Raw genomic sequence first — 57,671 nt, forward strand, 5'->3', positions numbered from 1 at the left:
GATTGAAAAAATAGTTCGCGGGAAGGAACTTGATTTAGTTGTGGCAAAACATCCATTTTATGACCGTGATTCACTTGTGATTAACGGTGACCATGCGACAGCAGATGCCGGAACAGGGGCAGTTCATACCGCACCTGGACACGGGGAAGATGATTTTATTGTAGCTCAAAAATATGAGCTTGAAGTACTAGCTCCACTTGATTCTCGAGGGGTATTTACAGATGAGGCACCCGGATTTGAAGGGCTGTTTTATGATGATGCGAACAAATTGGTAACGGAAAAATTAAAAGAAGTGGGCGCGCTTCTTAAAATGGAATTCATTACGCATAGCTATCCTCATGATTGGCGTACGAAAAAGCCTGTTATTTTCCGTGCAACACCGCAATGGTTTGCTTCGATTAATAAATTCCGCGATGAGCTTTTAGATGCCGTTCAAGACGTAACTTGGACACCTGCTTGGGGTGAAACACGTCTTTATAATATGGTTCGTGACCGCGGGGATTGGGTTATTTCGCGCCAACGTGCATGGGGTGTTCCGCTACCCATTTTTTATGGTGAAGACGGGGAACCTATTATCACAGATGAAACGATTAATCACGTCTCCGATTTATTCCGAGAGTATGGTTCGAATGTTTGGTTTGAACGTGAAGCGAAAGAATTACTTCCAGAAGGCTTTACGCATCCATCAAGTCCAAATGGTGAATTTACGAAGGAAACGGATATTATGGATGTTTGGTTTGATTCTGGTTCTAGTCATCAAGCTGTTTTAGCGAGTCGTCCTGAATTATCGCGCCCAGCTGATCTCTATATGGAAGGTTCTGACCAGTATCGCGGTTGGTTTAATTCTTCTTTAACGACAGCAGTTGCGATGACGGGAGCTGCTCCTTACCGTAACGTGCTTAGCCATGGTTTTGCACTTGATGGGGAAGGTAGAAAAATGAGTAAATCACTTGGGAATACAATTTTACCAGGTAAGGTAATTAATCAACTTGGAGCTGATATTGTGCGCCTTTGGGTGGCATCTGTTGATTATCAAGCAGATGTGCGGATTAGTGATGACATTTTGAAACAAGTGTCTGAAGTTTACCGTAAAATCCGTAATACGATGCGTTTCTTGCTTGGAAACGTAAGTGACTTTAATCCAGAGACGAATAAAGTGGCATTTGAAAACCTGCGAGAGGTGGATCAGTTTATTCTTGTAAAACTGAATGAACTTACCCAAAATGTGCGAAACGCCTATGAAAAATTTGAATTCTCGACGATTTATCATCAAATCAACAACTTCTGTACGGTGATGCTAAGCCAATTTTATATGGATTTTGCAAAAGATGTCGTTTATATTGAAGCTAAAAATAGTGCTGATCGCCGTGCAATGCAAACTGTTTTTTACGAAGCAGCTTCTTCTCTAGCTAAACTATTGGCGCCGATTCTACCACATACTGCTGATGAAGTGTGGTTCCATTTAAACGGCGAACAATCGTCTAGCATCCACTTAGAAGATCTTCCAGAGGTTCTAGACTATGCAGATACTGCTGATTTAGTAACAAAATGGGATGCTTTCCTACGTGTGCGTGATGACGTCCAAAAAGCACTAGAAGAAGCACGTAATGAGAAATTAATTGGGAAGTCCATGTTAGCGAAAGTAACGCTTTACGTTGATGCAGAAGGTGAAAAATTATTTAACTCATTACAAGGGGACTTTGCACAACTCTTTATCGTATCAGATTTTGAGCTTGTTGTTGGGCTAGAAAAAGCGAATGAACAAGCTGTTAAAGGAGAACATGTTGCTGTAGAAATTACGGTAGCGGAAGGTGAAACGTGCGAACGTTGCCGCGTTGTGAAAAAAGATGTTGGAGTGGATGTTAACCATCCAACGCTGTGCGAGCGCTGTGCGACCATTGTAACGGAAAATTATTAATGACGGGAGAAAGGGCGATCGCTTCGACCGCCCTTTTCCTAATAAAAATGTGAGAGGGGTTTTGACATAGTGAAAATTGATTTTATTAAAGTTCATGGCTCGCAAAATGATTTTTTTATTATCGATGAACGTTTAAATCACATCGAAAATTGGTCTGATGAGAGACGATCTCAAGTAGCACGTTTAATTTGCACGCGAGAAAATGCCCTTTTCGGCGCTGATGGAATTTTATTTGTTAGCACTGGACGGGCGGGAACAATTGGAAAAATGCGTGTTTTTAATGCGGACGGGTCAGAAGCTTCAATGTGTGGGAACGGTCTTCGGACGGTCGCACGTTATTTGCTCGAGAAGGAAAAGTTAAATGAGGCAAAAGTTGAAACGATGAAAGCGGACCTTGTAGTTCAGAAAAATGAGTCGCTCGGCTATGATATTCCAACCTATCAAGTCGAAATTTCGCCCGTTTTATTTGAGCTCGAAAACCTCCCATTTTATTACAAAAAGAAAGAGCTTTTGGCTGAAAAAATCCCTGAATTTGATGATGAACTAACTTTTTCAGCGGTAGCGGTGCCGAATCCGCACTTGATTACATTTACTAGTCAAGCCGTTTTGGATTCAGGTAAGCAGGAGGAGCTTTCGCATTATTTAAATGGGAAAAATCCATATTTTCCAGATGGCGTGAATGTTAGTTTTGTCCGTAAGCTTTCGCCAACACAAATTTTTGTGCGCACATATGAGCGTGGTGTAGGCTTCACGAATGCCTGTGGAACAGCAATGTCGGCCTCTAGTCTGATAAAAAAATTGATTGACCATGATAAACTGGATGAAGTGCTTGACGTTTATAATGATGGTGGACGTGTTCGTGTGAAAGCGGATGAAAAATCTATTCAACTTATTGGAAATGCAACATTCACTGCTTTTGGAACACTTGAGTTAGGTGATGATAGTTTTGAAGTGATGGCTTTTTCTGAGACAGACGAGCAGGAAAATTATCTAAAAATGGTTCGTGAAGTTGAACAATTTTTAAATGATACAAAATAAGGAGAGAATTTATGAATACAAATCGAAAGAAAGCTTTGCCACTTCTTGCAGTAGGAGGATTTGCTCTTTTAATATTCTTAATTGAACTTATAAGTGTGGCATCCGAACAAAGATGGGTTGTAAAGTTTGATTTAATGTGGATTGAACGTATTAGAGATGGTAATATTAAGCCAAGTACAACAAATATGGTTGAATTTTTAACACATTTTGGTTCTGCTGAATATATCATAGTGATGACGATTATCGTCGTAATAGTCCTATTTATATTGAGGAAATTTGTAGTTGGGCTATGGTTTGGTGGGACAGTTTTACTTTGCGGAGTTATTTTAAATTTACTTTTCAAAAACCTCGTCGAACGCACTCGCCCGGATTCTGTAAACTGGCTGATTTCTGAAACAGGTTATAGTTATCCGAGCGGGCATGCAACAGCGACAAGTGTATTTTATGGTTTAGCAGCATTATTTTTGATTTTTACAGTACGTCAAATTTGGCTTAAAATTGTTGTTGGAGCAGTGGGGCTATTCATCATTTTTTATGTGATGTATTCTCGGGTATACCTAGGGGTTCATTTCCCAACCGATGTATTTGGCGGTTTCTTATTCGGAGTAGCATCGATTTTTCTTTCAACAGGTGTGTATTTCTTAGTTCGAAAACCACTGCATGAATTGCTTAAAAAATGGCGTTTAAATGATAAAAGTATCGTAGAATAATAAAATAAATAAAAAAGTGAAGTTTTTCAGAAAAAATAATGCTGAAATCTTCGCTTTTTTATTTAAAATTTATAAAAGGATTGGAATTTTCAATCATGTAAACGCCTTACTTTTTACTTGCATTTTAGAGTGGAACGATGTAATATGAATATATTGATAAAAAAATAAGTAAGTTGTTTCATGAAGTAATGATAAGAACTATTCACATGTTATAAAGGGTATTCACCTTGTCATTTGAATACTTTTTATAATATGTGAATTTTTTTTAAAAAAGCACTCGGTTGTTTGTTGTTTAGCTCGAACCAGTTTGTTTTTTTTGAGAAAGGCCATATTAGTAAATTTTTGGAGGTTTGTGAAATATGCAAACAGGTAAAGTAAAATGGTTCAACAGTGAAAAAGGTTTTGGATTTATCGAAGTTGAAGGCGGAGACGACGTATTCGTACACTTCAGCGCTATCCAAGGCGACGGATTCAAAACTTTAGACGAAGGTCAAGAAGTTGAATTTGAAGTTGTTGAAGGCCAACGTGGCCCACAAGCTGAAAACGTAACTAAATTATAATTTCAGTTTGGCTAAGTCAAAAATCTAGCAAATATTTTTATTTGCTAGATTTTTTTAATTCCGTTGAATTTCAGAGAAAACTAGGTTAAGATACAGGTATCATGTATCGAAGGAGTTTTGAAAAATGGATATTGCGAAGATGATTGATCACACGGCCTTAAAACCTGAAACAACAAAGGAAGCAATTTTAAAGCTTACGAGTGAGGCAAAAGAATATCAATTTGCTTCAGTTTGTGTTAATCCAACTTGGGTAAAATTAGCAAGCGAGGCACTTCTAGGAACGGGCGTAGATGTTTGTACTGTGATAGGTTTTCCGCTAGGGGCAAACACTAAAGAAGTAAAAGCTTTTGAAACGAAAGATGCGATTCAAAACGGGGCGACAGAAGTCGATATGGTTATAAATATTGGTGAGCTAAAAGATGGCAATGATGCTGCTGTTTTAGCTGATATAAAAGCAGTTGTAGATGCAGCGGATGGAACGCTTGTTAAAGTGATTATCGAAACATGTTTACTAGCGGATGACGAAAAAGTTCGTGCCTGTGAGTTAGCGGTAGAAGCCGGTGCTGATTTTGTAAAAACGTCAACTGGGTTTTCAACAGGTGGGGCTACTGCGGATGACATCGCTTTAATGCGGAAAACAGTCGGGCCAAATATTGGGGTGAAAGCTTCAGGCGGAATACGAACAAAAGAAGACGTCCTTGCGATGATTGAAGCGGGTGCGACTCGAATTGGTGCAAGTGCAGGTGTTCAAATTGTTTCTGGTGGCACAAGTACATCAGATTATTAGGTAAACGAAAGAAGCATGCTCGCATGTTTCTTTTTTTTGATAAACCGTATGCGTTTACATTATTGACGTTGCAACGATTATGGCTTTAGTGTATGATGAAGAAGAGCGTTGAAAGAAGCGAGGGGACGGCATGAGTGTGACAATTAGGGAGATTGCGGAAAAAACGGGTGTTTCAATTACGGCGATTTCGCAAATTTTAAATGGAAAAGGGGACAGGTTTAGTGAGGCAACTAAAAATCGTGTTCTAAAAACAGCCAAAGATATGGCCTATAAACCGAACTTTTTTGCTAAAAATATGGTTACAAACCATACGAATACAATTGGTATGGTTGTTCCAGAAGTAACAGACGCTTTTTTTTCGCAAATGGTAAAAGGGGCAGAGGATTATTTAAATCAGCATGATTATATGATTATGCTTTGTAATTCTTCTAATGATAAAGAACGTGAAGACAGGTATGTGGAGGAACTCCTGCACAGAGCTGTGGACGGACTTATCATTGCAAGTCCGAATATTTTAGCCTCTGAAGTTTTTGAGCGCATGCGTGAAAAAAAGAAACCCTATATTTTACTTGATCGGCAACGAAACGAACAAAAAGAAGGAAGAATTGCTGTTGACGACTATGAGGGTGGTTATAAGGCGACTAAACACTTACTTGAACTCGGTCATAGAAAAATTGGAATCATTATTTCGGATAACTCATTTTATAATGTATTTGAACGTTATGAAGGCTATTTAGCATGTATGGAAGAGGCAGGGATAACCGTACAGGAGGACTGGATTGCAACAGGGGACCAAACCATGCGAGGCGGATTTTTTGCGGGTGATAAGTTGCTTAAAAGCGGTGTAACGGGCGTATTTGCGACCAATGATTTAATGGCTGTTGGACTTTATCGCTTTCTTTTTGATAAGGGGATTAAAATTCCAGATGATTTGTCAGTCATTGGCTTTGATGATATCGAGCTTTCGGAATTTATGTCGCCGCCACTTACAACCATTCGTCAGCCCATCTACGAGATTGGCGCAATTGCAGCCGAATTCCTCTTAAGAAAAATTGCTTACCCAGAAGAAAAAATGAAAAATCGCTTATTAGATTTAACGCTAGTAAAGCGGGGGAGTACAAAAAAGATTTGACAGAACTCGGTAGCCTCAAGTATAGTGAAAATATCTGATAGTTTTAGTCAAAAGTAAAACGGTTTACTAAAAATGTAACCGATACCAAATAAGGAGTGGTTAGCGTGAGAATGGTGGATATTATTTCCAAGAAAAGGGACGGGCATGAGCTTACGACGGCTGAAATTTATTTTTTCATTGAGGAATATACAGCGGGAAATATTCCCGATTATCAAGTGAGTGCCTTACTCATGGCAATTTATTTTGAAGATATGACTGATAATGAATGTGCGGATATGACAATGGCGATGGTGAAATCTGGTGAAACGATTGATTTATCAGCTATTCATGGCATAAAAGTGGATAAACATTCTACAGGCGGTGTAGGTGATACAACAACACTCGTCTTAGCTCCACTTGTTGCGGCACTTGGCGTCCCAGTTGCAAAGATGTCTGGTCGTGGTTTAGGGCATACTGGCGGTACGATTGATAAATTAGAAGCAGTGGATGGTTTTCATGTTGAAATAACAAAAGATGCCTTTACTCGGCTTGTAAATCGCGATAAAGTGGCTGTCATTGGGCAGTCTGGCAATTTAACACCTGCCGATAAAAAGTTATATGCGCTTCGAGATGTGACGGGGACGGTAGATTCGATTCCACTTATTGCAAGTTCGATTATGAGTAAAAAAATTGCTGCGGGTGCGGATGCAATTTGTTTGGATGTGAAAACTGGCGCGGGTGCCTTTATGAAAACAGATGAAGATGCCGAAAACTTAGCGCGGGCGATGGTCCGCATTGGAAATAATGTTGGGCGAAATACGATGGCTGTCATTTCTGATATGTCACAACCGCTTGGCTATGCAATTGGGAATGCGCTTGAAGTGAAAGAAGCGATTGACACTTTAAAAGGGGAGGGGCCAAAAGATCTAACTGAGCTTGTTTTAGTACTAGGAAGTCAAATGGTCGTTTTAGCCAACCAGGCGGAAAGTTTAGAAGAGGCCCGTCAAAAATTGCTTGCTGTCATGGAAAATGGACAGGCGCTGCAGAAATTTAAACAGTTTTTAAAAAATCAAGGTGGCGATGCAAGTGTTGTGGACTCGCCCGAAAAATTGCCGCAAGCAAGATATAAAATCGAAGTGTCTGCTAAAACAAGTGGTTTTGTGAGCGAAATTGTCGCAGACGAAATTGGTATAGCCGCAATGATCTTAGGTGCTGGGCGCGCGACGAAAGAAGATGAAATTGATTTAGCTGCTGGACTTATGTTGCGAAAAAAAGTTGGCGATGCTGTCCAGGCTGGGGAATCACTCGTGACCATTTTTAGTAACAAGGAAAATGTGACAGATGTTATAGAGAAAATTTATGCGAACATCCACATTTCTGAAAAGGCGGAAGCGCCGAAATTGGTGCATAAAATTATCACGGAATAATGAAAAGCGTTTGGGGCAAAATCTAATTTTGCCCCAAACGCTTTTTTTAAACCAAAAGAGTATATAAAGTTTGGTTATCGTTAATGGGAATGAAACTTGGGTCAAAAATGCCCATCCGTTCAAGCAGCGCAGGGTAGTCTTCTTTATGACTTAGCAGAACACCGATGATGACAGGACCATTACCACGATTTACTTTTTTCGTGTATTCAAATTTCGTAATATCATCATGCGGTCCAAGCACCTCGCCAACAAATTCCTTCAGTGCACCAGGGCGTTGCGGGAAATTTACAATGAAATAATGCTTTAAACCTTGGAAGAGAAGTGAACGCTCCTCAATTTCTTGCATGCGATTAATATCGTTGTTACCGCCGCTCACCACACAGACAACCGTCTTTCCTTCAATCTCAGCTTTATAATGTTCAAGCGCCGCAACAGATAAGGCACCCGCCGGTTCTGCCACAATCGCTTGCTTAGTGTACATCTCAAGAATCGTCTGGCAAACTTCGCCCTCAGGAACCGAAAGGCAACCATCAATAAACTTCTCAGCATGTTTAAAGGTGAGTTCGCCGACTTGCTTTACAGCCGCCCCGTCTACAAACTTGTCGATTTTAGGGAGGCTTACTGCTTTACCGGCTTCAAGTGCAGCAGTCATTGCAGGTGCACCGCTTGGCTCAACGCCAATTATTTTCGTATTAGGACTAACTGCTTTGAAAAAACTTGAAATCCCACTAATTAGGCCACCACCGCCGATAGCTGCGAAAACGTAATCGGCTTTTAAATCAGCCGCTTCGAGGTCTTCGAAGGCTTCAACAGCAAGCGTACCTTGACCTGCAATAATGTCAAGGTCATCAAACGGTGCAATGAAAGTTGTTCCATTTTCTTTGGAATATGCTTTGGCTGATTCTGCAGATGCATCGAATGTATCGCCAGTTAAAATGACATCGACAAATTCACCACCGAAAAATTTTACTTGCGAAACCTTCTGATTTGGCGTAGTTGTGGGCATGAAAATGGCTGCTTTTACCCCCAATTTTTGACATGTATAAGCGACGCCTTGTGCATGATTGCCAGCGCTTGCGCATGTGACGCCTTTTGTACGCTCATCCTCCTTTAGGCAATGAATGGCGTAGTAGGCGCCGCGAAGCTTAAAGGAGCGAACCCACTGCAAATCTTCGCGTTTTAAGAAAACTTGGCAATTATATTTGTGCGAGAGGTACGGATCTAGTTCGAGCGGTGTCCGTTTTACAATGTGCTTTAACACCTCATGTGCTTTTAAAACATCGGATTTTGATACGAGTACATCAGCCAGTTCCATTTTTTCACAACCTTTCTATTTGGTTTCCATTTTTTCTTCATATGCTAAAATAGCATCTAAATGTTCAAGTGTAATAGCAATATCATCAAGTCCGTTCAAAAATTTCTCTTTCCAAGTGAGGTCGATTGCAAATGAGAATTGACCGACAGAGCTTCTCACCTCTTGGTTTGGCAAGTCAATGATAATTTCTTCTTCGGAGGAAATTTTGGCCAGTTTCGCGCGTGCTACAGCAGGTAAAACAATAGGAAGTACACCATTTTTAGTGCAATTCATATAAAAAATGTCGCTGTAGCCACCGGCAATGATAACCCGAAAGCCGTAATCAAGTAGTGCCCAAGCGGCATGTTCACGAGATGAGCCGCAGCCAAAATTATCACCAGTCACTAAAATTGTCGCATGTTGTCTATCAGGCGCATTTAACGGGAATTCAGGATTTAGTTTGCGATTTGGCAAGTAACGCCACTCGTCAAATAAAAATTCACCAAACCCAGTTTTTTCAATCCGCTTTAAAAAGGTTTTTGGAATAATTTGGTCAGTGTCAATGTTATCATTCATGAGAGCAACGGTTTGCCCTTTATGAATTTGAATGGCTTCCACTAGTGACCGCCTCCTTTCTAACATCAATAAATTTGCCGTGAATAGCCGCAGCAGCGGCCATAGCAGGGGAGACGAGATGCGTTCTAGCACCTTTTCCTTGACGCCCCTCAAAATTACGGTTAGAAGTTGAAGCGCAGTGCACACCTTCTGGAACTTGGTCGGGATTCATTCCAAGACACATCGAGCAACCAGGCTCGCGCCACTCAAACCCGGCAGCCTTAAACACCTTATCTAAACCACGCTTTTCTGCTTCAAAACGGACTTTGCGCGAACCCGGGACGACAAGTGCACGAATTCCCGGCTTAACTTTTTGTCCCGCAATGATTTTAGCCGCTTCTTCAAGGTCAGATATCCGTGCGTTCGTGCACGAACCAATAAAGACGTATCCAAGCTCAATATCTTCAGCGCGAGCGCCTGGGACTAGCCCCATATAGGAATAAGCGCGTTCATCATTACTATTTTGAATCGCTGGAAAAGGTTGCGAAATGGGAACAGCCATTTCAGGATTGGTTCCCCATGTGACGTATGGCTCTAGTTTAGAAACATCAACTTGGATGTGCAAATCATAGGTTGCATCATCATCTGTTTTTAGCGTTTGCCAATCATGAATAGCTGCCTCCATATCTTGCGGCGCATATTCACGCCCGTAAACATAATCAAAGGTCGTTTGATCGGGTGCCATCATGCCCATTTTTGCCCCACCTTCAATGGCCATATTACAAATAGTCATGCGTTCTTCCATCGAGAGCTTAGAAATGGTTTCACCAAAATATTCAATCGCATAGCCAGTTCCAAAAGCAACACCGTAAGTAGCAATTAAATGCAAAATAATATCTTTCGCATAAACGCCAGGTTGAAGTTCCCCAGTAATTTCAATGCCCATTGATTTAGGTTTTTGCTGCCAAATAGTTTGAGTTGCAAAGACATGTTCCACTTCACTTGAACCAATTCCAAAGCCGATGGCACCAAAAGCCCCGTGCGTCGCTGTATGTGAATCACCGCAAACAATTAGTTTTCCAGGCTGCGTGAGTCCTGTTTCAGGGCCTACCATGTGCACAATTCCTTGTCGCTCGGACCCTACATCGGCAAGAGTTATACCAAAGTCGCGACAGTTTTTTTGCAAAGCTTCAATTTGCTTTTTTGAGACTAAGTCTTGAATGTTAAAAATATCTTCTGTTGGAACATTGTGATCCATTGTTGCAAACGTCTTATCAGGACGTCTTACTTGACGAGAAGACATGCGAAGTCCTTCAAACGCTTGGGGAGAAGTCACTTCATGAATAAGATGTAAGTCCACATATAATAACTGAACTTCACCAACTTCGCCGTAAATTACATGCCGATCCCACAACTTGTCAAATAACGTCTTTCCCATGTGTAACGCCTCCTTTAATTCGTTTTAGCACTTCTTTCGTAAAGATAGTCGTACTCGTTTCACCCTTTAAATCTTTTGTATAAAACCCGGCAAGTAGTGTTTCACTTACAGCGGTTTCAAGTGCGCGCGCCTCAGCTTCCAAGTAGAAAGATTCCCGCAGCATCATCGCAACTGATAAAATCATTGAAATCGGATTTGCCACATTTTGACCAGCAATATCAGGAGCTGAACCATGAATGGGCTCATAAAGAGAAGGTCCATTTTCAGCAAAGCTTGCAGATGGGAGCATCCCTAGTGAACCAGACAAAACGGAAGCCTCATCACTTAATATATCGCCAAACATGTTTTCCGTTACAAGAACATCATATTGCTTCGGATTTTGAATTAAATGCATCGCACAAGCATCCACATATTGGTGCTCGAGCATAACATCTGGATAGCTCACCGCAACCTCATCAGCAATTTGACGCCACAATTTACTCGAGGCAAGTACATTTGCTTTATCAACAGAAGTCACTTTTTTCTTACGTTTCTGAGCAATCTCAAATGCCTGAACGATAATTCGCCGAACTTCATCAGCAGAATAAAGTAGCGTATCAACTGCACTGTTAGCATCAAACCGTTTTGGTTCTCCAAAATAGAGTCCACCAGTTAATTCCCGAACAATCACAAGATCAGTATTTTGAACAATCTCTTGTTTTAAAGGGGAGAGGTGACTAATACTTTCAGACACCTGTACTGGACGAATATTTGCAAACAAACCGAGTGATTTCCGTAACGCAAGTAAACCTTCCTCGGGGCGATTAGTTGCATCATCCCACTTTGGGCCACCAATAGCTGCAAGCAAAATGGCATCAGCATTTAAACAGGCAGTCAAGGTTTCTTTAGGTAGAGGTTTTCCCGCTAAATCAATTGCTGCCCCGCCAAACGGGCAAGTTGTAATTTGGAATATGTGACCAAACTGCTTTTCAATTTCCTTTAAAGCGGAAAGTCCAGCTGCCATAATTTCTGGACCAATCCCGTCGCCTGGAAGAGCTGTAATTTTGTACTCCATCTAACGCGCCTCCTCAAATGACTTTTCTGATGTTGATATTTTTTTCGTACTTGCATTTAAATAGGCTTTGGCGCTTGCAGTTAGAACATCATGGTCAATGCCAATTCCGTGAATCGTTTGACCAGCTTGATTTTGAATCACGACATGAACTTCCGCTTGTGAGTCCTGTCCAGGTGTTATCGCTTGAATGTGATAATTAACAAGTGTCACTTCTTGGTCTAGCAGGCGATTAATTGTATTATAAATCGCTTCAATACTTCCTGCTCCAGTAGCCGCATCTTCTTTGATGCCGTTTTCACCCTCAGTTCTTACAACGGCCGACTGAACACCAGCAGTCACGTATTGCACTTGCAGGTGCGTGAGCGTTTCAGTTTCCGCTGTTTCAGCCGCTTGACCAGCCACTAAAGCATGCAAGTCAGCCTCGGAAATTTCTTTTTTAACATCCGCAAGATTTTTAAATTGTTTAAAAGCTTCATTTTGTTCCACTTCCGAAAGCGAGTAGCCGAGTTCCTCCATGCGCGTGATGAAGGCGTGACGCCCAGAAAGCTTTCCAAGTGGTAGTGAATTCTTTTTAACACCGACAAGCGCTGGTGTGATAATTTCATACGTATCTGGATTTTTTAGCACACCATCTTGGTGAATACCAGATTCATGTGCATAGGCATTGCCACCAATAACCGCCTTGTTGCGTGGAACTGGCATGCCTGAAAGCCGGCTTACTAAGTCACTTGTCGTTTTAATTTGGTCAAGTGTTATATTTGTTTCTGCTTGGTAGAAGTCTTTTCGAATGTGGAGTGCTACAGCGACTTCTTCCAGTGCGGTGTTGCCCGCGCGTTCGCCAATACCATTAATGGCACCTTCAACTCGGCGCGCACCATTTTCAATTGCCGCTAGAGAATTGGCAACAGCCATTCCAAGGTCATCATGGCAATGTGAGGAAAAAATTACATCATCAAATTCTGCAATGTTTTCTTTCAAATCACGAAACAGTTGGCCAAATTCAGTAGGGTTCGTATAGCCAACTGTATCTGGAATATTAATTACCTTCGCACCAGCATGAATGGCGGTTTGTACGGCCTCAATTAGAAATGCCCGGTCGGTCCGCGTCGCATCTTCTGGCGAAAATTGAACAACGTCGAATAGCTTTCTCGCAAAAGTAACGTGGTGTTTGATAGAAGCTAAAACTTCATCTTTAGTCATTTTGAGTTTGTATTCCATATGGACGTCGCTTGTCGCTAGGAAAATATGCAACTGCGGATTTTTTGCGTATTTTAATGCCTCATGTGCGCGCAAAATATCTTTTTCCCGGCAACGTGCTAAACCAGTTACGCTAGATGTTTGAACGGCTTGACTAATGGCTTTCACACATTCAAAATCACCTAGAGAAGAAATCGGAAAACCGGCTTCGATGACATCTACACCAAGTTTTTCCAGTTGTAAGGCGATTCTGACTTTCTCCTTTACATCAAAATTTACTCCAGGGGTCTGTTCGCCGTCGCGAAGTGTAGTGTCAAAAAACTGGATTTTTTTCATTCGATTTCACCTCATTTGATTTATTTGATGGAGCAAAATTATTTCACTTGTTCAACTTGCTTAGGATTTACAAACGGCATCATACTACGCAAATTCGCGCCCACTTCCTCAATTTGATGCCCTTTTTGTTCTGCGCGTAGACGGTGGAATTCTTTAAAGCCATTTTTATTATCATCAATGAAAGCTTTTGCAAAGTTCCCGTTTTGAATATCCGTCAGTACTTCTTTCATCGCTTTTTTCGTATCCGCTGTTACAACACGGGGACCAGATACGTAATCACCGTATTCCGCAGTATTCGAAATGGAATGGCGCATTTTTTCCATGCCACCTTCATACATTAAATCAACAATCAATTTCATTTCGTGGAGCACTTCAAAATAGGCAAGTTCTGGTTGATAACCAGCCTCTACAAGTGTTTCAAAACCTGCTTGAATTAAGTGCGTAGCGCCACCACAAAGAACGGCTTGTTCGCCAAATAAATCTGTTTCTGTTTCTTCTTTAAAGGTTGTTTCAATGACTCCAGCTCGTGTTGCACCAATACCTTTTGCATAGGATAATGCAACATCACGGGCATTTCCTGTCGCATCTTGATAAACTGCAAATAAAGCAGGGACTGCACCGCCTTCAACAAATGTACGACGAACAAGGTGTCCAGGTCCTTTTGGTGCTACTAAAAATACATCCACATCACTTGGTGGCGTAATCACATCAAAGTGAATGTTAAAGCCATGTGCAAAAACAAGCGCATTACCAGCTTCTAACCCAGGCTTAATTTCATTTTCATAAATTTCCCCTTGTGTTTCATCAGGAAGTAGAATCATGACAACATCTGCTTTTTCAGCAGCGTCTTTAACAGAATATACTTTAAATCCGTCATTTCTTGCTGCTTCTGCCGATTTACCTTCACGAATACCGATAACCACATTATTTCCATTATCACGTAAATTTTGTGAATGGGCGTGACCTTGCGAACCATACCCAATAACTGCAACCGTTTTTCCTTCTAAAGCATTTCCTTTTACTGCATCTTCATAATAAACTTTTGTCATTTTCCTAACCTCCAAATTTTTTTCTATAGGATAATTCATTACCTAAATTTTTTTCGGGCTGCGCGTGAAGCCAGTCACACCCGTTCTTGCCATTTGCTTAATTCCATATGGTCTAACAACATCAACAAAGGCATCTACTTTTTCACTTGTCCCCGTTACTTGAATAACAACACTTTTCGCCCCAACATCAATAACCGTCGCTCGAAAAGGTTCAATCACAGCAGTTAGCTCTGCACGAACAGGGGCAGGGGCGTTAATTTTCACAAGCGCCAACTCACGCTCAATATGTGGATCATCTGTAATATCACTGACTTTTAAAACATCGATTTGCTTATTTAACTGCTTTGTCACTTGCTCAATTTCATAAAGTGAGTCAACATGAACAACAATAGTAATCCGTGATACATTTGGCGTTTCCGTCCAACCAACAGAAATACTATCAATATTATATTGTCGCCTCGAGATAACCCCTGTGATTCGGTTTAAAACACCAGAAGCATTGTTCACCGTTGCCGTAATAATTCTGCGCATCTTACTCGACTCCCTCCATCTGATGATTCGGTTTCCCGCTTGGCACCATCGGCAACACAAGCTCATCTTTTGCAATATGAACATCAAGGACAACAGGACCATCGTATGAAAAAGCTTCGCGCAGTTTTTCGTAAAGCTCATCAGGCTCTGTGATGCGTACACTCTTGACGCCGTATGCCTCGCCAAGTTTTACAAAATCAGGTTGACTCTGGAAAATGGAATGTGAAAAGCGCTCATTGTGAAATTTTTCCTGCCATTGTCGAACCATTCCAAGCGAACCATTGTTTAAAATAACCGTCTTAAGTGCGATTCCATATTCATTTAAAATGGCCAGTTCTTGTGATGTCATTTGAAATCCACCATCTCCAACAAAAGCAACAACCGTCTTATTTGGGAAAGCAAGTTTTGCACCAATCCCAGCTGGAATGCCAAAACCCATCGTGCCAAGACCGCCACTTGTAATAATTTGATGGTCAAATTGGAATGGATAAAATTGTGCCACCCACATTTGATGTTGCCCCACATCCGTTGCAACAAGAGCCTCGCCGTTTGTCAACTCACCAATATATTCAATCACTTTTTGTGGTTTAATCGTAGCATTTTGTTTCCGGTCATATGAATAAGGATGCCTTGCTTTTCGCGTCATATTTAGCTTATGCCAATGTGTTGTATCTTCCTTATTTGGTAAAGTAATTTTTAAAATTTGCTGGAGCGTTTCTTGAATATCTGAAACAATTGGAATTTGCGTTGGAATAATTTTTCCAATTTCCGCTGGATCAATATCAACATGTGCAATGATAGCGTGTTTGGCAAATTCCTTTGGTGCACTAGCTAAACGATCATCGAAGCGAGAGCCAAAATTTATGAGTAAATCGCAATCAGTTAACGCCATATTTGCGGCATAAGAGCCATGCATGCCTCCCATACCAAGAAAAAGTTCATGGTCAGAAGGGAAGCTGCCTAATCCGAGGAGTGTGTTAACAACTGGTATTTCATAACTTTCTGCAAATTCTAATAGTTCAGCAGTTGCCCGAGAATGATTCACACCTGCACCTGCTAGAATGAGAGGTTTATTCGCTTTTTCAAGAGCCTTCATCAATTTTTCCACTTGTAGCGGATTGGGCAAATAAGTAGGTTGATACCCTGGTAAATCAATCGTATCCGGATGCACCGTATCAGTCTGTGCAATGCCAATATCTTTTGGAATATCAATGACAACAGGACCTTTTCGACCAGTTGTAGCAATGTGAAAGGCCTCATTTACAATTCGCGGTAAGTCGCGTACATCGCGAACTTGGTAATTATATTTTGTAATTGGAATCGTAAGCCCAATCATATCCGCCTCCTGGAAGGCATCTTTACCAATTCCGGGTGTGTGAACTTGGCCAGTAAAAACAACTAAAGGAATTGAATCACTCATGGCATCAGCAATTCCTGTTAATACATTAGTAGCACCAGGTCCACTCGTTACGACAACGACGCCAGGCTTTCCTGTTACTTTTGCATAGCCTTCCGCTGCATGAATTGCACCTTGTTCATGTCTCGCTAAAATATGAGGAATATTACAGTCGTAAAATCCGTCATAAAGCGGTAAAACAGCGCCACCTGGATAGCCAAAAATCATCTCTACATTTTGTTTATTTAAGGCATCAATTAGCAGTTCGGAGCCCGTTTTTGCAACTTTATCGCTTACTTCGTTTTTCAGCATCTTCATCACCTCATTTTAATCTAATAAATCCTCAGGAATTTTCATAACACCACCAGTATGAGCTGATGTTACGAGCGCTGTGTAACGAGCTAAATAACCTGTTTTTACTTTTGCTTTGAAAGGCTGAAGCGCTTTTTTACGAGCTTCGAGTTCAGCATCTGATACATCCACATTTAGTGTTCTATTTGGCAAGTCAATAATAATATCATCACCGTCTTGAACAAGAGCGATAGGTCCACCTGCTGCTGCTTCTGGTGAAATATGACCTACTGCAATTCCTCGAGTTGCACCAGAAAATCTTCCATCTGTAATAAGTGCTACATCTTTACCAAGTCCACGACCAACGATAGAGGAGGTTGGTGCAAGCATTTCTGGCATCCCAGGACCACCTTTTGGACCTTCGTAGCGAATCACCACTACATGACCTTCTTTTACCGTATGGTTATCAATAGCTTCAACAGCCTCATCGTGTGAGCTAAAGCAAATGGCTTTTCCTTTAAACACTTGAACAGAAGGATCGACACCACCAACTTTAATTGCAGCGCCTTTTGGTGCGATATTACCAAAAAGAATGGATAATCCACCAACAGGACTATATGGATCTTCTTTTGGATGAATCACTTTTTTATTTTTAATACCTGCATCCCTAACATTTTCTCGAATCGTTTTACCTGTTACCGTAATTCGGTCGGGATGAATCGCGTTATCAAGCTCTACAAGTTCTTTAATAATGGCAGAAACGCCACCAGCCTCATGAACATCGTGCATCGAATAGGCGGAAGACGGGGCGATTTTTGAAAGGTAGGGTACACGAGAAGCAATATCATTAATGCGCTCAAGCTCATAATCAATGCCCGCTTCATTCGCAAGCGCGAGCGTGTGAAGTACCGTGTTTGTAGAACCACCCATCGCCATATCAAGCGCAAACGCATCATCAATTGCCTCTTTCGTGACAATATCTCTTGGACGAATGTCCTTTTTAACTAAATCCATTAAATGAAAAGCCGATTTCCGAATTAATTCGCGCCGGTCATCTGATACGGCAAGTGTTGTTCCGTTCCCAGGGAGAGCGAGTCCAAGAATTTCCATTAAGCAGTTCATCGAGTTTGCTGTGAACATTCCAGCGCAGGAACCGCAAGTTGGGCACGCATTTGCTTCCATATCCAAAAATTCTTCTTTTGACATCGAACCTTCTTTAAAGGAACCAACTGCTTCAAATACGGAGGAGAGTGTTAAAGCTTTTCCTGTTGCAGAAAGGCCAGCTTTCATTGGGCCACCTGAGCAAAAAATGGCAGGAACGTTTGTCCGAACGGATGCGAGTAACATTCCAGGCGTAATTTTATCGCAATTCGGAATATAAAACACGCCGTCAAACCAGTGTGCATTAATGACGGTTTCAGCTGCATCCGCAATGATTTCCCGACTCGGTAGGGAATAGCGCATACCGATATGTCCCATCGCAATCCCATCATCCACACCAATTGTATTGAATTCAAAAGGAATACCGCCAGCTTCGCGAATAGCTTCCTTTGCCACATCTGCAAGTTCACGTAAATGCACGTGACCAGGAACAATATCAATATAAGAATTACAAATTGCAATGAATGGCTTATTCATATCACCTGGACTTTTTAATTGCCCTGTTGCATGTAGTAAACTTCTTGCTGGTGCTTGTTCAACACCTTTTTTGATTTTATCACTTCGCATTTTCCTACCCCTTTTCCACTATCCATAATTTTCCTAAGCAGAATTTTATGAATTTACTAAACAATAAAATGTGCTGCTCATCTTTCCAAAAGAAAAAGCACCCCAATTTTGTTCCAAACAAAATGGGATGCTTTGAAAGAATCCCATTTAGTAACTCTAAACAGGACTCGAAACCGCTTGAAAAGGCGAATTCAAAGTCCTGCTAAAGTAATAAAATTGTAATGACGGCATTAAATGGTACTTGTTTCATGGTCATTAACTCCTTCTAAATAAAATGGGATATTGCATTCATAATTTACCACATCAAAGCTTTAAAACTAGCAAGTGATGTAATGTTATAATTAAATATAAACGTGTTGCTCAAAGAAGTCAACAGTTATTTGAAAATTTTCTGTCAGTTTAGACGATTCAATAAATGAGAGAAAGAAAATGATAAATTAGTACCAGGTATAACAATCCACTTATAACTTAAAAGAAAACGTTTTCAAGAGAGGAAGATCGAAAAGAAAACAGAATAGTTTTACTTTTATGTTAGAATTATTATATTTTTATCACGATAGACGCCAAAAGTATACAAGTGAAGCATTTTTTGATAAGTTTAAATTAGTAAATTTGATGAGGAAAGCAAGGGAAGAGGATGGAACCTTTGGAAACAAAACGTTTGCTTTTAATTGAATATTCATTTGAAATGATTGAGGCCACGATTAAAGGGATTTCAGAGCTTGAAAAAGTGACGGGATATGATGTTTCGGAGGAATGGCCAGGCATTGACTTCTTTTTTTATTTACCCTATGTTCTTGAAAATGTGAAAAACAATCCAGAAATGACCAAATGGACAAGACTCATAGTTTTGAAAGAAGAAGGAATTGTTATTGGCGAAATCGGAGGTCAGGGGAATCCTGATGAGACGGGGGAAATTGAACTTGGCTACAGTATTGTAGAAAGCTATCAAGGTTATGGATACATGCAAGAAGCATTATCTGAAATGGTGAAGTGGCTAATTGCACAAAAAAAAATAACCCGCATTTTTGCGCGGTCGTTTGAGCATAATGAAGCATCCATACAAGTTTTAAAAAGGACGGGGTTTAAATACCAGGAAGGGCATGATGAAATGCAACTCAGCGGAAAAATTACACTTTGGGAGCTTTATAAGGCATGATGATAATTCCTTCAGGAAAACCTAAAATATGGGATAAAAATCCAAAATATGGTTCTTGTGAGGCGAAAAAAGCATATACTGGAACGTTTCATAAACTCTGCCAAGCTTATGCAGAAAAATTTGCTGATGATTATGTCATTTTGTCCCCAAAATACGGATTTTTGCACCCAAATGATACCGTAGCAAAAACGTATGATGTTCGTTTCAATCAAAACGGCGTTACAGATGATACAATTCAACTTGCCGCATTAAAAGCGCAGTGGCGCGCATTGAATGTTGGAGATGAGGAGCCGGTCATCATTTTAGGTGGCAAAAAATATGGTCCGCTTCTGGAACAAATTACTGATTTTGAAAAAGAGCTTTTGCAGCCTCTCATTGGCTACTCGGGAATTGGCGTTATGCAGGCGAAATTAAAACAAGCCATTTTATCTAATCAAGCTTTAGATTCGGCTAAGCATAAATAAAGCGGCTGTAATTAATAAAAAAAGCACGCCCATATTGACATTTTTCCGAATGAAAAAGTAAAGTGATTGGATTAGCATTAGTATACATAATGCAACAACAATTGTGTGTAACATACCTAAGACCTCCTAAGCTAATTTAAAATTTCTTTAATCTTGTCTAAAAGGGAGCGTTTCTCGATTTTTTCGGTTTCCTTTTGCTCCGCATGTAATTGGACGTCTTCGATATTTACTTCTTTTTTATCCGCTAAGACAAGATAAATATCCGTGTCATCTTCTTCGCGTGATACGATGGAAAACTCATGTTTGTTTTGCTCTGCAAGTTGGATGTACGGCCTAAGAAGTGAATATCCAAGTGAACCATTTAAAAGTAGCTTGGAGTCTTTATAGGCGAGAATTTTTTTTTCAAGTTCAGGTATCATATTTTTAGAGAGCACCTCATTTTTATTTAAAGCGACAATAACGCGTTCTCGGTAAGTCCCTAAAAATTTCTTTTTTTCTGCTGGATTTAATTCCTTTGGACCATATAATCCATTTTCGATGTAGTCTTGTAAATTATCAGCCATTTTACAACTGCTCCTTTTAAGAGTATTCTCTTTCATTTTAGCATGTAGCATTTTAAATTCAAGCTTGAATGGCTCATTTATGCGTTGTTTTTTTATTTCTAATTTATGATATAATCACTGTAATTGAGATAAAATAATACTTAAAATGTGGCTTAAAAGATATGCTTGGCGTATATATTTTAGCCAAAAAAAGAAAGTAAGAGGTGTAAGCTTAGTGAAAAGCTGGAGTGAATTTTTAGAGCAGGAAAGAAAGGAGCCATATTTTTCTGAACTGATGGAAAAAGTTGATGCAGCGCGTTCTTTAGGAAATGTGTATCCACCTGAAGAAGATATGTTTTCCTGTTTTACATTATGTCCTTATGAAAAAACAAAAGTGGTCATTATTGGGCAAGATCCGTATCACGGAGAAGGGCAAGCGCATGGTCTTAGTTTCTCGGTTAAACCGGGGCAAAAAGTTCCGCCAAGCTTACGAAACATGTATAAAGAATTAAAAGCAGATTTAAATATTGATGCGCCAAATCACGGTTATTTGGCTGATTGGGCGAGGCAAGGTGTTTTGATGATGAATACAAGCTGGAGTGTTCAGGAAGGAAAAGCTGGTAGCCATAAATCATATGGCTGGGCAACGTTTACCAAAAGAGTGCTAGCGGTATTAAATGACTATCCAGAACCACTTGTATTTATTCTTTGGGGAAATCATGCTCAAAAGGTAGCAGAAGGAGTTACAAACCCCAAACATTATTTAATTAAAGGCACACATCCATCGCCACTTGCAGCTCGTGGAGGCTTTTTTGGGAGTCAACCATTCTCAAAAGTGAATGATTTTTTGGAGGAGTCTGGGCGTGGAAAAATTGATTGGGCATTACAAGATATTAATAGCTAAATATTAAAAGAAAAACGAACTTTTCAAATCAAGAAAAGTTCGTTTTTTGTAGATGTAATGTTTTTTATTCTTCGTGAACCTTAAACCAGCTGAATCCGTCTTTAGCGAGCAATTCATGAGCTTCATCTGGTCCCATTGTGCCTGGTTTATAGTTGGGGAAATGTCCCAACGTATTCTTCCAAACATTTGCTACATGATCAATGAAATTCCAAGATAAGCTCACTTCATCCCAATGCGAGAAGTAAGTAGCGTCACCACGTAAGCAATCTAAAATAAGTTTTTCATAAGCTTCAGGTGTATTCATCCCGTCCGGTGAAGAATGGGCGTAGTTTAAATTAACCGGCATGGTATCCATACCTTGCCCAGGCTTTTTAACATTAAGATGTAAGGTGATCCCTTCGTTTGGTTGAATATGAATGACGAGTACGTTGCCACCTAGTGACATGTCACTACCAAACAGGTTCATTGGAACATTTTTAAAGTGAATGGCAATTTGTGTAGCTTTACCTGCTAAACGTTTTCCAGTTCGAATATAAAAAGGAACTCCAGTCCAGCGGAAATTATCAATGAGTAATTTAGCAGCCACAAATGTTTCAGTATTAGATTCTGGGTCGACATTATCTTCTTCACGATAACCTTTTAATTCTTTACCAAAGGCATGGCCGGAACCGTATTGCCCGCGGATGAAGTTCTCCAATACTTCTTCGCCTTCATAAACACGAAGAGAACGTAATGCCCGCACTTTTTCATGACGAATTTCTTTTGTAGAAAGTTTAATAGGCGGCTCCATCGCAAGTAAGGAAACAATTTGCAAGATATGATTTTGAACCATATCACGGAGTGCACCACTTTCATCATAGTAACGTCCACGGTCCTCAACACCTAAAACTTCACTTAATGTAACTTGAATATTATCAATATAACGATTATTCCAAAGTGATTCAATAATAGAATTAGCAAAACGAATAACAGAAATATTTTGAATCATTTCTTTACCTAAGTAATGGTCAATACGATAGATTTCATCTTCATGAAATGCTTCACGAAGGGAATCGTTTAATTCCTGGGCGCTTTCTAAATCATGCCCAAATGGCTTTTCAATAATTAAACGATGGAAACCTTTCGTATCAACAAAGCCTTCAGATTTGATACGGCTTGCAATGATACCAAAGAAATTTGGTGCCATTGCTAAGTAGAAAATACGATTACCAGCTAAATCATATTTTTGATCAAGCTCATCAGACAGTGTTTTAAGCGAAACGTAAGACTCTTTATTCGTGACATCATGCGACTGATAGTAAAAATGACTAGCAAATTCATCTGCTTCAGCACTTGAAGAGACAATATCTTGGATGGATTCTTTCACTTTATCGCGAAAGAAATCATTGCTCCATTCCCGGCGTGCAGTCCCAATTACAGCAAAATTTTTCTTTAAATAGCCTTTGCTAAATAAATGATATAGCGAAGGGTAAAGTTTTCGATTTGCTAAATCTCCCGTACCGCCAAAAATTGTAATCAAAGCTTTTTGTTCTAAATTATCTGTCATACGCACTTACCCTCTTTCTCGTTTCTGCATTAACAAGGATTACATAAATCCATTCGAGCACAAAAAGCTCTATAGCTCCATACTATTTTATCCATTAAAGTTTGTTTGTGCAACTGTTTGAACCAGAAAAAGAATGTAAGAATTAAATGAAACCGTTTTATTTCTAGAATTCATTTCATTTTTGATGGAGTATGATAAAATGGAACATATTGATTTAGAAAGTTGGGAGAAAAGTGGAACTTATTTTTCTTGGAACAGGTGCGGGAGTGCCTTCAAAAAATCGTAATGTTACATCTATCGCCATCTCCATGTTAAATGAGCGAAATGCGGTTTGGCTGTTTGACTGCGGGGAAGGGACGCAACATCAAATTCTTCGCAGCTCAATTCGACTAAGTAAACTAGAAAAAATTTTTATTACACATTTACATGGTGACCATATTTTTGGTTTGCCCGGTCTTTTAAGTAGCCGTTCATTTCAAGGTGGGGAAACGGAATTAACTGTTTATGGTCCAGCGGGCATAACAGCCTATATTCAAAATTCTTTGGAGATTAGCGGATCTCATTTGACCTATCCACTTCAGGTCGTAGAAATTGAACCAGGAGAAATTTTTTGCGACAATCAGTGGAAAGTAATTTGTGATGAGCTTGACCACGGGATTTCTAGCTTTGGCTACCGGTTGGTTGAAGCGGATAAGCAAGGGACGCTTGATGCAGCTGCTCTTAAACAGGCTGGCGTTCCAGCAGGACCACTTTATCAGGAATTAAAACAGGGAAAAAAAGTAACGCTTCCTGACGGTCGGGTAATTGATGGTGCTGCATTTATCGGGCCAAAACAAAAAGGGCGCATCATTACGATTTTTGGTGATACTAGGCCACAAGAAAATGAACGAGCGCTTGCGGAAAACGCTGATATTATTGTACATGAAGCGACGTTTGAAGCATCTAAGGAAGAAATGGCAAAAGAATATATGCATTCAACATCACTAGATGCGGCAAGGCTTGCGAAAACGGCTGAGGCTAAACATCTTATTTTGACGCATATTAGTTCACGTTATGACAAGGAAGCGAGCTTACAACTACGCGATGAGGCGCGCGAATTATTTCCAAATACTGATATCGCCGAGGATTTTGCTAGTTTTAATATTTAGGAGGCAAAGATGAATTCTTTTTTGAAAGGAAAAACGGTTTTAATAACAGGTGCATCAAGCGGTCTTGGTGAAAATTTGGCTAATTATGCAGCGGAATCGGGAGCAAATGTGATTTTGATTGCGCGGAATGCGGCTAAGCTGTCAGAAATTAGTGCGCGCATTAAAAGTAACTTTCAAGTAAATGCATCTGTCTACCCGCTCGATGTGACAGACTTTCTTTTAATGGAACAAATTATGAAAGAAATTTTGCATGACGACGATATTGATGTGCTAATCAATTGTGCTGGCTTTGGCTTATTTGAAACAGCAGAAAATACGCCTTTTGAAACAGTTTCATCAATGTTTGATACGAATGTGTTAGGACTCATTCGTTTGACGCAACTTTTTATTCCACATTTCAAAGAAAAACAAAATGGACATATTGTGAATATTGCGTCCCAAGCGGGTAAAATTGCTACGCCGAAATCGAGTGCGTATGCAGCCACTAAATTTGCTGTTTTGGGCTATTCAAATGCGTTACGAATGGAACTGAAAGCGGATAATATTAAGGTGACAACGATAAATCCTGGACCAATTGCGACCCATTTTTTTGATATTGCAGATGAATCAGGGGAATATTTAAAAAGCGTGGGATTTTTCGTTTTAAAACCAGAAGAAGTTGCTAAGAAAACAATCCGAATTATTGGGAAAAATCGTCGCGAAGTAAATTTACCATTTTTAATGAATTTGGGAACAAGAATTTATCAAGTGATTCCGAGTATTGTTGAGTTTTTTGGACGTAACGCCTTTATGAAGAAATAACGCCAAACAAGGCGTTTTTTTCTTGAAAAAATTTAGAATTCTGGTATAATAAAAAAGAACAAATGTTCGTTTTTTAGGGAGTGGTTTAAAATGGACGTGAGCAGAAAGATAATTCATATTGATATGGATGCATTTTATGCTTCTGTTGAGCAACGAGACCATCCTGAATATCGCGGGAAGCCGCTTATTATAGGGGGAGATCCAAACAAGCGCGGCGTTGTTGCAACTTGTTCTTATGAAGCACGTAAATTTGGTGTGCACTCAGCGATGCCTACTAAACAAGCGGCTAAGCTTTGTCCGGAAGGCATTTTTATTCATGGCAATATGGAGCATTACAAGGAAATCTCTAGCCAAATTCGGACGATTTTTAAACGCTATACGGATATCATTGAGCCGCTATCACTAGACGAAGCCTATTTAGACGTGACTGAGAACAAAAAGAATATGACTTCTGCAACACTTATCGCAAGGGAAATCCAATACGCGATATACAATGAATTAGGACTCACTTCGTCTGCCGGAGTCTCCTATAATAAATTTATTGCTAAAATTGCATCTGATTACAAGAAACCAGCCGGACTAACTGTTGTTCCTCCAGAGAAAGCAGAGTCTTTTTTAGAAACCATCCCAATTGATAAATTTTACGGAGTTGGAAAAGTAACTTCCGAAAAAATGCATCGTTTAGGTATTAAAACAGGTAAGGACTTGAAAGCGTGGAGTGAATGGGATTTGATTCGTGAGTTCCATAAACACGGTTACTATTTGTATCGCCACGTGCGAGGACGTTCGAATAATATTGTGAATCCACATCGCGACCGAAAATCAGTTGGAAAGGAAACCACTTTTGAACGAAATATAGTGAGCGAAGCTGTGCTTGAAAAGAGTTTAATGCGTTTTGCGGAAAAGATTGAAACGAGCCTACTTAAAATCCAAAAGCACGGGAAAACGGTAATCTTAAAGCTACGATATAGTGATTTTACAACGATAACAAAACGAATGACACTTACAGACTATGTCCATGATCGCCAATTAATCTACGAAGCCGGAGCCGCGCTACTAAATGATGTCTACGACGGGAAGGAAGCCATTCGTCTAATTGGGCTGACCGTCACAAATTTAAAACCCATTCATTTTGAAAACTTACGCCTAGAAGGTATTTAAAAAAGGGGGATTTTATGGCTATAATTCGTGTTGCAGAAAAAAAGGATGCCGAAAACATCATCCGTTATTTTAATTGTGTAGGGGGAGAAACATCATTTTTAACTTTTGGAAAAAATGAATTTTTAGTAGCCCAACAAGAGGAAGAAGCCATCATCCAAGATTTTTTTAATCATGAAAAAGCTTGTATGCTTGTAGCTTATGAAAAGGATGAATTAATTAGCGTTGGGCTTGTGATTGTCCCGGCAAAAGAGCGGTTGGCGCATCGCGGAGAGATTTCACTTTCTGTAAAAAAAGCGTTTTGGGGACAAGGAATTGGTTCGCAAATGCTTAAACAGCTAATCCATTCTGCAGAGATAGCTGGTTTGCACATGTTAACACTTGAAGTGGTGAGCGACAATCAAGCTGCTGTTCTTTTATATAAAAAATTTGATTTTATTGTGGCGGGGGAGTACCCTGATTTCTTCCGCGTTCATGACCAATTTCATGCTGTAACATTTATGTATCGCATATTAAAAACAAGGCTTTGAAAAATCAAAGCCTTGTTTTTTTAACGTAATTCGATTAAGCGTTCCTTTAGTTCTTGCTCCATAGAAACGAGTTCTTTTTCTGCAGCAGCACGTTTAGCACGGCCTTCTTGTTGAATTTTAAGTGTTTCTTGAAGTGTCTCAATTAAGCTAGATTGCGTATGTTTAAGTGTTTCGATGTCTACGATACCTCTTTCATTTTCACGCGCAGTTTCAATCGCATTTGTTTTCAACATATCAGCATTGCGTTTTAGAAGCTCATTTGTTGTTTCAGAAACTTGACGTTGTGCTTCAACTGCTTGTTGCTGTCTCAAAAGGGTTAATGCAATGGCAACTTGGTTTTTCCAAAGCGGAATAGCTGTCATAATAGAGGACTGAATTTTTTCAGCTAGCGCTTGGTTCGTATTTTGAATTAAACGAATTTGCGGCGCTTGTTGAATTGTAATTTGGCGACTAAGTTTTAAATCATGCACACGTTTTTCAAGACGATCAGCAAATTGCGTCAAATCATTCACTTCTTGAAAATCCATTTGATCACCAGTTTCTTCCGCTTTTTTACGAAGTTCTGGCAATAATTTATCATTAATTTCTTCAAGTTTTAATTCGCCAGCTGCGATATAAATATTTAAAGCTTGAAAGTAATCTTTATTTTTATCATAAAGCTGCTCTAAGAAAGAGTTATCCTCCATCAAGCGCTTTTTCGAATGCTCTAATTTTAAAGCAATTCGGTCGATTTGCGTGCCGATTTTTTGATATTTTGATGTGATTTCATTAATCGATTGTTTCACACGGTGAAACATTTTTGTGAAAATATTTTTATTGCGCGCCGCAAGCTCATCTGGGTCGGCTTCTTGTAAACGAAACATCAAATCACTAATAATGTCCCCAATTGGACCTACATCTTGCTTTTGCACATGGGCGAGCATAGAGTGTGAAAAGTCATGAAGTTTTGCTTGGGCAGGTGCGCCGTATCCAAGAATGGCGGCTTGATTTCCAGCATCAATTTGCTTGCTTAGTTCAAGCGCTTGACGCTTATTGTTTTCTGGAAGCATATCAACGAGACGAGGCGCCGCATCATTTTCGCTATTCATAATGCTAGTGTTTTTTGTATCATCCATTCCAAATGGATTGCTAAGTAAATCATCTAATGTATGATTCATATCTTTTTCAAGTAATTCAGTTTGATTTAATTCTTTTTTTTCACTGTTCTCACTCATGTTTCGAGCTCCTTTCAAACCTTTGTTTTTGTTTTGAAATTGAGTTTTTAGCAACTTCAAGCTCAAAATCAAGACTGTTAACATCTTGATTAAGGAGTGTAAACAAGTCCTTTTCAATCACGCGGCTCAAATCATTTAAGAGTGAGCGAGTGTCAGATAAAGTTTGATAGATTTTTTTGTCTTTAACAGGTTGGCTTTCAAGAAAAGCATATTTCTCGGTGAGTTCTACAAGTGAATCAAGATGAGAGAAGAAGAAATCTTCTGCTTCATAAAAACGTTTTGGCTCATCTTTTACGATTCCATAGATTCTTTTTGCAAGTTGAAGCGTTTTGTTGCGTTCTTGAAAAGAGTATAGACCTTTATTTGTAGACATGATTTTTTGAAGACGCATAATTTTAAGACGCGCTTCTTCTAAGTTTGAACGAATATATTTGAATTCTTTTTTCGTTAAGCCTGTCTTTTCGGTTAAAGCTTGGTCACCTGCTTTTGCAGAAAAGAAAAACAGAATGGAAGCTACAGCAATGGTGATCAAAGCAATCAGAAGCCAGCTACTTTTTAAGATGGCTGAAAGAATACCGAATAACACGATGACGATAAAAATAGAACCTGTAAACGCCATAATTTTTTTAAATGTAGTCATTGTTTATCTTCTCCTTCAGATACCTATTCTAAAAAATAAATTTATGTAATCACAAGGGATTACTTACTTTCATTATACTAGATTTTTTCTTTTTAGAAAGGAAGTTTGATTTGACTTCATCATACCATAATTGAAGAAATGATGTTATCAGTCGTGCGATGTAAATTCATATCGGACCTAGTTTTATGTTAAACTATACAAAAAGAAAGAAGGTGCTCTAATTGAAGGATTTAGAAGAAAAAACAATTAGTGAAGAGATTATTTTTAAAGGGCGCGTTGTAGCACTTTCCGTAGCAGACGTGCGCCTTCCAAATGGTCAAACTGCAAAAAGAGAGCTTATTAAACACCCTGGAGCTGTGGGGATTATTCCACTTACACATGACGGGAAAATTGTTATGGTTGAACAATACCGAAAACCATTGGAAAAAACAGTAGTTGAAATTCCCGCAGGTAAGATGGAATTAAATGAACCAAAAGAAGAAACTGCAAGGCGTGAACTAGAGGAAGAAACAGGCTATAAGGTAAGTAGTATGGAGCTATTAACTTCTTTTTATACCGCACCAGGCTTTGCTGATGAAATAATACATATTTATGTGGCACGAGGTTTGCACAAACAAAAAAGTCCTTTAACACAGGATGAAGATGAATTTATTAATGTGCTAGAGGTCACTTTAGATGAAGCAAAACAATTAATTGAAGAAGCTTCTATTTGCGATGCTAAAACGATGTTTGCGGTTCAGTATTTAGAGTTAGAACAATTAAAAGAAGAGGAATATTAAAAAGGTTGGGGGACCCCAACCTTTTTAATGCATAAAATGCTCATGATGCGTGCTAACCATAGCTTCTGGTGCTGCATCTGGATCTAAATATTTTTTGGCACTATTTACAGCTATTGGTCCTTCATGAAGACCAGCAGCAATAATTCTGATTTTTCTCGGATAGCAAGCGACGTCACCGCAAGCATAAATACCAGGTATGGTCGTTTGCATTTCATTATCTACAGTAATGCCCCATTCCTCAGTTGAAAAGCCCCAATCACGCATTGTGCCAATATCGACTTCAACGCCGTGATTGACAAAAATTGCATCACAAAGAACCTTTTTATTTTCCCCAGAATGCTGACAAGTTAATTCAATCTCTTTCAATTCATTGTCGCCTAGTAAACTTGTGATTTCATGGTGTAAATGCGTTGTAATACCAGATGAATGAACAGTTTTAGCGCGTTCTTCGTAGCCTTTAAAATCATCACCGCGGTAAATCAATTCAACACTTTTAGCAATTGGAAGAAGCATAAGCGCCGCATCAAGTGCTGCATCACCGCCGCCAGAAACAACCACTTTCTTCTCTTTAAACTTTTCCAAATCACGCAGATGATAGTGAACCTGCTCCGAAAAATTTTCCGCAAAACGAGCTTCAAGCGGATTCATTTTGTAAGTCCCGCTACCCACTGCAATAATAATCGTTTTGCTTAAATGGACGTCCCCGTCACTTGTCTTAATATAAAAAGTGCCATCATTTTGTTTGACGACAGACGTTGCACGGGTGTTTAAAACAAAGGTTGGATTAAATGTTTCCGCTTGCTTCTTAAAATTTGCAACCAAATCAGCGCCAAGAATTTCTGGAATGCCACCAATATCATGAATTAACTTTTCGGGATAGAAATAACGAATTTTGCCACCAACATCTGGTTCAGCATCAATAATTTTCGTTTTCATTGACCGAAGACCGCTATAAAAAGCGGCGTACAGACCAACTGGACCGCCACCAATGATGGTGACATCAAATAGAGATGGCTTCAACATGATCAAGCTCCCTTACAACATCTTTAATTTCACAACCGTTACAAGTCTCATATGGAAGACAAAGCGGCACGCCGCTTCTAGGGTCTATCAAAATATCGGCTTTAATGTTAAACACATCCTCTAAAACTTCGCAAGTCATCACCTCTTGCGGTGTACCGCTTGCTGCGACTTGTCCGTTTTTGATGGCAATCATATGTTCAGCATACCGCGATGCATGGTTTAAATCATGCACAACCATAACGATGGTGCGATTTTCAGTTTCATTCAATTGCTTTAGAATATTCATAACATCGAGTTGGTGAGTCATATCTAAAAAAGTCGTAGGTTCATCTAAAAATAAAATGGATGTATCTTGCGCAAGTGCCATGGCAATCCAAGCACGCTGTCTTTGTCCACCAGATAGGTTTTCGATAGGGCGGTCTTTAAACTCTTCAAGGTTTGTCATTTTGAGTGCCCAGTCAACCATATTACGATCCTCTTTATTTCCGACTGAAAAGCCAGTTTGATGGGGACTGCGACCATAGGAAATGAGTTCATAAACTGTTAAGCCACCTGGTGCAGATGGATTTTGTGGTAAAATGGCAAGCTCCTTTGCAATTTGTTTTGTTGCAACTTGATGGATTTTCTTCCCATCTAAAATGACATGCCCTTTAGTTGGTTTCATAAGCCGAGACATGGTTTTTAAAATGGTGGACTTTCCAGAACCGTTTGCACCAACTAAAGCGGTGATTTTTCCTTTGGGGATAGCTATATTTAATGAATCAACAATAATTCGTTTATCATAAGCAATTTGTAGATTTTCGGTATATAAGTTTTGCATGACATCACTCCATTTGTTTTAGTGATAATGATTCTCAATGGCTTTAGTATAGACGTTTTAGACATAACTTTCAAGGTAAAATTTTTATAGAATTAAAAAAGTAAATGAGAATAATTATAAATAATCTAATGTTTTGTTGTAAATGATAATCACTATAGACAGTTTTTGCGATTTATGTTATCGTTATAACCATAGTCATTTGAACGTAAGTACGAATGTTTTTAGTGTGAGAGAAGGCAGAGATATTTATTTCTAAATAATAATTATTATAAATAAAAATTTCTGATTGAGAATATTTATTTTAAGGGAGGCGTACATATGGAAAGCCGCATTAAGCGCATTAAAGCTCAACTTCATGATGCGAGTTATAAATTAACGCCACAACGTGAAGCGACTGTACGTGTTTTGCTTGAAAACGAAAAAGATCACTTAAGTGCGGAAGAAGTTTTTTTACGTGTAAAGAGTATTGCGCCTGATACAGGGCTTGCAACGGTTTATCGGACACTCGAACTGTTAACGGAGCTACGAGTTGTTGATAAAATAAATTTTGGTGATGGTGTATCGCGTTATGATTTGCGTCAAGAAGGAGCGAAGCATTTTCATCATCATCTTGTTTGTTTGGAATGTGGTTCTGTTGAAGAAATCCAAGAAGACTTGCTTGAAGATGTTGAAAAAATAATTGAGCAGCGCTGGAACTTCCTTATTAAAGATCATCGTTTAACCTTTCAAGGGGTCTGCTCAGACTGTAAAAAGGCGAACAGAAAATAGTTTAGGACTGCTACATCATTGTAGTGGTTCTTTTTTAATTATATGAAAAAAACAACAATTTGGAAGTGAGTAGATAAAAATTCACCAGAGAATGGTTTCGTGTTAAAATAAATGGGCAGGAGGCGAGAAAATGAACGACTTAATTGAAGACTTTTTACATTTTTTATCTGTTGAACGTGGTTTATCAATGAATACGCTTGCTGCTTATAAACGTGACTTGCTTTATTTTGCGAACTTTTATAAAGAAAAATCAAACGATGCTGATTTGGAAGAGGTCGGACGAGAGGATATTGTGGCTTTCATTAGTGCAGCTCGAAATGATGGGAAATCGCCACGTACAGTAGCACGTTACATCGCTTCACTTCGTTCGTTTTTTCATTTTTTACTTCATGACGGCAAAATTAAAGGCGATCCAATGATTCAAATTGAGACGCCAAAACAAGCGCAAAGTTTACCCAAAGTGCTTAGTCTTAAAGAAGTTGAAAAGTTGCTTGATGCACCAAATACGAATACGCCGTTTGGTCTTCGTGATCAAGCTATGCTTGAGGTGCTTTATGCAACGGGACTGCGTGTTACGGAGCTTGTTCAACTTAAAATGGACGATCTTCATTTACATATGGGGTTTATTCAAACGATTGGAAAAGGGAATAAAGAGCGCATCATTCCGCTTGGGAAAACGGCCACAATGGTTTTAGAGGAATATTTACGAAATGGTCGACCAAAATTGAGAAAGTCTTCCAAGCGAAATGATTTTGTCTTTTTAAATCATCACGGAAATGGCTTAACGCGGCAAGGGTTTTGGAAAATTTTGAAACAATTAACGCAAAAAACGGGTATTGAAAAGCCCATTACGCCGCATACATTACGGCATTCATTTGCGACTCACTTGCTTGAAAATGGGGCAGATTTGCGTTCTGTTCAAGAGCTGCTTGGACATTCAGATATTTCAACAACACAAATTTATACGCATGTAACGAAGGCGCGCTTAAAAGATGTGTATAAAGAGTTTCATCCGCGCGCATAATTTAGTGGAAGGGCGATGAGGAAATGGTTGAAAAGTTTAAACGTATTCATGTTATTGTGATGGATTCAGTTGGGATTGGTGAGGCACCGGATGCGGCTGAATTTGACGATTTTGGTGTAGATACATTTGGCCATATTGCAGAACATATGAAGGGTCTATGCATGCCAGAGATGGGGAAACTGGGTCTTTCTAATATTGAACCCGTTTTAGGCGTAAAAAAAGAAGAAAAACCACTTGGCTACTATACGAAAATGCAAGAAGCGTCGCGTGGTAAAGATACGATGACCGGGCACTGGGAAATTATGGGGCTATATATTGATACACCGTTTCGTGTTTTTCCAGATGGCTTTCCAGATGCGCTGATTAAGCAAATTGAAGATAAAACGGGACGAAAGGTAATTGGCAATAAACCAGCAAGTGGAACGGAAATTTTAGACGAGCTTGGTTTGGAACAAATGAAAACGGGCGCTTTAATTGTGTATACATCTGCTGACTCGGTGCTCCAAATTGCAGCTCACGAAGATGTTATCCCACTTGAAGAGCTTTATGAAATCTGTGAATTTTGTAGAGAAATCACACTGGATGATCCTTACATGCTAGGACGAATTATTGCAAGACCTTACGTCGGGGAACCGGGTTCTTTTAAACGGACTGCAAACCGTCATGATTACGCGCTTAAACCGTTTAAACCAACCGTGATGAATGCGCTGAAGGACGGCGGAAAGGACGTCATTGCAATTGGTAAGATTTCCGATATTTTTGACGGAGAAGGTGTAACAGAGTCCATTCGCACGAAGTCTAATATGGATGGAATGGACAAACTAGTGCAAGTTTTAGACAAACCGTTTGAAGGTATGAGCTTTCTGAATTTAGTTGATTTTGACGCGTTATTTGGTCATCGTCGTGATCCAGAAGGTTATGGTCTCGCGCTTCAAGAATTTGATGCACGGCTTCCTGAAGTGTTTGAGAACATGCAGGATGACGATTTACTGATTATTACAGCGGACCACGGGAATGATCCGACTTATCGTGGTACGGACCATACGCGCGAATATGTACCACTTCTTGTGTATTCTAAACGCTTTAAAAACGGCGGAGAAGAATTACCGCTTCGAGAAACTTTTGCGGACCTAGGCGCAACGGTTGCGGAAAACTTTGACGTGAAAATGCCTGAATACGGTAAAAGTTTTTTGAACGACTTAAAATAATATAATAATAGAAGGAGTAAAAGATATGAGCACTCAAAAAGTGAATGAAGCAGTAGCGAAAATTAGAGAAAGTTATAAGGAACGGCCAACAATTGGGCTCATTCTCGGCTCGGGTTTAGGCGTTTTAGCTGATGAAATTGTGAATCCCGTTAAATTATCTTATGACGCGATACCACATTTTCCAGTTTCAACAGTAGAAGGGCACGCAGGTCAGTTTGTTTTTGGTGAACTTCAAAATAAACAGGTTGTAGCGATGCAAGGTCGCTTCCACTTTTACGAAGGCTATTCAATGCAAGATGTTACTTTCCCAGTTCGTGTGATGAAGGAATTGGGCGTTGAATTTTTAATCGTAACAAATGCTGCTGGTGGTGTGAACGAACTATACAAAGCAGGCGACTTGATGCTCATCTCCGACCATATTAACTTTACAGGAACTAGCCCTCTTATTGGAAAAAATGAAGATCATTTCGGCCCCCGCTTTCCAGACATGTCAGAAGCATATGAACTTTCGTTACGTGAAAAAGCGAGAAAACTGGCAAATAAATTGGAAATCAATATTCAAGAAGGCGTCTATGCTGGCTTTAGCGGACCAACATATGAAACGCCAGCTGAAATTCGCATGATGCGTACACTAGGCGCTGACGCCGTTGGGATGTCAACAGTATCCGAAGTCATTGTGGCAAGACATGCAGGTATGCGCGTTTTAGGAATTTCTTGCATTACAAATATGGCGGCGGGCATTTTAGATCAGCCTCTCTCACATGCTGAAGTTATCGAAACAACCGATCAAGTGAGAAGCACATTTTTAACATATGTTAAAGCAATTGTTGGTGAACTGAATTAACTGTATGAAAATACCTTTGCTTTTTAGTAAAGGTATTTTTATTTAGATTGTTATTGTTTCTGTAGTGTTCTTTATGCTACTATAGTAAAGAACTTAAATTAAATTTCTTTGGTAAAAGGTGGGGGATAGGCGTGACATTTGAACGTTTTGGGACTATGAATGTGAATACGAAAGGACATCTAGAAATTGGAGGGGTAGACACATTAAAATTAGTCGAAGAATTTGGAACACCTTTATATGTATATGATGTTGCGCTAATTCGTGAGCGTGCCAGAGGATTTAAGAGGACATTTGATAAGTTAGGCGTTCGTGCACAGGTAGCATATGCGAGTAAAGCATTTTCTTCCATTGCTATTTATAAACTTATGGCGGAAGAAGGTTTGTCACTTGATGTGGTTTCAGGCGGCGAACTATATACGGCGATTAAAGCGGATTTTCCAGCTGAACGCATCCACTTTCACGGGAATAATAAAACGGTGGAAGAAATTGAAATGGCGATTGAATATGGCATTGGTTGTATTGTTGTTGATAACTATTATGAAATTGATTTATTACAAGAGATTCTTGAAAAGCGGGCAACTAAAATACCTGTTTTAGTTCGAGTGACTCCTGGGATTGAGGCGCACACGCATGATTACATATTGACAGGACAAGATGATTCAAAATTTGGTTTTGGCTTAACAAACGGTCAGGCAGAAGAGGCTATCAAACGCGTTTTGAGAGCGCCAAAGCAATTTGATTTAATTGGGCTTCATTGTCATATTGGCTCCCAAATTTTTGAAACAACAGGCTTTATTATGGCTGCACATCGTATTATGGAAAAATTGGTGGAGTGGCATGACACATTGCATTTTGATTCACAAGTTTTAAACTTAGGTGGTGGATTTGGTGTCCGTTACACTAAAGAAGACAAACCACTTGAGCCTTCCGAATATGTGAAGGAAATTATTCAAGAAGTGAAAAAAATGGCCACTGAAAATGGTTTGCGTGTTCCTGAAATTTGGATTGAGCCTGGGCGCTCGCTAGTTGGGGAAGCTGGGACAACCCTTTATAAAATAGGCTCTAGAAAAGAAGTTCCAGGTGTTAGAGAGTATGTTGCCGTTGATGGCGGTATGAGCGATAACATTCGTCCGGCGCTATATGAGGCACACTATGAAGCCGTTCTTGCAAATGCACCGTTACTTGAGCCAGAAGAGACGGTTTCAATTGCTGGGAAGTGCTGTGAGTCTGGCGATATGCTGATTTGGGATTTACCGCTTCCAAAATCAAATGCTGGAGATGTGTTAGCTGTATTTTGTACGGGTGCATATGGCTATGCGATGGCGAGCAATTATAATCGCATTCCACGTCCACCAGTTGTGTTTGTGGAGGACGGCGAAGCGAAACTTGTTGTGCGGCGTGAATCATATGAAAATCTCGTGCAAAATGACTTACCGTGGTGAATGAATATGGAAATGAATTTTAAAGTAGAGGCATTTGAGGGGCCGCTTGATTTACTTTTACACCTCATTGGTAAATTGGAAGTGGATATTTATGATATTCCAGTTGCTGAAATTACCGAGCAATATATGGAATACATTCATACAATGCAATTTTTGGAATTAGATGTAGCAAGTGAATACTTAGTTATGGCAGCAACACTACTTGCCATTAAAAGTAAAATGTTATTACCAAAGCAAGAACTTGAGGAAGATTTTGACGAATTTGATCCAGAACTCGATCCGCGTGATGAGTTAATCGAACGTTTAATGGAATACAAACGTTATAAGGAAGCAGCGAAAGATTTGAAAGAAAAGGAAAATGAACGTAGTTTTTACTTTAGTAAAGCACCAATGGATTTAGGCGAATACGATGATGGCACGACTTCAGTAGAACTTGATGTGACGTTAAACGATATGCTTGGGGCTTTCAATAAGTTACTTCGTAGGCAAAAGTTTAATAAGCCGCTTCATACGCGTATCGCTACCCAAGAAATTTCTATTGATGCACGTATGGATGAAGTTTTAAATAAGCTAAATCAAGTTAAAGGAAAAATGAAATTCGATGATTTGTTCGAAAAGGGGACAAAAGAACAGCTTGTTGTAACTTTTCTTGCATTGCTCGAATTGATGAAGCGAAAATTGATTTTAGTGGAACAATCTGGTAGTTTAGAAGACTTGTATGTGGAAGGTAGAGGGGAATTTAGTGAATAAAGAGCAACAAATTGGCGTGTTAGAAAGTTTGCTGTTTGCGGCAGGAGATGAGGGGCTTTCGACAAAACAGTTAACTGAAACAATGGAAATCACATATATTGAAGCTTTAAACTTGCTAGAAAGCCTCGGGGAACGCTATGAAAAAGACGATTCTCGTGGTCTTATTCTTCTTGAGCTTGCAGGATCTTTTCAACTTGCTACGAAAAAAGAACACGCGGAATATTTACGGAAGTTAGTAGAGGCACCGCATTCTGGCTCATTATCACAAGCTTCTCTTGAAACGCTCGCGATTATTGCCTATAATCAGCCAATTACGCGTATGGAAGTCGATGAAGTGCGTGGAGTTAAAACGGATGGTCCGATACGCACACTTGTGGCAAAAGGACTCATCACGGATAGAGGACGAGCAGACGGAGCTGGCCGTGCCAAATTATACGTGACAACAAGCGAATTTTTAGATGCCTTTGGTTTAAGTAGCATTGATGAACTACCAAAACTTGCAGAACCTTCGGCGGAACCAGAACAAGATGAGTTGGATCTGTTTTTTGATAAATTTAACCGAACGGAGGAAGAATAATGGAAAGATTGCAAAAAGCAATTGCGAATGCAGGGGTGACTTCAAGACGAAAAGCAGAAGTGCTTATCCAAGAAGGTAAAGTAAAAGTGAACGGAAAAGTTGTGACGGAATTAGGCGTAAAAGTTAATAATTCTGACCATATCGAAGTAGAAGGTATTGAAATTACAAAAGAAATCCATCGTTATTTTTTATTCTATAAGCCAAGAGGTGTTGTGTCTGCTGTTACTGATGATAAAGGGCGAAAAGTCGTATCGGATTACTTTTTAGACATCGACGAACGGCTTTATCCCGTAGGAAGACTCGATTATGAAACTTCTGGGTTACTTCTCATGACAAATGACGGAGAATTTGCTAATCTATTAATGCATCCAAAATTTAAAGTGGAAAAAAAATATATTGCTCGCTTAAAAGGAATTCCAGAAAAGGTTGCACTTAGAAATATTGAACGTGGTGTCGTCATAGATGGAAGAAAGACGGCACCGGCTAGAGTGAAAATGCGCTCCTTTGATAAAGGAAAGAGTAAATCAATTGTTGAAATCACAATTCATGAAGGTAGAAATCGCCAAGTAAGAAAAATGTTTGAGGCAATTGGTTATCCTGTACAAAAACTTTCGCGTGAAGGGTACGCCTTTTTAGATTTGAGAGGAATGAATGCTGGAGAAAGACGGGAGCTTAGCCATCATGAAGTAAAACAACTGAAAGCGTTAGCGAAGTTTGGGCAAAAACCATCTGGACAATGACAGTTTTTTTAACAGAAGAAAAGTTTCTAATAGATTGTTTAAAAGAAAACATGTATAATTTAGTAGACAAGCTATTTAATAAATTAGTAAAGGCACTGAAAAAGTATGTGGGTACTTTTTTAGTTGCTTGTAAAGTTAATTGTGCAGAATGATTCTCTCTAACAGAGTAGATGAAATGCAAATGAGAATGTGGGGGATGAGTACTTATGAGTGATCAAGTAAAAGTGCTTGTTGTTGACGATGAAGATCGTATTCGTCGACTCTTGAAAATGTATTTGGAAAGAGAAAATTTTCGAATTGAAGAAGCGAGCGATGGTGATCAAGCTCTTCATATGGCATTAAACAATAATTATGAAGTGATATTGCTTGATTTGATGATGCCAGGAAAAGATGGTATCGAGGTTTGCAGAGAACTACGTGAGTATAAGGCGACACCAGTCGTGATGCTAACGGCAAAAGGTGAAGAAGCTAACCGCGTGCAAGGATTTGAAGTGGGCGCGGATGATTACATTGTAAAACCGTTCAGTCCTAGAGAAGTTGTCCTTCGTGTTAAGGCTGTCCTTCGTCGTGCGAAACAACAAGATAAAACTTTATTTTCTGCAACACCTGGTGATATGATTAACTTCCCTCACCTGAGCATTGATAATGAAGCGCACCGAGTGATTGTAGATGGGATAGAAATCAATTTAACGCCAAAAGAATATGACTTATTATATTATTTAGCTAAATCACCAGATAAAGTTTTTGATCGTGAATCACTTTTAAAAGAAGTTTGGCGATATGAATTTTTTGGGGATTTACGTACGATTGATACACATGTAAAACGTTTAAGAGAAAAATTACTTGATGTTTCTGAAGATGCTGCCAAAATGATTGTCACAGTTTGGGGGCTAGGCTATAAATTTGAGGTTCCAGAAGATTAAGTGAATTAGATGGACAGGTTGAATCGGTTGTGATGGACAACCTTCAAAACCTGTTCATTTTTAGGTTAAGGGGAGGCAGAGTAAGATGAAGTTGTGGAATAGCATCGTCGGAAAGATTTGGAGCACAATTATTTTACTTTTAATTGGTGTCCTTGTCATTTGCGGTTTTTTAGTTGCTGTCATTTATGAAAAAAATAATTTCAAAGAGATTAGAGCTGAGCTTGACCAAGATGCATCTAAGATTATTGGCGTCATGCACAAAAATGATGCTTTTATAACTGAAAACGGGGTTGGTAGTGAATCGCTCACGCTACTTGATGATACGATAGGCGTGATTATTTCTAGTGATGGTGAAAGCGTTTATACTAGGCAATCAACGGATAAAATTTCTAATAATTCAATAGAAAGATTAACGAACAACGAGAAGATTAATAAGGCATTGGCAAAAAAAGATGAGCCTCTAGAAATGAAATATGATTTTAAAGAAGAAGAGGCGAATTACCCTGTCCAACTTTATGTGAAAAAGTTCCAATTAGATAATGGCGAAAGTGGCGTGCTCTATGTTTATAAATCATTCCATGACATTTTAAGCGTGACAAAACAGGCAACTAGAACACTTATACTTGCAGGACTAGGCGCAATTTTAATTACATCATTTTTATCATTTGTTTTTTCTTCCAGAATGGCATTTCCACTTCGAGAAATGAAGAAAATTGCGGTGGCTGTTTCGAGGGGGAATTTCGACAATCGCGTCCCAAGTTATACGCATGATGAAATTGGTGATTTGGGGCTTGCATTTAACAATATGGCACAGCAATTAAAATACAATATTAGCGCACTTCGTCAAGAGAAAGAACAATTATCGAACATTTTAGTTGGGATGGCGGATGGAGTTATCAAATTTAATATTGATAAAACAATTATTTTAAGCAATCCACCTGCTGAAGAATTTTTGCACAATTGGTTTTTTTCGAATGAAAACAAGGATAAAGTTTTAATTCCTAAAAAATTAGAGGCGATGCTTGATGAGATTTTGCTCAGTCGAGATGAACAAGTCGGTGAAATTACGTTTGGAGATCAAACGTATGTTGCTATTTTAACATTACTTTATAATGGGGAGAATGTTCGTAGCATTGTGGCCGTTATTCGTGATATGACAGAAGAGAAGCGGCTTGAGAAAATGAAAAGCGATTTTGTTAGCAATATTTCGCATGAACTTAGAACACCGATTTCGATGTTACAAGGTTATAGTGAGGCAATTATTGACGGTGTTGCTCAAACAGATGAGGAAGTACGGGAGTTTGCACAAATTATTTATGAGGAATCACTCCGGATTGGTCGTCTAGTTAATGATATGCTAGACCTTGCGCGAATGGAAGCGGGTTTTACACAACTAGACAAGCAAGAAATGAAAATGGCACCATTTATTTCAAAGGTGGTTTCTAATTTCGAAGTTTTGGCAAAAGAAAATTTTGTAGAATTAAAAGTGGAGGTTGATGATTATGACTTAGTCTATTTCTTTGATGTAGACCGTCTTGAACAAGTGCTCATTAATTTAATCATGAACGCCATTCGTCATACTGGACGTGAAGGTTATCACGGCGTTGTCACCGTTCGTGAACATGCTGATTATGAAAATGGGCAACTATTAATTATTGTCAGTGATAATGGTAGTGGAATTCCGGAAGAAGACATTCCTTACTTGTTTGAACGCTTTTATAAAGCGGATAAGGCAAGAACACGTGGTAAAGCAGGTACAGGAATTGGACTAGCCATCGTAAAAAACATCGTGGAGGCACATAATGGGAGTATTACAGTAGAAAGTACAGTAGGCGTAGGATCATCATTTATTATTAGCCTACCATTAAAAAGGAGTTAATTAAATTGTCTAATCGAAAACAAAAATTTTGTAAAGAATCTCGAGTTATTAAAACAAGTCGTGTGTTTCCGCAAGATACAAATAACCACAATACCCTTTTTGGGGGAAAATTGATGACGTACATTGACGACACAGCGTCGATTAGTGCGTCTAGACACTGTCGTGTTGGAATCGTCACAGCTTCAACTGATTCCGTTGACTTTCTTCGCCCTATCAAAAATGACCATTCCGTTTGTCTTGAGTCATATGTAGCATCAGTTGGGCGTTCTTCAATGGAAATTTTCGTGAAGGTTATTTCTGAAGATTTAAAAACGGGGGATCGTTATTTAGCGGCCACATCATTTTTAACTTTCGTTGCCATTGATGATAGCGGGAAAACAGTTGAAGTTCCGGAAGTTGTACCGGAAAGCGATGAAGAAAAAATGATTTATGCGGGGCGTGAGGCGCGGGCGAATGCTAGAAAAGAGCGTTTAAAAGCAAGCCGAGTGCTTGCCGAATCATTAAATACCGGAGTCTTATGGCTATTTTAAACAAAAAAAAGGTTGCTAATTTTTACTTTCGTGGTAAAATATTAAATGATTCATCATCTTTTTTGGTGAAAATAAAATATCGTTCATCTTCGGGGCAGGGTGTAATTCCCGACCGGTGGTAATAGTCCACGATCTGTTTTTAACAGGTGACTCTGGTGCAATTCCAGGACCGACAGTATAGTCTGGATGGGAGAGGATGTTGGCAGCCTTTTTGGCTTGTCTGCAAATGAACATTTACGTGAGTTTGGCGTTTTTACGTCCGACTTGTTTAGATATTCACAAATCTCTCTAATGTTAAAGATTAGAGAGATTTTTTTGTTAGACAGTTAAATGGGTACCGTATTTTCTTTGGATGAACAAAAGAGGAGAGTTTACTCATGAGAAATTACTCGATGAAAACTTTTGTTAGTGTTGCAGTGCTTGGTACGCTTGCATTTGTCATTATGCTTTTGCAATTTCCAATTTTACCAAGTGCACCCTTTTTAAAGCTAGATTTCAGTGATATTCCAGCGCTGATTGGTGGTTTAATGTTTGGACCACTTGCGATTATTTTGATTGAACTAATTAAAAATGTTTTGGAATTTATTGTTTCGGGAAGCCCAGTTGGCGTGCCTGTTGGTGAAATCTCCAATTTCTTATCTGGTATTTGTTTCACTTTACCGATTTATTATTTATTCCGTCATTTTCGCGGAACGAAGGGGCTTATTTTCGCAACAGGTGTTGGCACAATAAGTTTGACAGTAGTGTCGACAATTTACAATTATTTTGTACTATTGCCATTTTATATATCGCTTGGCGGTCTTCCAGCCTCTACAGATGTTTTTGGGCTCATTATAGCAGTGATTATTCCATTTAATTTATTAAAAGGTGTGATTGTGAGCGCAGGTTTCTTGCTTCTTTACGGACCTATGAAAAATTTCATCATTAAAAATCAATCGCCGAAAGAGCGGAAAAAGCATGAAAAAAAGCGCCATGAAGTTCATAGCGCTTAATTAGAAATCGAAACGATGCGGATTGCCATTAAACGGGCGGTCCGCTATTTTTATGGATAATGATGGGCAGTTTAATTCGGCCTCGTTAGCTTGGTCCGAGTCTGTTTCTAAAATCGGGTGCGTGCCCGTATTGTTATCAAGGACATTAAATGCGAGTCCGTCAGTATTATAGTCAAAAATTTGCGGCGCATGAAGTGCGCAAGCTCCGCATGCTATACATGTATCTTGGTCAACAATGGCATATTTCTCCACTTGACTGCCCCTTTCTGCCAAAAAGATAGATTAAGTATAACACATTTTTTCAAAAAAAAGGTGTCGAACAAACGTTTCTATGTTATGATTACATGAGAATGGAGGGCTAAAATTTGGATAGACTGGATGAATATCTTCTATTGATGGTTCATACTTACGGGCGAGCACGTAAAGTGCCATTTTTATATGCAATCGCAACTGGAAAACGAACGGGACAGGCAGTAACTGATACACACCTTTTTCGTGCTAAAAACTATTTTGGATTAGTTCCATTTTTAAAAGAAGACGTTTTTTTGTTGCGCTTACGTGGTTTAGAAGAAGCGGGTTTCATTCGGTTAGACGAATCTGTTGCTGTGCCTCTAAAAAAATTTAGTCTACCAACGTATTTTACAGAAAATAATTGGAATGGTTTTTTCATGCAAGATTTACCACACCGCTTTTTTGAGCATTTACTTTTAGCGGTGCAAGTTGTAAGTAATAAGCATCATCAAAATAAGCATTATTTGCCAATTATACGTAACAAGGAAACGCAAATTTGGGTAAAACAATGGTTGCATCGGCATCAAAATGATGAAGAGCTAACTGAAATGCTTTTTTTAGAATTAAAAAAGTGGTTTGATATGCCAGAAATAACTTATCAAGACTTATATGTTGGCCGTTTTTCTGGCGGCGAGCGAATTGGAGAAACGGCGATGCAAATTTGTGAAAGGTTGGAAATGCCGCTTTGGGATGGCTATTTCGAATGGTTACGCGGCTTGCATATGCTACATGAGAAAAGAGAGGAATTTCCTTTACTAAGCGAATTCATGTGGCCAAATCAAGCGTTACTAACAAAATCGGGCTTTTTGACATATGAATTGTTTCGAGACGGGCAAACATTTGGCCAAATCATGCAGCGACGCCGATTAAAAAAAAGCACGATTGAAGACCACTTTGTGGAAATTCAGGCGACTTTTCCAGAATTGGTGGTTCCTTTTAGACCAGAATCGGAAGTGCTTTTAGAGCTTTCTCAGCATACCTTTTTAACATTAAAAGAGATGAAAGAATTTATGCCAAATTTGAGTTATTTTGAGCTTAGGCTTGCTGTTGTTTCCGAGGTGAAATCATGAATTTAGAACAAGAATTGAAAAATTATTTAGGTTTTGATACTTTTCGAAGTGGGCAAAAGGAAATCATTGAGGCAGCCCTTTCTGGGCGTGATGTGTTTGCGATGCTGCCAACTGGAACTGGGAAGACGCTTTGCTATCAACTGGCAGGGCATTTACTGGATGGACTTGTGATTGTTGTCTCACCGCTTCTTAGTTTGATGCAAGATCAGGTGGAGCGTATGCGTGCAGGCGGCGAGAAACGGGTAGCGGCGTTAAATAGCTTTCTTTCTTTTTCAGAAAAAAAGGCGGTTTTAGCACACCTTCGCGCTTATAAATTTCTTTTTCTTTCGCCAGAAATGCTTGCAAGTGAGGAAATCCGAGCTGTTATTTTAAAACAAAAGTTAGCCTTATTTGTGATTGATGAGGCGCATTGTATTTCTCAGTGGGGACACGACTTCAGGCCAGATTATTTGTATTTAGGAGAATTTCGCAAGCTTGCGAATTATCCGACCACAATGATTTTAACGGCAACTGCGACGGAGAAGGTTCGCGGTGATATTTTAAAACAGTTACATATGGAAGTAATCGAATCATTTATTTATTCTGTTAACCGTCCAAATATTGCACTTTCTGTTCAGAAATTCCATAAAAGACAAGAAAAAATGGTGGCACTTCTTGAATGGGTGGATAAACTTTCTGGACCTGGCATTTTATATTTTTCAAGCAAGCGTTTGGCGGAAGAAGTCGCTTTTCGGTTGCGGAATGAATTTCATTTGGAAGCGGCGCATTATCACGGCGATATGGAGCCTTCTGATCGTATCGTTATTCAGCAACAATTTGTTGCTGGTGTTTTAGATGTTATATGTGCAACGAGTGCTTTTGGAATGGGGATTGACAAACCAGATATTCGCTATGTTATTCACTATCATATGCCGGCAGACTTAGAGGCCTACGTCCAAGAAATTGGTCGTGCAGGACGTGACGGCGAACCAAGTCTTGCCATCTTACTTTATGCAAATGGCGATGAAAATATACAAAGGCAACTAGCTGATAAAGATGCACCTGACTTATCGCTTCTAAAGCTTCCTGAAAAACTACGTGATACACTTCCTGAAACTGAAAAAAGGCTGCTAGATTACTTTGCTCGTTCTGGTCTTTCTGAACGGGAAATGGTGACGAAACTGGAGTATCGGAAAGCATGGAAATTAGAAAACTTAAAGAAGTTGATGGGCTATTTACATGAAACTAGTTGTCGCAGAGAATATATGATGCGCTATTTTTCTGAAAACGAACAGCCTACCCAATTACCGGGCGCATGTTGTGATTTGGACGTTTTAAACATAGAAGCTTATACAAAACAAGCGGAAGTGGTAGCTAGGCAACAAAGGTTTGACTGGGAAGATATCCTCAGAAAATTATTTTTAGAATGATTTTTTTAAAAGAAATTAGTTGTAAAGGTTGTTGAATGTTACGTTTATAGGTATAATTATTTCAAGGATGTTTCAATATCCATGTTAGTCTGGAATGAAGGAGGAACGTAGATGGCTAGAAGAAAACGAGGCAAACGTGATTATACGGAGTCCGATGATTATGATAATGATTACTACGATGATGAGGATGAGTTTGATAATGAACCGCCAATGTTATCTAGGTCAGATAGTAGAAAAAAACAGAAAAAAGGTTTCTTTAAATATCCACTATTAAATGTTTTGATTGTATTCTTTCTTCTGATTCCAATTGTTTCTATTATTGTTTTTTTAGCTGTTCAAAATGCTGGCACACCAGATAATGAAGTGAAAGAGGAAAAAAGTGTGACAGTAGATAGCAATAAGAAAGCAAAAGAAGAAGCGGCTGAAAAAGAAAAAGAAGCAAAAGAAAAGAAAGCGGCTGAAGAAAAAGCAGCCAAGGAAGCAGAAGCAAAAAAAGTAGCTGAAGCAAAAGCGGCTGAAGAAGCAAAGCAAGCTGAGGAAGCGAAAAAAGCTGAAGAAGCAGAACAGAAAGCGGCGCAAGAAGAAGCTGACCGAAAAGCAGCTGAAGAGAAGGCTGCCGCTGAAGCAAAAGCGGCTGAAGAAGCCAAACAGCAACAAGAACAAGCGGCTAAAAGTACGCATACGGTTCAAAGTGGAGAAACCCTCTACAGGATAGCAGTAAATGCTTATGGTTCTGCAGGTGCTGCAAGCGGTGTTGAAAAAATCAAACAAGCGAACGGACTTACAAGTAATAACGTTCCAATTGGGACAGTACTTAAAATTCCACAATAATGTAAAAAAGAATGAGCAGGACTCGGAAAATTTTTTCCAAAAGCGCTCGTTCTTTTTATGGGAAAAATGGAGGTGTATGTATGGCGAAAATTGCGTTAATTACTACTGGTGGAACAATCGCAAGTAAGAAAGCTGAATCTGGAAAGCTTGCATCGGGTGAACTTACTGGCGAGGAACTTGTCGAATTATGTGAGTTACCTCGTGAAATTGAAGTAGATATTTATTCTACTTTTCAACTGCCCTCCATGCATATTACGAAAGAAAATTTGACAGAACTTGCGAAACTTGTCATGAAAATTTTTGAAGATGTTAGTTATGATGGGGTTGTGATTACACACGGTACAGATTCACTGGAAGAAACTTCATATTTTCTTGACTTGGCAGTGACAGACAATCGGCCTGTTGTACTAACAGGTTCACAGCGTGGTCCAGAAGAGATGGGAACTGATTCATATATTAATATTCGGCACGCGGTCTACACAGCAAGTGAACCACTTCTTCAAAATGCAGGCACCGTTGTTGTGTTTAATGAACGAATTTTTGCAGCACGTTATGTCAAAAAAGTGCATGCTTCAAATATTCAAGGGTTTAGTTCATTTGGTTTTGGTTATTTAGGCATTATCGATAATGATAAAGTTTTTATTTATCAAAAGCCAGTTAGGCATGAATGCTATTCGCTTAAAAAACCGCTCTCTGATGTAGTCATTATTAAATGTTATTTAGATGCAGATGGATTTTTTATTGATTCTGCAATTACAAAAAATGTGGCTGGCATTGTTTTAGAAGGTGTTGGCAGAGGGCAAGTTGCTCCAAAAATGATGCCTGCTATTAATCGTGCTATCGAAAAAGGAATACCGGTTGTGATTACAACAAGTGCTGAAGAGGGAAATGTTTACACGACTTACGACTATTTAGGTAGCACATTTGATCTTCATAATCATGGTGTTCTTTTAGGGGGAGATTATGATAGTAAAAAAGCGCGAATGCGGCTAATGGTTTTGCTTGCGGCAAATATGGAAATAAATCAAACTAATTTTAGTGAACTGAAAGGGTTTTAATATGACTAAAAAGATCTGTATTGCAATTGATGGACCTGCTGCTGCAGGAAAAAGTACTGTGGCAAAGATTGTAGCTAAAAAATTAAATTTTATTTACATTGATACAGGGGCTATGTACCGTGCGGTTACCTATCTCGCATGGGAAAATAAAATAGACTATAAAGATGAAACAACACTAGCTAATTTATTAGAAAAAACAATTATTCGTTTTGAGCCAGGAGAAGTGCAGCAAGTATTTATTAATGATATGAATGTGACGGAGGTAATTCGCTCAAATGAAGTAACAAACCATGTTTCAATTGTTGCAGCACATCCTGCTATTCGAATTGAACTTCAAAAAAGACAACAATTTTTTGCAGAAGAAGGCGGAATTGTTATGGATGGTCGAGATATTGGAACAGCAGTTCTTCCGCATGCAGAATTAAAGATTTTTCTTTTAGCCAGTGTTCAGGAGCGTGCAGAAAGACGTTTTAAAGAGAATAAGGCAAAAGGATTTCATGAACATATCGATCAGTTGAAAAAAGAAATTGAAGCTCGCGATCATTTGGATTACACACGTGAACATTCGCCACTTAAAAAAGCTGATGATGCAATAGTTGTTGATACGACAAGTATGAAAATTGATGCAGTCGCTACGAAAATTTTATCACTGGCGCATGAAATAATGGATTAAAGAGTATATTTTTTGAAAAAAGACCTAAAACTGAATGGTCTTTTTTTATCATAAAAAAAACTTGACAAATTATTGCAATTGTAGGATGTTAGAAGAGAGATTTTTTTTAAATCTTTTAGGATTTTCTTGCAAAAAATCAAGTGTTATTTACAACAATGGATACGTGTGTCATTTGCGACAGGTGTTGTTGAGTGATTTCATGAGGAAATTTTTTGAAGTTTGTCACTTCTTTTGCACATACGGAAAGTCCTAATTCGACAAACGAATTGAGGAGGGCTACACATGTCTGATGAATTAAACAATGTGGAAGTTAGGAATTTTGAAGAAGGAGACAAAGTCACCGGTACAGTTACAAGCGTAGAAGAAAAACAAGTCTATGTCGGCATTCCTGATAGTAAACTGGATGGTGTCGTTCCAATCAGTGAACTTTCAAATGTACATGTGGAATCAGCTTCTGACGTAGTTAAAGTTGGAGACACATTAGATTTAATTGTAACTAAAGTAGAGGAAGATGTACTTGTCCTTTCTAAGCGTAAAGTAGATGCTTTAAAAGCAGTCGATGATATTCAAGCTAAATTTGAATCTGGTGAAGTATTTGATGCTGTTGTAAGCGATGTCGTAAAGGGCGGTTTAGTGGTTGACCTAGGAGTGCGCGCATTTGTACCTGCTTCTTTAGTGGAAGACCATTTTGTCGAAGATTTTTCTGACTATAAAGGAAAGACTATTGCCTTTAAAGTGGTTGAATTTGAACCAGAAAATAACCGTGTTATTTTAAGCCACCGTGCGATTGTAGAAGAAGAAAAAGAAGCGAAGAAAAAAGAAATTCTAGCAAATATTAAGGAAGGCGATGTACTTACTGGTACAGTAGAGCGTCTTGCTGCGTTTGGTGCGTTTGTTGATTTAGGCGGTGTGGACGGACTTGTTCATATTTCGCAAATTTCTTATCAACATATTTCAACTCCGGGAGAAGTTTTATCTGAAGGTCAATCTGTACAAGTAAAAGTTATCGGAATTGATCCTGCTAATGAGAGAATCTCGCTTTCTATTAAAGAAACAGAACCAGGCCCTTGGGATAATATTAACGAAAAAGCACCTGTTGGTTCAGTGCTAAAAGGAAAAGTGATGCGTCTTGTATCATTTGGCGCATTTGTTGAACTTTTTCCAGGTGTGGAAGGTTTAGTTCATATTTCGCAAATTGCGCATCAGCATATTGGAACACCAAATGAAGTTTTATCTGAAGGTCAAGAAGTAGAAGTGAAGGTTCTAGATGTAAATGAAGGTGAGAAACGTTTATCGCTTAGCATCAAAGCACTTCAAGAAGAACCTGTTGAAGAACAAGATTATGAGCTTCCAGAAGAAAATACTGGTTTCCAAATGGGGGACTTAATTGGTGATCAATTAAAAGATATCCAAAATCGAAACGATTAATTATGAAAATGTGTAAAAGAGTCAATTTGAATTGGCTCTTTTTTTTATGTAAAAATGTTTTTAATACCTGTAAAGCAGGGTATAGAGCTATATATTAAAATTTAATAAGGAAAAATAAAATTCCGGAGCGTCACAATTTGTTCACATTTTCGTAAACAATTGGCATACCTATAATTGAAGTGCTACCAAAATGAAAAATAAGTTAGAATCTGTTGTGAAAATTTCAAGTTGGCAAAAATCCTGTTGTCAGAGAAAAGACTATCGCCTATAATGTTGTTATCAACTACAAAGGAGTTAACTCATGAAAAAAACTACAGCATTACTAGCAGGTCTTGGAACAACAGTTTTAGTAACATCATTATTACCAGCAACTACATTTGCAGCTGACAAAACAGCGGAATCTAATGCAAATATTACTTTTATTGCTGGGACTGGTCCAGTTGCCCCTGTCGATCCATTAAATCCGATTAATCCATTAGATCCAACTGATCCAGATAATCCAACCGATTTACCAACTGGTGACACAGGAGCTTTAACACTTGATTATGTTTCTTCTATTGATTTTGGATCACATGAAGTTTCAAGTGGGACTGAAGTTTACTCTTCAATTTCTAAAAAACCTTTTATTCAAGTTTCTGATAGACGTGGAACAGGTGCTGGTTGGTCCGTTTCTGCTACAGCAAGTAAGTTTACAGATGGAGCGAACGAATCACTTCGCGGAGCGAAAATTACATTTGAAAATGGTGAAGCTGTAACAGGCTCTTCAACTTCAAATGCTCCAACAAGCACACAGACTGTAGAACTTCCAACTGATGGGACAACAAGTGCTTCTGTTATGGTAGCGAGTTCGAATCAAGGTATGGGAACTTGGATTAACAGATGGATGGCATCAGGAGATACAAATGAAAAAGTATCTATCGAAGTTCCAGGTGGTTCAGCGACTGTAGGAAGCCATCAAGCAAAAATTACGTGGAAACTAACAGACGCACCCGGCGTATAATTTATTTATGCGGGCTGCTGCTTAAAAAAGCAGCAGCCTTTATTTTTTAAGTAGGGGGAAGAAAATGAAAAAATTTTTCTTAGTAATAGTGACCACTGTAACCATGATTTTATTTGTTCCAAATATATTGGCTCAAGCAGAAGATGTTGATTATTCTGTTCAAGCTGTTATTCCGGAAAATCAAATCGATAAAAGTCAAGGCTATTTTGATTTGCGTATGAAACCACTCATGGAACAACGACTTCAAGTGAAAGTATTTAATAGTTCAAACCATGAAATTAAAGTTAAACAAGATATAACCTATGCTTCAACAAATAAAAGTGGCATAATCGATTATTCGAAAAAACCTTTAAAAAAAGCTGATGAAAGCTTAAAGGTACCACTTCCAAAAATTGCGGAAGTCATAGAGGATGAAATCACTATCCCAGCAAATAGCTTTAAAGATGTTTGGATTAATGTAGCAATGCCAAAGGAGAGCTTTGATGGTATTATTTTAGGCGCTGTTGAATTTACACAAGTTAATGAAGAAACTAAGGGTACTGAAGAATCAGGCTTGAGTATCGAAAATGAATACTCTTATATAGTAGGAATTCAGCTTTCTGAGACGACAAAGAAAATAGAACCGAATTTAAATTTATTGAATGTAAAAGCAGGCTTAGATAATTATCGTACATCTGTGAGCGCTGTCTTGCAGAACGATCAACCAGTGATTTTAGATAATTTATCGGTTGATGCAAAAGTGTATAAAAAAGGTGACAAAAAGGTTCTTCATGAAACGGCCAAAACAGATTTGAAGATGGCACCAAATTCCAATTTTGCATATGCCATTAACTGGGAAAATCAGCCGCTTGAAGAGGGAACTTATGTTTTAAAATTAAAAGCTGATAATGAAAAAGAAACATGGAGCTTCACAAAAGAATTTAAAATAGGAAGCGATGCAAAAGATTTAAATAAAAAAGCCGTTGATGTTGAGAAAAATTATTTGTGGTGGTGGATAATTGGTGGGATATTAGCTATCGCTATCGTGCTTCTTGTCATTTGGTTTATCGTGCGTCGTAAGAAGAATAAGGACGATGAGAATTAAAGGAGTGAGTACTTTTATGAGAAAATGCGTGTTCATTTTCTTCTCCACTTTGGTCATTCTAGGTGCTCTTCAATCCGTTAAAGTTATAGACTCAAAATTTTCTAAACATGATGGTGGCTCTGTTTCTGCGGCGATTACATTAAATGCAGATGAAATCATTGTAAATGATTATACAGGGTTGAAAGCGGCTGTTCAAAATAACAGCATAACGAAGATTTATTTTGGAGCGGATATAAGTCTGTCGAGTGGTATTCAAGTGCCGGTGGGCCGGACGCCATTCACGATTTCTGGAAAAGACCCAGCAACAGAAGAAATACACACCTTAACAGAAACAGGGAGTTCAACTGGTACAACAGGAACAATATATGTGAACTCAAATTCTTCGACAAAACAAATTACAATGCAAGACCTTACTATTTTTGGGAAAAACTATTATGGAACAGTGTACGTGGCTAACGCGGCCAAAGGGGTCAATGTAACGTATAATAATGTAACCTACAAAGGCCCGCAGCTCATTTGGAATACTGCTGGGACGCTTGAACTTAAAGGGAATACAAATGTTGAAATTGGCAAATTTGTTAGCGGTTCAGCAACAGAACAAGAACTTGCCGAGATTGGCGGTATTACTTTTGATGGGAATATTGAAATTCGTCACCCATCAAGTTCGAATGATAGTTTGGTTTGGTACGGCGAAGATTCTTCTACAAGTAATTTTTTCAATGTACGTGATGGCGCTAATGTCAACATATATGCGGATGGAAATGGTGTGTTTTACCGAAGCGCCTCAAATCCCGTTTCGATAAATGTTGGAAAAAATGCCTCGCTTCATTTAGAAACGTCGACTTCCTTTAACCGAGCTGGCGTAGGCGGAAACTTTTTTGTAGATGATGGCGGTACGGCGGAATTTTACCAAGCAGGCGTTGCGAGTGATTTCTTAACACTTTCAGGTGCATTAACAGTTAACAAAGATGCAACATTTGTTTTGAATAAAACGGGAGGTAGCGGAAACTTAATTAAGTTTAGTAGTGGAGGTAGTTTGAATGTAAACGATCCGGCGTATTTTCTAATGTACAATGGGAACACTTCTAATACGATTGGCTATTCTTCAGGTTCTGGACAGATGAATTTAAATGGAGGATTAATTAACTATTGGAACATTTCAGGAAGCGCTAGCACAATTGGTTTGCCAACTTATTCGTATAGTAGAGAAGACCAAGCAAACGTGCAAATGGGTATTACAACAAATGGTTCAACGACAACAATTAATAGCGCGAATGTACCTGTAACTGCTACCGAATTTAATGTAGCGAAAATGAAGGTTCTTTCAATTGGGAATTTACCACTAAATGTGAATGCATTAAATGATAGTCAGTCAAGTTTAAGTGGACAGACTGCTAAAAATGTGGCTATTGAAGTTTCTTATGTGGAGCAAGGCGTCACTAAAACGTTGACTGGAAACTCGGATAGCACAGGTTATTTTCAAATAGCTATTCCAGCTGGATATATAAAACCATATACGGAAGTAAGTGTATCTGCTTCAACCGATTACTATATTAATAAGACGACAAAAATAACGGTTACAGATGTGACTGCACCAACTGGGGATGCTGTTCCACAAATTGTTTCAATTGGAGAGGCGCTTTCTACAAATGCTAATGATTTTGTGACGAACATTCGTGATAAATCGGATAATACAAGTGGTCAAGGTGTTACGACGAAAATTGAAGCGATACCAGATACAAGTACATTTGGATCAAAAAAGGCCGTTGTTTCATTGACAGACCGAGCAGGGAATCAAACGCGAATGGAAGTACCGGTTTTTGTAAAAGATGGTGATACAGTTGTCCAAAATGGTACGGCTTTAAAAGCAACTTCATTTAGTGTGGAACAAAGCGAAGTTAGTGGGAAATCGGCTGCGGATCTTGAACAATTGATTAAGGCGAAATCAGGTGCTACAGGCTTTGATGTGAATTCTGGTGCTGATATTTCAAATGAGATTACAGTTCAAAATTCAACTCTTCAAGCGGTACCTGGTGACTATACGGCAACTCTTGAACTTCGCGGCGTCACAAAAACAATTTCGATTCATGTATTTGTACGTAGTGTGAAATTTGAGGAAGTGAGTCAAGAAATGGACTTTAAACCTGCTCAAATTACGGGGAAACGAGAAATCCTCGGACGCGATGAGTCAACGTGGGGGATTAGTGTAGTGGATACAAGAGCTACTGGCTCAAAATGGGTTGTGAATGCTACCATTACCAAACCTTTAACGTCTACGAAAGATCCGAACCATGTTTTAGAAAATGCTTTCATTTTTATAAATTCGAACGGGGAAAAGGTTACGCTTGGGAGTTCGCCGTATCCTGTTTTTGAATATGAAACGATAAATGAAAACCCAGTTCAGGTGGATTGGGCGGATAATCAAGGTGTACTTGTTGAGGCTGACACGGCAACGGTTTATGCTGATGATGCATATCAAGGTAAAATTTCATGGACACTTCAAGATGCGCCTTGATTATGGTTTAATACGTTTATTGAAGCATATAGAAAAACCGTTTTGAAGAATATTTCGAGCGGTTTTTCTATTTTTATTTGGAAAAGTGATTGACAGTAAAGGCAAATGTGATATAATAAAAAAGCTGAATAGAGTAGCTATTATTAATTAATTAGCATAATTATACACTAAGGCCCGTTGGTCAAGCGGTTAAGACACCGCCCTTTCACGGCGGTAACACGGGTTCGAATCCCGTACGGGTCACTTAGGTTCCGTGGTGTAGGGGTTAACATGCCTGCCTGTCACGCAGGAGATCGCGGGTTCAAATCCCGTCGGGACCGTTTTGAAGTTTGCCATTTGTTGGCAAGCTTTTTCTTTTTGGTGAGAATTAAGTGGAGGTCTGCGTATCATTATATAGTAGGAAGTTTTTTAATTCTTTAGGCATAAGAGGTGTTTGCATTTACCGTAAAGACTGTGATGTGTTAAGATAAAGGGGAATAAATCAAAAAGGGGTAAGGGCATGGAAGATATTAATAAAGAAAAAATTGCTGATGCTGTTCGTATTATTTTGGAAGCGGTTGGGGAAAATCCAAACCGAGAAGGGTTAATAGATACACCGATGCGTGTTGCTCGTATGTATGAGGAAGTTTTTTCGGGACTTACAAAAGATCCATCGGTGCATTTTAATACAGTGTTTGAAGAACAACATGAAGAGCTTGTTCTTGTTCGTGATATTCGTTTTTCTTCGATGTGCGAACATCATTTGGTCCCTTTCTTTGGGGTAGCCCATGTTGCTTACTTACCGCAGGATGGTCGTGTTGCTGGACTGAGTAAGCTTGCTCGTGTTGTCGATGATGTGAGTAAGCGCCCACAACTTCAGGAGCGAATTACGACTACGGTTGCGGAAATTATGATGGAAAAATTAAAACCGCTTGGTGTGATGGTAATTTTAGAGGCGGAGCATATGTGCATGACGATTCGCGGTGTGAATAAACCGGGTGCAAAAACGATTACGAGTGCAGTTCGTGGCGCTTTTCGAACGGATGATAAGTTGCGTAGTGAGGTCATGTCATTAATTAATCATTCATAAAGTGAACAATTACGTTTCAAAATTGATTTGTGATATAATATATTCCATGTTAATTGTTATTACGAGTTAAAGGGGAAATTTAAATGACCTATCAAGGGAGCCTGGCGCAATTGAAAGAAGTAGAAAGATTGGTTCATGAAAAATCAGCCTATCGTTTTTTGAAAGACAATTTTTACGGTCCTGAAACTGATAAGGACCAAATGTTATGGCTGAATGAATCTATTCATGGCTCTGATTTTGCTGAAACAGATAAATATCGGGTTATAACGGCAACCCTTTATGTGATTCTTGCTCATGACACGCATGAAATGATTGATGAAGATAAAGATGGTAGAGGGGTTAGCCGAAAAGGACGAGAACTTACGGTGCTTGCTGGCGATTACTACAGCGCACTCTATTACAGGACGATGGCGGAACTTGGTATGACACAATTGCTTGCAGCGCTTCAACGGGGCGTACAGAAAACAAATACGGCTAAAACGAACATTTATCAGTTGCATGTTGTGACAGATGATGATTATATGCAAGAATTGCTTGCTTCATCTTCAGCGATTTTTGCTGAATTTTCTTCTTATTTTAAGAATGAGGAAGCCTTTACAGAGCTTGCTTGCCAAGCTATTTTATTAAAACGTTTAGAACGAGAACAACACTTTTATGAACAATACGGGCTCTCAACGTTGAAACGTGCATACGACCATGGCTTTTTTGTGAAAGAAGCGATGGCAACTTTTGAGGGATGGCTTGAACAACTTATGGACGAAGTGAGAGGGAAAATTAACCTTTTGCTTAAAACTTCTAGACCGCTATCTGATACATTACGTACACGTTTAAATGAGATGCTATAGATAAAGCAAAGGGGCGTTTTTGTATGGTAGAAACGAAAGAAGAAAAAGTTCATAAAGTTTTTGAGAAAATTTCTCCAGATTATGACCGTATGAATAGCTTAATTAGCTTTAAGCTTCATTTATTTTGGCGTAAACAAACGATGGAACTAATGCGTGTTCCAAAAGGTGCAAAGATTTTAGATGTTTGTTGCGGGACGGCAGATTGGACGATTCTTTCTGCCCAACATGTCGGTGCAGCAGGTTCTGTTGTGGGACTTGATTTTAGTGAGAACATGCTTCAAATTGGACGAGAAAAAGTGGCGGAAAGTGGTCTTCCTAATGTGACTTTAACGCATGGGAATGCGATGGAGCTGCCTTTTCCAGATAATCATTTTGATTTTGTGACGATTGGTTTTGGTCTTCGAAATGTGCCAGATTATTTGCAAGTTTTAAGAGAAATGAATCGCGTTTTGAAGCCGGGTGGACAAGCGGTTTGTTTAGATACGAGTCAGCCGAATGTGCCACTCTGGCGTCCGTTTTTTAATACATACTTTCGCCACGTGATGCCGCTTTTTGGTAAGTTGTTTGCGAAAAGTTATGAGGAATATAGTTGGCTTCAAGAATCAACAAGAACTTTCCCAGGGATGGGTGAGCTTTCTGATTTATTTTATGAAGCTGGTTTTAAATATGTCCGCTATATTTCACATAGTGGCGGAGCGAGTGCTACACATTTTGGCTATAAAAAGGTGACGGTAGATGAAATTTAATTTTTTATACCCGGCGATTCAAAAAGATATTGAAGCGGTTGAAGCGGAATTAAAACGTGCGGTTTCAAATGCCGATGCGGAAACAACTTCTGCTTCTGCGCTACATCTCTTGGAGGCGGGAGGAAAACGAATACGGCCAATGTTTGTTTGTTTAACGGCAAGGCTAGGCGAGCCAGCTGATTTTACAAATGTGCGAGATGCGGCGGTTGCGATTGAACTTATCCATATGGCTTCAATTGTTCATGATGATGTGGTTGATGATGCAGGGCTAAGACGCGGTAGAAGAACAATTAAATCTATTTGGGGCAATCATGTTGCGATGTATACGGGAGACTTTCTTTTTGCGAAGTCACTTGAATATATGACTAAAATTGACAGCCTTAAGGCGCATCAAATGTTGTCGGCGGTTACGGTTGAGCTTGCGGTAGGGGAAATCGAACAGATTAAGGATAAATTCAATTTTAATCAAAGTGTTAGGTGTTATTTGCGTCGTATTAAGCGGAAAACGGCGCTTCTTATTGCGGCTAGTTCGGGGCTTGGCGGGGTTCTTTCGGGATTGCCTGAGAATGTTGATGATAAGCTGTATTTATTTGGCTATTATGTCGGTATGGCGTTCCAAATTACGGATGATATTTTGGATTTTGCGGCGGATGAGCGGACACTTGGGAAGCCGGCTGGTGAAGATTTGCGCCAAGGAAATGTGACATTACCAGTCTTTTTCGCGATGCAAGATTCGCTTCTTAAAAAGCGAATTAGTCGTGTGACGGAAGAAACGTCGGCTGAGGAGATGGTGCACTTAGTTGCAGCGATTAAAGCGAGCGGTGCGA

General features: G+C 39.1%; 57 protein-coding genes, 2 tRNA genes and 1 riboswitch (2 of these 60 cut by a window edge). Of the genes, 42 read left to right on the top strand and 17 right to left on the bottom strand.

Translation table 11 applies throughout. The features are described 5' to 3' along the window. The 7 genes from ileS to R8923_RS03270 all read left to right on the top strand — a co-directional run. On the top strand, nucleotides 1-1,918 hold the 3' portion of the coding sequence (ileS, locus tag R8923_RS03240) for an isoleucine--tRNA ligase (RefSeq protein ID WP_485871323.1). It extends 842 nt beyond the left edge of the window; only the last 1,918 of its 2,760 coding nucleotides appear in the window; the start codon falls outside the window, past its left edge; it ends in the stop codon at nucleotides 1,916-1,918. A 66-nt stretch (nucleotides 1,919-1,984) separates the two neighbouring features. Next, nucleotides 1,985-2,956 (top strand): diaminopimelate epimerase, encoded by a 972-nt coding sequence (gene dapF, locus R8923_RS03245; RefSeq protein ID WP_485871633.1) that lies wholly within the window; start codon nucleotides 1,985-1,987, stop codon nucleotides 2,954-2,956. An 11-nt stretch (nucleotides 2,957-2,967) separates the two neighbouring features. Then, nucleotides 2,968-3,666, top strand: coding sequence for a phosphatase PAP2 family protein (locus R8923_RS03250; RefSeq protein WP_485871324.1), 699 nt, complete (start codon nucleotides 2,968-2,970; stop codon nucleotides 3,664-3,666). Nucleotides 3,667-4,025: 359 nt separating this feature from the next. Continuing rightward, nucleotides 4,026-4,226, top strand: coding sequence for a cold-shock protein CspD (gene cspD / locus R8923_RS03255; protein ID WP_007472424.1), 201 nt, complete (start codon nucleotides 4,026-4,028; stop codon nucleotides 4,224-4,226). Between the two features lie 124 nt (nucleotides 4,227-4,350). Continuing rightward, complete coding sequence (deoC, locus tag R8923_RS03260; RefSeq protein WP_485871325.1) at nucleotides 4,351-5,013, top strand: deoxyribose-phosphate aldolase; 663 nt, start codon at nucleotides 4,351-4,353, stop codon at nucleotides 5,011-5,013. Between the two features lie 130 nt (nucleotides 5,014-5,143). Continuing rightward, nucleotides 5,144-6,145 (top strand): LacI family DNA-binding transcriptional regulator, encoded by a 1,002-nt coding sequence (locus R8923_RS03265; protein WP_485871326.1) that lies wholly within the window; start codon nucleotides 5,144-5,146, stop codon nucleotides 6,143-6,145. 104 nt (nucleotides 6,146-6,249) lie between these two features. Then, a complete protein-coding gene (locus R8923_RS03270; protein ID WP_485871327.1) occupies nucleotides 6,250-7,551 on the top strand; it encodes a pyrimidine-nucleoside phosphorylase in 1,302 nt (433 codons plus the stop codon). A 46-nt stretch (nucleotides 7,552-7,597) separates the two neighbouring features. Here R8923_RS03270 and ilvA read toward each other — a convergent pair whose 3' ends face one another. From ilvA to ilvD, 9 genes are read right to left on the bottom strand one after another with little or no spacing between them, the layout of a single operon-like run. After that, the gene (ilvA, locus tag R8923_RS03275; RefSeq protein WP_485871328.1) at nucleotides 7,598-8,866 is read right to left on the bottom strand and encodes a threonine ammonia-lyase IlvA; all 1,269 of its coding nucleotides are present in this window, start codon (nucleotides 8,864-8,866) and stop codon (nucleotides 7,598-7,600) included. Between the two features lie 15 nt (nucleotides 8,867-8,881). Beyond that, a complete protein-coding gene (gene leuD, locus R8923_RS03280) occupies nucleotides 8,882-9,463 on the bottom strand; it encodes a 3-isopropylmalate dehydratase small subunit (protein ID WP_485871329.1) in 582 nt (193 codons plus the stop codon). After that, a complete protein-coding gene (gene leuC, locus R8923_RS03285) occupies nucleotides 9,441-10,838 on the bottom strand; it encodes a 3-isopropylmalate dehydratase large subunit (RefSeq protein ID WP_485871330.1) in 1,398 nt (465 codons plus the stop codon). Before leuC ends, leuD begins: the two co-directional genes overlap by 23 nt. After that, on the bottom strand, nucleotides 10,819-11,892 hold the full coding sequence (gene leuB, locus R8923_RS03290) for a 3-isopropylmalate dehydrogenase (RefSeq protein WP_485871331.1): 1,074 nt from the start codon (nucleotides 11,890-11,892) through the stop codon (nucleotides 10,819-10,821). The genes leuC and leuB overlap by 20 nt, the downstream gene beginning before the upstream one ends. Continuing rightward, nucleotides 11,893-13,425, bottom strand: a complete 1,533-nt coding sequence (locus R8923_RS03295; protein ID WP_485871332.1) for a 2-isopropylmalate synthase — start codon at nucleotides 13,423-13,425, stop codon at nucleotides 11,893-11,895. Between the two features lie 38 nt (nucleotides 13,426-13,463). Continuing rightward, nucleotides 13,464-14,474: a ketol-acid reductoisomerase gene (ilvC, locus tag R8923_RS03300; protein WP_485871333.1), complete on the bottom strand. Its 1,011-nt coding sequence runs from the start codon at nucleotides 14,472-14,474 to the stop codon at nucleotides 13,464-13,466. 42 nt (nucleotides 14,475-14,516) lie between these two features. Then, nucleotides 14,517-15,005, bottom strand: coding sequence for an acetolactate synthase small subunit (ilvN, locus tag R8923_RS03305; protein WP_485871334.1), 489 nt, complete (start codon nucleotides 15,003-15,005; stop codon nucleotides 14,517-14,519). A 1-nt stretch (nucleotide 15,006) separates the two neighbouring features. Next, nucleotides 15,007-16,713 carry a biosynthetic-type acetolactate synthase large subunit gene (ilvB, locus tag R8923_RS03310; RefSeq protein ID WP_485871335.1) on the bottom strand — a complete coding sequence of 569 codons (1,707 nt, stop codon included), beginning with the start codon at nucleotides 16,711-16,713 and terminating at the stop codon, nucleotides 15,007-15,009. A 15-nt stretch (nucleotides 16,714-16,728) separates the two neighbouring features. After that, on the bottom strand, nucleotides 16,729-18,420 hold the full coding sequence (ilvD, locus tag R8923_RS03315; RefSeq protein ID WP_485871336.1) for a dihydroxy-acid dehydratase: 1,692 nt from the start codon (nucleotides 18,418-18,420) through the stop codon (nucleotides 16,729-16,731). 637 nt (nucleotides 18,421-19,057) lie between these two features. On the opposite strand from ilvD, the gene R8923_RS03320 reads away from it, so the two are divergent. Together R8923_RS03320 and R8923_RS03325 are read left to right on the top strand one after the other, a co-directional pair. Further along, the gene (locus R8923_RS03320) at nucleotides 19,058-19,579 is read left to right on the top strand and encodes a GNAT family N-acetyltransferase (protein ID WP_485871337.1); all 522 of its coding nucleotides are present in this window, start codon (nucleotides 19,058-19,060) and stop codon (nucleotides 19,577-19,579) included. Then, complete coding sequence (locus R8923_RS03325; protein ID WP_485871338.1) at nucleotides 19,576-20,043, top strand: DUF6884 domain-containing protein; 468 nt, start codon at nucleotides 19,576-19,578, stop codon at nucleotides 20,041-20,043. Before R8923_RS03320 ends, R8923_RS03325 begins: the two co-directional genes overlap by 4 nt. Here R8923_RS03325 and R8923_RS03330 read toward each other — a convergent pair. Together R8923_RS03330 and R8923_RS03335 are read right to left on the bottom strand one after the other, a co-directional pair. After that, entirely contained in the window at nucleotides 20,020-20,157 is a 138-nt protein-coding gene (locus R8923_RS03330) for a hypothetical protein (protein ID WP_485871339.1), read from the bottom strand. The genes R8923_RS03325 and R8923_RS03330 overlap by 24 nt on opposite strands. 17 nt (nucleotides 20,158-20,174) lie before the next feature. After that, nucleotides 20,175-20,606: a YueI family protein gene (locus tag R8923_RS03335; RefSeq protein WP_485871340.1), complete on the bottom strand. Its 432-nt coding sequence runs from the start codon at nucleotides 20,604-20,606 to the stop codon at nucleotides 20,175-20,177. Nucleotides 20,607-20,751: 145 nt separating this feature from the next. Here R8923_RS03335 and R8923_RS03340 point away from each other — a divergent pair, with 145 nt between their 5' ends. Further along, the gene (locus tag R8923_RS03340; protein WP_485871341.1) at nucleotides 20,752-21,489 is read left to right on the top strand and encodes a uracil-DNA glycosylase; all 738 of its coding nucleotides are present in this window, start codon (nucleotides 20,752-20,754) and stop codon (nucleotides 21,487-21,489) included. Between the two features lie 64 nt (nucleotides 21,490-21,553). Here R8923_RS03340 and zwf read toward each other — a convergent pair whose 3' ends face one another. Beyond that, the gene (gene zwf / locus R8923_RS03345; RefSeq protein WP_485871342.1) at nucleotides 21,554-23,035 is read right to left on the bottom strand and encodes a glucose-6-phosphate dehydrogenase; all 1,482 of its coding nucleotides are present in this window, start codon (nucleotides 23,033-23,035) and stop codon (nucleotides 21,554-21,556) included. A gap of 233 nt (nucleotides 23,036-23,268) precedes the next feature. Here zwf and rnz point away from each other — a divergent pair, with 233 nt between their 5' ends. The 4 genes from rnz to R8923_RS03365 all read left to right on the top strand — a co-directional run bounded on the left by rnz (nucleotide 23,269) and on the right by R8923_RS03365 (nucleotide 26,672). Next, nucleotides 23,269-24,183 (top strand): ribonuclease Z, encoded by a 915-nt coding sequence (rnz, locus tag R8923_RS03350; protein WP_485871343.1) that lies wholly within the window; start codon nucleotides 23,269-23,271, stop codon nucleotides 24,181-24,183. 9 nt (nucleotides 24,184-24,192) lie between these two features. After that, nucleotides 24,193-24,984, top strand: a complete 792-nt coding sequence (locus R8923_RS03355) for an SDR family NAD(P)-dependent oxidoreductase (RefSeq protein WP_485871344.1) — start codon at nucleotides 24,193-24,195, stop codon at nucleotides 24,982-24,984. Between the two features lie 90 nt (nucleotides 24,985-25,074). Next, nucleotides 25,075-26,145, top strand: coding sequence for a DNA polymerase IV (dinB, locus tag R8923_RS03360; RefSeq protein ID WP_485871345.1), 1,071 nt, complete (start codon nucleotides 25,075-25,077; stop codon nucleotides 26,143-26,145). A gap of 14 nt (nucleotides 26,146-26,159) precedes the next feature. Further along, entirely contained in the window at nucleotides 26,160-26,672 is a 513-nt protein-coding gene (locus R8923_RS03365; protein ID WP_485871346.1) for a GNAT family N-acetyltransferase, read from the top strand. 20 nt (nucleotides 26,673-26,692) lie between these two features. Here R8923_RS03365 and R8923_RS03370 read toward each other — a convergent pair whose 3' ends face one another. Together R8923_RS03370 and R8923_RS03375 are read right to left on the bottom strand one after the other, a co-directional pair. Next, nucleotides 26,693-27,886, bottom strand: a complete 1,194-nt coding sequence (locus tag R8923_RS03370; protein WP_485871347.1) for a toxic anion resistance protein — start codon at nucleotides 27,884-27,886, stop codon at nucleotides 26,693-26,695. Continuing rightward, a complete protein-coding gene (locus R8923_RS03375) occupies nucleotides 27,879-28,526 on the bottom strand; it encodes a 5-bromo-4-chloroindolyl phosphate hydrolysis family protein (RefSeq protein ID WP_485871348.1) in 648 nt (215 codons plus the stop codon). Before R8923_RS03375 ends, R8923_RS03370 begins: the two co-directional genes overlap by 8 nt. Nucleotides 28,527-28,747: 221 nt before the next feature. Between R8923_RS03375 and R8923_RS03380 the strand changes: the two genes are divergently transcribed. Continuing rightward, entirely contained in the window at nucleotides 28,748-29,305 is a 558-nt protein-coding gene (locus tag R8923_RS03380; protein WP_485871349.1) for an NUDIX domain-containing protein, read from the top strand. Between the two features lie 24 nt (nucleotides 29,306-29,329). Here R8923_RS03380 and R8923_RS03385 read toward each other — a convergent pair whose 3' ends face one another. Together R8923_RS03385 and R8923_RS03390 are read right to left on the bottom strand one after the other, a co-directional pair. After that, nucleotides 29,330-30,328 carry an NAD(P)/FAD-dependent oxidoreductase gene (locus tag R8923_RS03385; protein ID WP_485871350.1) on the bottom strand — a complete coding sequence of 333 codons (999 nt, stop codon included), beginning with the start codon at nucleotides 30,326-30,328 and terminating at the stop codon, nucleotides 29,330-29,332. After that, a complete protein-coding gene (locus tag R8923_RS03390) occupies nucleotides 30,306-31,148 on the bottom strand; it encodes an ABC transporter ATP-binding protein (RefSeq protein ID WP_485871351.1) in 843 nt (280 codons plus the stop codon). Before R8923_RS03390 ends, R8923_RS03385 begins: the two co-directional genes overlap by 23 nt. 318 nt (nucleotides 31,149-31,466) lie before the next feature. On the opposite strand from R8923_RS03390, the gene fur reads away from it, so the two are divergent. From fur to R8923_RS03450, 12 genes are all read left to right on the top strand, one after another. Then, the gene (gene fur / locus R8923_RS03395; protein ID WP_485871352.1) at nucleotides 31,467-31,916 is read left to right on the top strand and encodes a ferric iron uptake transcriptional regulator; all 450 of its coding nucleotides are present in this window, start codon (nucleotides 31,467-31,469) and stop codon (nucleotides 31,914-31,916) included. A 130-nt stretch (nucleotides 31,917-32,046) separates the two neighbouring features. Further along, nucleotides 32,047-32,940 carry a site-specific tyrosine recombinase XerD gene (gene xerD / locus R8923_RS03400; protein ID WP_485871353.1) on the top strand — a complete coding sequence of 298 codons (894 nt, stop codon included), beginning with the start codon at nucleotides 32,047-32,049 and terminating at the stop codon, nucleotides 32,938-32,940. Between the two features lie 23 nt (nucleotides 32,941-32,963). Further along, nucleotides 32,964-34,148: a phosphopentomutase gene (gene deoB, locus R8923_RS03405; protein ID WP_485871354.1), complete on the top strand. Its 1,185-nt coding sequence runs from the start codon at nucleotides 32,964-32,966 to the stop codon at nucleotides 34,146-34,148. 25 nt (nucleotides 34,149-34,173) lie between these two features. Continuing rightward, complete coding sequence (locus R8923_RS03410) at nucleotides 34,174-34,992, top strand: purine-nucleoside phosphorylase (protein ID WP_485871355.1); 819 nt, start codon at nucleotides 34,174-34,176, stop codon at nucleotides 34,990-34,992. 131 nt (nucleotides 34,993-35,123) lie between these two features. Further along, nucleotides 35,124-36,434 (top strand): diaminopimelate decarboxylase, encoded by a 1,311-nt coding sequence (gene lysA, locus R8923_RS03415; RefSeq protein WP_485871356.1) that lies wholly within the window; start codon nucleotides 35,124-35,126, stop codon nucleotides 36,432-36,434. A gap of 6 nt (nucleotides 36,435-36,440) precedes the next feature. Next, a complete protein-coding gene (locus tag R8923_RS03420; protein ID WP_485871357.1) occupies nucleotides 36,441-37,184 on the top strand; it encodes a segregation/condensation protein A in 744 nt (247 codons plus the stop codon). Then, a complete protein-coding gene (gene scpB / locus R8923_RS03425; protein WP_485871358.1) occupies nucleotides 37,177-37,761 on the top strand; it encodes an SMC-Scp complex subunit ScpB in 585 nt (194 codons plus the stop codon). Before R8923_RS03420 ends, scpB begins: the two co-directional genes overlap by 8 nt. Further along, on the top strand, nucleotides 37,761-38,501 hold the full coding sequence (locus R8923_RS03430; protein ID WP_485871359.1) for a pseudouridine synthase: 741 nt from the start codon (nucleotides 37,761-37,763) through the stop codon (nucleotides 38,499-38,501). Before scpB ends, R8923_RS03430 begins: the two co-directional genes overlap by 1 nt. A gap of 206 nt (nucleotides 38,502-38,707) precedes the next feature. After that, complete coding sequence (locus R8923_RS03435; protein WP_485871360.1) at nucleotides 38,708-39,424, top strand: response regulator transcription factor; 717 nt, start codon at nucleotides 38,708-38,710, stop codon at nucleotides 39,422-39,424. 85 nt (nucleotides 39,425-39,509) lie between these two features. Then, entirely contained in the window at nucleotides 39,510-41,303 is a 1,794-nt protein-coding gene (locus tag R8923_RS03440; protein WP_485871361.1) for an ATP-binding protein, read from the top strand. A gap of 5 nt (nucleotides 41,304-41,308) precedes the next feature. Next, the gene (locus tag R8923_RS03445) at nucleotides 41,309-41,833 is read left to right on the top strand and encodes an acyl-CoA thioesterase (RefSeq protein ID WP_485871362.1); all 525 of its coding nucleotides are present in this window, start codon (nucleotides 41,309-41,311) and stop codon (nucleotides 41,831-41,833) included. Nucleotides 41,834-41,914: 81 nt separating this feature from the next. Further along, nucleotides 41,915-42,035: riboswitch (FMN riboswitch) on the top strand. Nucleotides 42,036-42,210: 175 nt separating this feature from the next. Continuing rightward, complete coding sequence (locus R8923_RS03450; protein WP_485871363.1) at nucleotides 42,211-42,825, top strand: ECF transporter S component; 615 nt, start codon at nucleotides 42,211-42,213, stop codon at nucleotides 42,823-42,825. Here R8923_RS03450 and R8923_RS03455 read toward each other — a convergent pair whose 3' ends face one another. Next, complete coding sequence (locus R8923_RS03455; RefSeq protein WP_485871364.1) at nucleotides 42,826-43,077, bottom strand: ferredoxin; 252 nt, start codon at nucleotides 43,075-43,077, stop codon at nucleotides 42,826-42,828. It lies immediately after the preceding gene. Between the two features lie 113 nt (nucleotides 43,078-43,190). Here R8923_RS03455 and R8923_RS03460 point away from each other — a divergent pair, with 113 nt between their 5' ends. From R8923_RS03460 to hepT, 15 genes are all read left to right on the top strand, one after another. Beyond that, nucleotides 43,191-44,186: a YpbB family protein gene (locus R8923_RS03460; protein WP_485871365.1), complete on the top strand. Its 996-nt coding sequence runs from the start codon at nucleotides 43,191-43,193 to the stop codon at nucleotides 44,184-44,186. Continuing rightward, on the top strand, nucleotides 44,183-45,595 hold the full coding sequence (locus R8923_RS03465; protein WP_485871366.1) for a RecQ family ATP-dependent DNA helicase: 1,413 nt from the start codon (nucleotides 44,183-44,185) through the stop codon (nucleotides 45,593-45,595). Before R8923_RS03460 ends, R8923_RS03465 begins: the two co-directional genes overlap by 4 nt. 111 nt (nucleotides 45,596-45,706) lie before the next feature. Beyond that, nucleotides 45,707-46,426, top strand: coding sequence for a LysM peptidoglycan-binding domain-containing protein (locus tag R8923_RS03470; RefSeq protein WP_485871367.1), 720 nt, complete (start codon nucleotides 45,707-45,709; stop codon nucleotides 46,424-46,426). An 80-nt stretch (nucleotides 46,427-46,506) separates the two neighbouring features. Beyond that, on the top strand, nucleotides 46,507-47,484 hold the full coding sequence (locus tag R8923_RS03475) for an asparaginase (protein WP_485871368.1): 978 nt from the start codon (nucleotides 46,507-46,509) through the stop codon (nucleotides 47,482-47,484). A gap of 1 nt (nucleotide 47,485) precedes the next feature. Further along, complete coding sequence (gene cmk, locus R8923_RS03480; RefSeq protein WP_485871369.1) at nucleotides 47,486-48,157, top strand: (d)CMP kinase; 672 nt, start codon at nucleotides 47,486-47,488, stop codon at nucleotides 48,155-48,157. A 282-nt stretch (nucleotides 48,158-48,439) separates the two neighbouring features. Then, nucleotides 48,440-49,585: a 30S ribosomal protein S1 gene (gene rpsA, locus R8923_RS03485; protein WP_485871370.1), complete on the top strand. Its 1,146-nt coding sequence runs from the start codon at nucleotides 48,440-48,442 to the stop codon at nucleotides 49,583-49,585. A gap of 301 nt (nucleotides 49,586-49,886) precedes the next feature. Beyond that, nucleotides 49,887-50,585: a WxL domain-containing protein gene (locus tag R8923_RS03490; protein WP_485871371.1), complete on the top strand. Its 699-nt coding sequence runs from the start codon at nucleotides 49,887-49,889 to the stop codon at nucleotides 50,583-50,585. Between the two features lie 64 nt (nucleotides 50,586-50,649). Further along, nucleotides 50,650-51,669: a WxLIP family cell surface protein gene (locus tag R8923_RS03495; protein ID WP_485871372.1), complete on the top strand. Its 1,020-nt coding sequence runs from the start codon at nucleotides 50,650-50,652 to the stop codon at nucleotides 51,667-51,669. Nucleotides 51,670-51,685: 16 nt separating this feature from the next. Then, the gene (locus tag R8923_RS03500; RefSeq protein ID WP_485871373.1) at nucleotides 51,686-54,184 is read left to right on the top strand and encodes a pectate lyase-like adhesive domain-containing protein; all 2,499 of its coding nucleotides are present in this window, start codon (nucleotides 51,686-51,688) and stop codon (nucleotides 54,182-54,184) included. Between the two features lie 171 nt (nucleotides 54,185-54,355). Continuing rightward, a tRNA-Glu gene (locus R8923_RS03505) sits at nucleotides 54,356-54,427 on the top strand. A 4-nt stretch (nucleotides 54,428-54,431) separates the two neighbouring features. Further along, nucleotides 54,432-54,504 (top strand) — tRNA-Asp (locus tag R8923_RS03510). A gap of 179 nt (nucleotides 54,505-54,683) precedes the next feature. Continuing rightward, complete coding sequence (gene folE / locus R8923_RS03515) at nucleotides 54,684-55,253, top strand: GTP cyclohydrolase I FolE (protein WP_485871374.1); 570 nt, start codon at nucleotides 54,684-54,686, stop codon at nucleotides 55,251-55,253. A gap of 83 nt (nucleotides 55,254-55,336) precedes the next feature. Then, nucleotides 55,337-56,098, top strand: a complete 762-nt coding sequence (locus R8923_RS03520; RefSeq protein ID WP_485871375.1) for a heptaprenyl diphosphate synthase component 1 — start codon at nucleotides 55,337-55,339, stop codon at nucleotides 56,096-56,098. 23 nt (nucleotides 56,099-56,121) lie between these two features. Next, on the top strand, nucleotides 56,122-56,844 hold the full coding sequence (locus R8923_RS03525; RefSeq protein ID WP_485871376.1) for a demethylmenaquinone methyltransferase: 723 nt from the start codon (nucleotides 56,122-56,124) through the stop codon (nucleotides 56,842-56,844). Then, on the top strand, nucleotides 56,834-57,671 hold the 5' portion of the coding sequence (gene hepT / locus R8923_RS03530) for a heptaprenyl diphosphate synthase component II (protein WP_485871377.1). Its footprint extends 131 nt past the window's final position; the window shows 838 of its 969 coding nt (coding positions 1-838); the start codon lies at nucleotides 56,834-56,836; its stop codon lies off the right edge, out of view. Before R8923_RS03525 ends, hepT begins: the two co-directional genes overlap by 11 nt.

It is taken from the genome of Listeria tempestatis (assembly GCF_963575625.1).
Taxonomy (GTDB): Bacteria; Bacillota; Bacilli; order Lactobacillales; family Listeriaceae; genus Listeria; species Listeria tempestatis.

Excerpts from the sequence above, each read along its gene's own strand:
- ilvC (WP_485871333.1), bottom strand. The coding sequence starts at position 14,474 with ATGACAAAAGTTTATTATGAAGATGCAGTAAAAGGAAATGCTTTAGAA.
- R8923_RS03430 (WP_485871359.1), top strand. The coding sequence starts at position 37,761 with ATGGAAAGATTGCAAAAAGCAATTGCGAATGCAGGGGTGACTTCAAGA.
- ilvN (WP_485871334.1), bottom strand. The coding sequence starts at position 15,005 with ATGCGCAGAATTATTACGGCAACGGTGAACAATGCTTCTGGTGTTTTA.
- R8923_RS03410 (WP_485871355.1), top strand. The coding sequence starts at position 34,174 with ATGAGCACTCAAAAAGTGAATGAAGCAGTAGCGAAAATTAGAGAAAGT.
- R8923_RS03355 (WP_485871344.1), top strand. The coding sequence starts at position 24,193 with ATGAATTCTTTTTTGAAAGGAAAAACGGTTTTAATAACAGGTGCATCA.
- R8923_RS03470 (WP_485871367.1), top strand. The coding sequence starts at position 45,707 with ATGGCTAGAAGAAAACGAGGCAAACGTGATTATACGGAGTCCGATGAT.
- leuB (WP_485871331.1), bottom strand. The coding sequence starts at position 11,892 with ATGGAGTACAAAATTACAGCTCTTCCAGGCGACGGGATTGGTCCAGAA.
- R8923_RS03250 (WP_485871324.1), top strand. The coding sequence starts at position 2,968 with ATGAATACAAATCGAAAGAAAGCTTTGCCACTTCTTGCAGTAGGAGGA.
- deoB (WP_485871354.1), top strand. The coding sequence starts at position 32,964 with ATGGTTGAAAAGTTTAAACGTATTCATGTTATTGTGATGGATTCAGTT.
- fur (WP_485871352.1), top strand. The coding sequence starts at position 31,467 with ATGGAAAGCCGCATTAAGCGCATTAAAGCTCAACTTCATGATGCGAGT.
- R8923_RS03320 (WP_485871337.1), top strand. The coding sequence starts at position 19,058 with ATGGAACCTTTGGAAACAAAACGTTTGCTTTTAATTGAATATTCATTT.
- folE (WP_485871374.1), top strand. The coding sequence starts at position 54,684 with ATGGAAGATATTAATAAAGAAAAAATTGCTGATGCTGTTCGTATTATT.
- R8923_RS03420 (WP_485871357.1), top strand. The coding sequence starts at position 36,441 with ATGGAAATGAATTTTAAAGTAGAGGCATTTGAGGGGCCGCTTGATTTA.
- R8923_RS03365 (WP_485871346.1), top strand. The coding sequence starts at position 26,160 with ATGGCTATAATTCGTGTTGCAGAAAAAAAGGATGCCGAAAACATCATC.
- leuC (WP_485871330.1), bottom strand. The coding sequence starts at position 10,838 with ATGGGAAAGACGTTATTTGACAAGTTGTGGGATCGGCATGTAATTTAC.
- cspD (WP_007472424.1), top strand. The coding sequence starts at position 4,026 with ATGCAAACAGGTAAAGTAAAATGGTTCAACAGTGAAAAAGGTTTTGGA.
- ilvD (WP_485871336.1), bottom strand. The coding sequence starts at position 18,420 with ATGCGAAGTGATAAAATCAAAAAAGGTGTTGAACAAGCACCAGCAAGA.
- R8923_RS03375 (WP_485871348.1), bottom strand. The coding sequence starts at position 28,526 with ATGACTACATTTAAAAAAATTATGGCGTTTACAGGTTCTATTTTTATC.
- R8923_RS03330 (WP_485871339.1), bottom strand. The coding sequence starts at position 20,157 with ATGTTACACACAATTGTTGTTGCATTATGTATACTAATGCTAATCCAA.
- R8923_RS03265 (WP_485871326.1), top strand. The coding sequence starts at position 5,144 with ATGAGTGTGACAATTAGGGAGATTGCGGAAAAAACGGGTGTTTCAATT.
- R8923_RS03385 (WP_485871350.1), bottom strand. The coding sequence starts at position 30,328 with ATGTTGAAGCCATCTCTATTTGATGTCACCATCATTGGTGGCGGTCCA.
- R8923_RS03495 (WP_485871372.1), top strand. The coding sequence starts at position 50,650 with ATGAAAAAATTTTTCTTAGTAATAGTGACCACTGTAACCATGATTTTA.
- R8923_RS03500 (WP_485871373.1), top strand. The coding sequence starts at position 51,686 with ATGAGAAAATGCGTGTTCATTTTCTTCTCCACTTTGGTCATTCTAGGT.
- R8923_RS03340 (WP_485871341.1), top strand. The coding sequence starts at position 20,752 with ATGTGGCTTAAAAGATATGCTTGGCGTATATATTTTAGCCAAAAAAAG.
- xerD (WP_485871353.1), top strand. The coding sequence starts at position 32,047 with ATGAACGACTTAATTGAAGACTTTTTACATTTTTTATCTGTTGAACGT.
- ilvB (WP_485871335.1), bottom strand. The coding sequence starts at position 16,713 with ATGCTGAAAAACGAAGTAAGCGATAAAGTTGCAAAAACGGGCTCCGAA.
- R8923_RS03490 (WP_485871371.1), top strand. The coding sequence starts at position 49,887 with ATGAAAAAAACTACAGCATTACTAGCAGGTCTTGGAACAACAGTTTTA.
- R8923_RS03370 (WP_485871347.1), bottom strand. The coding sequence starts at position 27,886 with ATGAGTGAGAACAGTGAAAAAAAAGAATTAAATCAAACTGAATTACTT.
- R8923_RS03295 (WP_485871332.1), bottom strand. The coding sequence starts at position 13,425 with ATGAAAAAAATCCAGTTTTTTGACACTACACTTCGCGACGGCGAACAG.
- zwf (WP_485871342.1), bottom strand. The coding sequence starts at position 23,035 with ATGACAGATAATTTAGAACAAAAAGCTTTGATTACAATTTTTGGCGGT.
- deoC (WP_485871325.1), top strand. The coding sequence starts at position 4,351 with ATGGATATTGCGAAGATGATTGATCACACGGCCTTAAAACCTGAAACA.
- R8923_RS03520 (WP_485871375.1), top strand. The coding sequence starts at position 55,337 with ATGACCTATCAAGGGAGCCTGGCGCAATTGAAAGAAGTAGAAAGATTG.
- R8923_RS03335 (WP_485871340.1), bottom strand. The coding sequence starts at position 20,606 with ATGGCTGATAATTTACAAGACTACATCGAAAATGGATTATATGGTCCA.
- R8923_RS03325 (WP_485871338.1), top strand. The coding sequence starts at position 19,576 with ATGATGATAATTCCTTCAGGAAAACCTAAAATATGGGATAAAAATCCA.
- R8923_RS03450 (WP_485871363.1), top strand. The coding sequence starts at position 42,211 with ATGAGAAATTACTCGATGAAAACTTTTGTTAGTGTTGCAGTGCTTGGT.
- R8923_RS03525 (WP_485871376.1), top strand. The coding sequence starts at position 56,122 with ATGGTAGAAACGAAAGAAGAAAAAGTTCATAAAGTTTTTGAGAAAATT.
- R8923_RS03390 (WP_485871351.1), bottom strand. The coding sequence starts at position 31,148 with ATGCAAAACTTATATACCGAAAATCTACAAATTGCTTATGATAAACGA.
- rpsA (WP_485871370.1), top strand. The coding sequence starts at position 48,440 with ATGTCTGATGAATTAAACAATGTGGAAGTTAGGAATTTTGAAGAAGGA.
- cmk (WP_485871369.1), top strand. The coding sequence starts at position 47,486 with ATGACTAAAAAGATCTGTATTGCAATTGATGGACCTGCTGCTGCAGGA.
- R8923_RS03440 (WP_485871361.1), top strand. The coding sequence starts at position 39,510 with ATGAAGTTGTGGAATAGCATCGTCGGAAAGATTTGGAGCACAATTATT.
- R8923_RS03475 (WP_485871368.1), top strand. The coding sequence starts at position 46,507 with ATGGCGAAAATTGCGTTAATTACTACTGGTGGAACAATCGCAAGTAAG.
- ilvA (WP_485871328.1), bottom strand. The coding sequence starts at position 8,866 with ATGGAACTGGCTGATGTACTCGTATCAAAATCCGATGTTTTAAAAGCA.
- R8923_RS03465 (WP_485871366.1), top strand. The coding sequence starts at position 44,183 with ATGAATTTAGAACAAGAATTGAAAAATTATTTAGGTTTTGATACTTTT.
- R8923_RS03435 (WP_485871360.1), top strand. The coding sequence starts at position 38,708 with ATGAGTGATCAAGTAAAAGTGCTTGTTGTTGACGATGAAGATCGTATT.
- dinB (WP_485871345.1), top strand. The coding sequence starts at position 25,075 with ATGGACGTGAGCAGAAAGATAATTCATATTGATATGGATGCATTTTAT.